53 protein-coding genes, 3 tRNA genes and 1 riboswitch (2 of these 57 only partly in view) are annotated in these 55,717 nt (G+C 65.3%); of the genes, 28 read left to right on the forward strand and 28 right to left on the reverse strand.

The features are described from left to right. On the forward strand, window positions 1-17 hold the 3' end of the coding sequence (proC, locus tag XW59_RS24395; protein WP_137327089.1) for a pyrroline-5-carboxylate reductase. It extends 796 nt beyond the left edge of the window; only the last 17 of its 813 coding nucleotides appear in the window; its start codon lies off the left edge, out of view; the stop codon is at window positions 15-17. A gap of 255 nt (window positions 18-272) precedes the next feature. On the opposite strand, the gene XW59_RS24400 is transcribed toward proC, so the two are convergent. Then, window positions 273-1,592, reverse strand: a complete 1,320-nt coding sequence (locus tag XW59_RS24400; protein ID WP_047148560.1) for an NAD(P)H-dependent oxidoreductase — start codon at window positions 1,590-1,592, stop codon at window positions 273-275. Window positions 1,593-1,762: 170 nt separating this feature from the next. Between XW59_RS24400 and XW59_RS29425 the strand changes: the two genes are divergently transcribed. Next, the gene (locus tag XW59_RS29425; RefSeq protein WP_170990212.1) at window positions 1,763-3,241 is read left to right on the forward strand and encodes a methyl-accepting chemotaxis protein; all 1,479 of its coding nucleotides are present in this window, start codon (window positions 1,763-1,765) and stop codon (window positions 3,239-3,241) included. 10 nt (window positions 3,242-3,251) lie between these two features. Here the strand turns inward: XW59_RS29425 and XW59_RS24410 are convergent, their stop codons facing one another. After that, window positions 3,252-4,127, reverse strand: coding sequence for a MurR/RpiR family transcriptional regulator (locus tag XW59_RS24410; RefSeq protein WP_137327090.1), 876 nt, complete (start codon window positions 4,125-4,127; stop codon window positions 3,252-3,254). A gap of 210 nt (window positions 4,128-4,337) precedes the next feature. Here XW59_RS24410 and XW59_RS24415 point away from each other — a divergent pair, with 210 nt between their 5' ends. The 7 genes from XW59_RS24415 to XW59_RS24445 all read left to right on the forward strand — a co-directional run bounded on the left by XW59_RS24415 (window position 4,338) and on the right by XW59_RS24445 (window position 10,599). Then, window positions 4,338-5,117 (forward strand): N-formylglutamate amidohydrolase, encoded by a 780-nt coding sequence (locus XW59_RS24415; RefSeq protein WP_047148633.1) that lies wholly within the window; start codon window positions 4,338-4,340, stop codon window positions 5,115-5,117. A gap of 54 nt (window positions 5,118-5,171) precedes the next feature. Then, the gene (locus tag XW59_RS24420) at window positions 5,172-5,684 is read left to right on the forward strand and encodes a TRAP transporter small permease subunit (protein WP_047148632.1); all 513 of its coding nucleotides are present in this window, start codon (window positions 5,172-5,174) and stop codon (window positions 5,682-5,684) included. Next, window positions 5,681-7,006 carry a TRAP transporter large permease subunit gene (locus XW59_RS24425; RefSeq protein WP_047148558.1) on the forward strand — a complete coding sequence of 442 codons (1,326 nt, stop codon included), beginning with the start codon at window positions 5,681-5,683 and terminating at the stop codon, window positions 7,004-7,006. Before XW59_RS24420 ends, XW59_RS24425 begins: the two co-directional genes overlap by 4 nt. A gap of 99 nt (window positions 7,007-7,105) precedes the next feature. Continuing rightward, complete coding sequence (locus XW59_RS24430; protein WP_047148557.1) at window positions 7,106-8,173, forward strand: TRAP transporter substrate-binding protein; 1,068 nt, start codon at window positions 7,106-7,108, stop codon at window positions 8,171-8,173. Between the two features lie 630 nt (window positions 8,174-8,803). Then, on the forward strand, window positions 8,804-9,886 hold the full coding sequence (locus XW59_RS24435; protein WP_052958513.1) for a porin: 1,083 nt from the start codon (window positions 8,804-8,806) through the stop codon (window positions 9,884-9,886). A gap of 168 nt (window positions 9,887-10,054) precedes the next feature. Continuing rightward, a complete protein-coding gene (locus XW59_RS24440) occupies window positions 10,055-10,255 on the forward strand; it encodes a dodecin family protein (protein ID WP_047148556.1) in 201 nt (66 codons plus the stop codon). 86 nt (window positions 10,256-10,341) lie between these two features. Then, complete coding sequence (locus XW59_RS24445) at window positions 10,342-10,599, forward strand: hypothetical protein (protein WP_052958512.1); 258 nt, start codon at window positions 10,342-10,344, stop codon at window positions 10,597-10,599. A gap of 79 nt (window positions 10,600-10,678) precedes the next feature. Here XW59_RS24445 and XW59_RS24450 read toward each other — a convergent pair whose 3' ends face one another. Genes XW59_RS24450 through XW59_RS24460 form a run of 3 tightly spaced genes read right to left on the reverse strand, consistent with a single transcriptional unit; the run spans window position 10,679 to window position 15,231 of the window. Then, window positions 10,679-11,755, reverse strand: coding sequence for a siderophore-interacting protein (locus tag XW59_RS24450; protein WP_047148555.1), 1,077 nt, complete (start codon window positions 11,753-11,755; stop codon window positions 10,679-10,681). 21 nt (window positions 11,756-11,776) lie between these two features. Beyond that, complete coding sequence (locus XW59_RS24455) at window positions 11,777-12,940, reverse strand: ABC transporter substrate-binding protein (protein WP_246666201.1); 1,164 nt, start codon at window positions 12,938-12,940, stop codon at window positions 11,777-11,779. 5 nt (window positions 12,941-12,945) lie between these two features. Beyond that, entirely contained in the window at window positions 12,946-15,231 is a 2,286-nt protein-coding gene (locus tag XW59_RS24460; protein ID WP_246666202.1) for a TonB-dependent siderophore receptor, read from the reverse strand. A 229-nt stretch (window positions 15,232-15,460) separates the two neighbouring features. Between XW59_RS24460 and XW59_RS24465 the strand changes: the two genes are divergently transcribed. Then, window positions 15,461-16,471 carry an AraC family transcriptional regulator gene (locus XW59_RS24465; RefSeq protein WP_047148553.1) on the forward strand — a complete coding sequence of 337 codons (1,011 nt, stop codon included), beginning with the start codon at window positions 15,461-15,463 and terminating at the stop codon, window positions 16,469-16,471. Window positions 16,472-16,599: 128 nt separating this feature from the next. Here the strand turns inward: XW59_RS24465 and XW59_RS24470 are convergent, their stop codons facing one another. Further along, window positions 16,600-17,547 carry a nucleoside hydrolase gene (locus XW59_RS24470; protein WP_047148552.1) on the reverse strand — a complete coding sequence of 316 codons (948 nt, stop codon included), beginning with the start codon at window positions 17,545-17,547 and terminating at the stop codon, window positions 16,600-16,602. A gap of 230 nt (window positions 17,548-17,777) precedes the next feature. Here XW59_RS24470 and XW59_RS24475 point away from each other — a divergent pair, with 230 nt between their 5' ends. From XW59_RS24475 to XW59_RS24510, 8 genes are read left to right on the forward strand one after another with little or no spacing between them, the layout of a single operon-like run. After that, window positions 17,778-18,815 carry an ABC transporter substrate-binding protein gene (locus tag XW59_RS24475; RefSeq protein ID WP_047148551.1) on the forward strand — a complete coding sequence of 346 codons (1,038 nt, stop codon included), beginning with the start codon at window positions 17,778-17,780 and terminating at the stop codon, window positions 18,813-18,815. Window positions 18,816-18,830: 15 nt separating this feature from the next. Continuing rightward, the gene (locus XW59_RS24480; protein ID WP_246666203.1) at window positions 18,831-19,682 is read left to right on the forward strand and encodes an ABC transporter permease; all 852 of its coding nucleotides are present in this window, start codon (window positions 18,831-18,833) and stop codon (window positions 19,680-19,682) included. A gap of 5 nt (window positions 19,683-19,687) precedes the next feature. Continuing rightward, window positions 19,688-20,476 (forward strand): ABC transporter permease, encoded by a 789-nt coding sequence (locus XW59_RS24485; protein ID WP_047148627.1) that lies wholly within the window; start codon window positions 19,688-19,690, stop codon window positions 20,474-20,476. Between the two features lie 3 nt (window positions 20,477-20,479). Continuing rightward, on the forward strand, window positions 20,480-21,568 hold the full coding sequence (locus XW59_RS24490; protein WP_047148550.1) for an ABC transporter ATP-binding protein: 1,089 nt from the start codon (window positions 20,480-20,482) through the stop codon (window positions 21,566-21,568). Window position 21,569: 1 nt separating this feature from the next. Continuing rightward, complete coding sequence (locus tag XW59_RS24495) at window positions 21,570-22,508, forward strand: N-carbamoyl-D-amino-acid hydrolase (RefSeq protein ID WP_047148549.1); 939 nt, start codon at window positions 21,570-21,572, stop codon at window positions 22,506-22,508. Window positions 22,509-22,515: 7 nt separating this feature from the next. Further along, entirely contained in the window at window positions 22,516-23,181 is a 666-nt protein-coding gene (locus XW59_RS24500; RefSeq protein ID WP_047148626.1) for an XRE family transcriptional regulator, read from the forward strand. After that, on the forward strand, window positions 23,178-25,043 hold the full coding sequence (locus tag XW59_RS24505) for an adenine deaminase C-terminal domain-containing protein (RefSeq protein WP_047148548.1): 1,866 nt from the start codon (window positions 23,178-23,180) through the stop codon (window positions 25,041-25,043). Before XW59_RS24500 ends, XW59_RS24505 begins: the two co-directional genes overlap by 4 nt. After that, on the forward strand, window positions 25,043-26,227 hold the full coding sequence (locus XW59_RS24510; protein WP_052958511.1) for an alanine racemase: 1,185 nt from the start codon (window positions 25,043-25,045) through the stop codon (window positions 26,225-26,227). Before XW59_RS24505 ends, XW59_RS24510 begins: the two co-directional genes overlap by 1 nt. A 333-nt stretch (window positions 26,228-26,560) precedes the next feature. Here the strand turns inward: XW59_RS24510 and XW59_RS24515 are convergent. From XW59_RS24515 to XW59_RS29710, 10 genes are all read right to left on the reverse strand, one after another. Further along, window positions 26,561-26,636 (reverse strand) — tRNA-Phe (locus XW59_RS24515). A 279-nt stretch (window positions 26,637-26,915) separates the two neighbouring features. Further along, window positions 26,916-27,110 (reverse strand): DNA gyrase inhibitor YacG, encoded by a 195-nt coding sequence (yacG, locus tag XW59_RS24520; protein ID WP_047148547.1) that lies wholly within the window; start codon window positions 27,108-27,110, stop codon window positions 26,916-26,918. Between the two features lie 12 nt (window positions 27,111-27,122). Further along, complete coding sequence (locus XW59_RS24525; protein WP_047148546.1) at window positions 27,123-27,752, reverse strand: Maf-like protein; 630 nt, start codon at window positions 27,750-27,752, stop codon at window positions 27,123-27,125. 42 nt (window positions 27,753-27,794) lie between these two features. Further along, window positions 27,795-28,013 (reverse strand): translation initiation factor IF-1, encoded by a 219-nt coding sequence (infA, locus tag XW59_RS24530; protein WP_006200926.1) that lies wholly within the window; start codon window positions 28,011-28,013, stop codon window positions 27,795-27,797. An 88-nt stretch (window positions 28,014-28,101) separates the two neighbouring features. After that, on the reverse strand, window positions 28,102-28,545 hold the full coding sequence (locus XW59_RS24535; RefSeq protein WP_281406250.1) for a low molecular weight phosphatase family protein: 444 nt from the start codon (window positions 28,543-28,545) through the stop codon (window positions 28,102-28,104). Window positions 28,546-28,645: 100 nt separating this feature from the next. After that, on the reverse strand, window positions 28,646-29,128 hold the full coding sequence (locus XW59_RS24540) for a UPF0262 family protein (protein WP_047148545.1): 483 nt from the start codon (window positions 29,126-29,128) through the stop codon (window positions 28,646-28,648). A 5-nt stretch (window positions 29,129-29,133) separates the two neighbouring features. Next, window positions 29,134-30,432: a histidinol dehydrogenase gene (gene hisD / locus XW59_RS24545; RefSeq protein ID WP_047148544.1), complete on the reverse strand. Its 1,299-nt coding sequence runs from the start codon at window positions 30,430-30,432 to the stop codon at window positions 29,134-29,136. Window positions 30,433-30,441: 9 nt separating this feature from the next. After that, entirely contained in the window at window positions 30,442-30,876 is a 435-nt protein-coding gene (locus XW59_RS24550; RefSeq protein WP_047148623.1) for a DUF2948 family protein, read from the reverse strand. A gap of 111 nt (window positions 30,877-30,987) precedes the next feature. Next, complete coding sequence (gene murA / locus XW59_RS24555) at window positions 30,988-32,277, reverse strand: UDP-N-acetylglucosamine 1-carboxyvinyltransferase (RefSeq protein ID WP_047148543.1); 1,290 nt, start codon at window positions 32,275-32,277, stop codon at window positions 30,988-30,990. Between the two features lie 122 nt (window positions 32,278-32,399). After that, entirely contained in the window at window positions 32,400-32,612 is a 213-nt protein-coding gene (locus tag XW59_RS29710) for a hypothetical protein (protein ID WP_136068488.1), read from the reverse strand. Window positions 32,613-32,782: 170 nt separating this feature from the next. Here XW59_RS29710 and XW59_RS24565 point away from each other — a divergent pair. Then, window positions 32,783-32,857: transfer RNA gene (locus XW59_RS24565), tRNA-Thr, on the forward strand. Window positions 32,858-32,934: 77 nt separating this feature from the next. Further along, a complete protein-coding gene (locus XW59_RS24570; RefSeq protein ID WP_047148541.1) occupies window positions 32,935-33,366 on the forward strand; it encodes a L,D-transpeptidase in 432 nt (143 codons plus the stop codon). A 407-nt stretch (window positions 33,367-33,773) separates the two neighbouring features. Here XW59_RS24570 and XW59_RS24575 read toward each other — a convergent pair whose 3' ends face one another. From XW59_RS24575 to XW59_RS24585, 3 genes are read right to left on the reverse strand one after another with little or no spacing between them, the layout of a single operon-like run. After that, on the reverse strand, window positions 33,774-34,925 hold the full coding sequence (locus XW59_RS24575) for an osmoprotectant NAGGN system M42 family peptidase (RefSeq protein ID WP_047148540.1): 1,152 nt from the start codon (window positions 34,923-34,925) through the stop codon (window positions 33,774-33,776). A gap of 11 nt (window positions 34,926-34,936) precedes the next feature. Further along, window positions 34,937-36,745 (reverse strand): N-acetylglutaminylglutamine synthetase, encoded by a 1,809-nt coding sequence (gene ngg, locus XW59_RS24580; RefSeq protein WP_047148539.1) that lies wholly within the window; start codon window positions 36,743-36,745, stop codon window positions 34,937-34,939. Between the two features lie 4 nt (window positions 36,746-36,749). Continuing rightward, entirely contained in the window at window positions 36,750-38,525 is a 1,776-nt protein-coding gene (locus tag XW59_RS24585; RefSeq protein WP_047148538.1) for an N-acetylglutaminylglutamine amidotransferase, read from the reverse strand. 143 nt (window positions 38,526-38,668) lie between these two features. On the opposite strand from XW59_RS24585, the gene XW59_RS24590 reads away from it, so the two are divergent. Then, entirely contained in the window at window positions 38,669-39,115 is a 447-nt protein-coding gene (locus XW59_RS24590) for a MarR family transcriptional regulator (RefSeq protein WP_047148622.1), read from the forward strand. Window positions 39,116-39,239: 124 nt separating this feature from the next. On the opposite strand, the gene galE is transcribed toward XW59_RS24590, so the two are convergent. Beyond that, window positions 39,240-40,262, reverse strand: a complete 1,023-nt coding sequence (gene galE, locus XW59_RS24595) for a UDP-glucose 4-epimerase GalE (protein WP_047148537.1) — start codon at window positions 40,260-40,262, stop codon at window positions 39,240-39,242. Window positions 40,263-40,567: 305 nt separating this feature from the next. On the opposite strand from galE, the gene hemA reads away from it, so the two are divergent. Next, window positions 40,568-41,848 (forward strand): 5-aminolevulinate synthase, encoded by a 1,281-nt coding sequence (gene hemA, locus XW59_RS24600; protein WP_047148621.1) that lies wholly within the window; start codon window positions 40,568-40,570, stop codon window positions 41,846-41,848. A 10-nt stretch (window positions 41,849-41,858) separates the two neighbouring features. Here hemA and XW59_RS24605 read toward each other — a convergent pair whose 3' ends face one another. Further along, on the reverse strand, window positions 41,859-43,025 hold the full coding sequence (locus tag XW59_RS24605; RefSeq protein WP_047148536.1) for a pyridoxal phosphate-dependent aminotransferase: 1,167 nt from the start codon (window positions 43,023-43,025) through the stop codon (window positions 41,859-41,861). Window positions 43,026-43,089: 64 nt separating this feature from the next. Continuing rightward, window positions 43,090-43,509, reverse strand: coding sequence for a large conductance mechanosensitive channel protein MscL (mscL, locus tag XW59_RS24610; protein ID WP_047148535.1), 420 nt, complete (start codon window positions 43,507-43,509; stop codon window positions 43,090-43,092). A gap of 251 nt (window positions 43,510-43,760) precedes the next feature. Between mscL and XW59_RS24615 the strand changes: the two genes are divergently transcribed. Continuing rightward, entirely contained in the window at window positions 43,761-47,255 is a 3,495-nt protein-coding gene (locus XW59_RS24615) for a PAS domain-containing hybrid sensor histidine kinase/response regulator (protein WP_137327091.1), read from the forward strand. 6 nt (window positions 47,256-47,261) lie between these two features. Here XW59_RS24615 and XW59_RS24620 read toward each other — a convergent pair whose 3' ends face one another. After that, a complete protein-coding gene (locus XW59_RS24620) occupies window positions 47,262-47,921 on the reverse strand; it encodes a response regulator transcription factor (RefSeq protein WP_047148533.1) in 660 nt (219 codons plus the stop codon). Between the two features lie 198 nt (window positions 47,922-48,119). Between XW59_RS24620 and XW59_RS24625 the strand changes: the two genes are divergently transcribed. Further along, the gene (locus XW59_RS24625; protein ID WP_047148532.1) at window positions 48,120-48,485 is read left to right on the forward strand and encodes a hypothetical protein; all 366 of its coding nucleotides are present in this window, start codon (window positions 48,120-48,122) and stop codon (window positions 48,483-48,485) included. 50 nt (window positions 48,486-48,535) lie between these two features. On the opposite strand, the gene XW59_RS24630 is transcribed toward XW59_RS24625, so the two are convergent. Then, on the reverse strand, window positions 48,536-48,970 hold the full coding sequence (locus tag XW59_RS24630; protein ID WP_047148620.1) for a hypothetical protein: 435 nt from the start codon (window positions 48,968-48,970) through the stop codon (window positions 48,536-48,538). A 142-nt stretch (window positions 48,971-49,112) separates the two neighbouring features. On the opposite strand from XW59_RS24630, the gene XW59_RS24635 reads away from it, so the two are divergent. Both XW59_RS24635 and XW59_RS24640 read left to right on the forward strand, forming a co-directional pair. After that, entirely contained in the window at window positions 49,113-49,460 is a 348-nt protein-coding gene (locus tag XW59_RS24635; protein WP_047148531.1) for a DUF952 domain-containing protein, read from the forward strand. Then, window positions 49,457-50,554 (forward strand): quinone-dependent dihydroorotate dehydrogenase, encoded by a 1,098-nt coding sequence (locus XW59_RS24640; RefSeq protein ID WP_047148530.1) that lies wholly within the window; start codon window positions 49,457-49,459, stop codon window positions 50,552-50,554. Before XW59_RS24635 ends, XW59_RS24640 begins: the two co-directional genes overlap by 4 nt. Before the next feature lie 3 nt (window positions 50,555-50,557). On the opposite strand, the gene XW59_RS24645 is transcribed toward XW59_RS24640, so the two are convergent. From XW59_RS24645 to XW59_RS24655, 3 genes are all read right to left on the reverse strand, one after another. Further along, the gene (locus XW59_RS24645) at window positions 50,558-51,823 is read right to left on the reverse strand and encodes an MATE family efflux transporter (protein WP_082137817.1); all 1,266 of its coding nucleotides are present in this window, start codon (window positions 51,821-51,823) and stop codon (window positions 50,558-50,560) included. A 184-nt stretch (window positions 51,824-52,007) separates the two neighbouring features. Then, window positions 52,008-52,271: a DUF6460 domain-containing protein gene (locus XW59_RS24650; RefSeq protein ID WP_047148528.1), complete on the reverse strand. Its 264-nt coding sequence runs from the start codon at window positions 52,269-52,271 to the stop codon at window positions 52,008-52,010. Between the two features lie 70 nt (window positions 52,272-52,341). Beyond that, window positions 52,342-52,415: transfer RNA gene (locus XW59_RS24655), tRNA-Gly, on the reverse strand. Between the two features lie 150 nt (window positions 52,416-52,565). Between XW59_RS24655 and XW59_RS24660 the strand changes: the two genes are divergently transcribed. Further along, window positions 52,566-53,369 (forward strand): ion transporter, encoded by an 804-nt coding sequence (locus XW59_RS24660; protein ID WP_137327092.1) that lies wholly within the window; start codon window positions 52,566-52,568, stop codon window positions 53,367-53,369. Between the two features lie 15 nt (window positions 53,370-53,384). Here the strand turns inward: XW59_RS24660 and XW59_RS24665 are convergent, their stop codons facing one another. Then, window positions 53,385-54,482: a 2'-deoxycytidine 5'-triphosphate deaminase gene (locus XW59_RS24665; RefSeq protein ID WP_170990215.1), complete on the reverse strand. Its 1,098-nt coding sequence runs from the start codon at window positions 54,480-54,482 to the stop codon at window positions 53,385-53,387. Between the two features lie 83 nt (window positions 54,483-54,565). Continuing rightward, window positions 54,566-54,642: riboswitch (SAM riboswitch) on the forward strand. A 44-nt stretch (window positions 54,643-54,686) separates the two neighbouring features. On the opposite strand from XW59_RS24665, the gene XW59_RS24670 reads away from it, so the two are divergent. Continuing rightward, on the forward strand, window positions 54,687-55,717 hold the 5' portion of the coding sequence (locus tag XW59_RS24670) for an O-succinylhomoserine sulfhydrylase (protein ID WP_047148526.1). 163 nt of this gene lie beyond the right edge of the window; 1,031 of the gene's 1,194 nt are visible here — the first part of the coding sequence; its start codon is at window positions 54,687-54,689; its stop codon lies off the right edge, out of view.

Here is a 55,717-nt window from a genome sequence, read left to right on the forward strand (position 1 = left end):
CGGAACTGGGGAAATAGGGCGCTTCGGTGCGTCCTTCGAGGCTCCCCTTCGACCCTTCGACAGGCTCAGGGCTCAGGGTCGCACCTCAGGATGAGGGAGGTGGGCTGTGTGCCCGCAACTCAGAATGAGGGAAGCGGTTGTTTGCTCGCGCCTCAGGACGAGGGGCAGGTTGATCGAGCCCGCGGCCTGTGGATCGATGCGCGACGGCCTTCATCCCGAGGCGCGACCTGAGCTTGTCGGAGGGGAGGCTCGAAGGACGCACGATCGGGAAATCAGCCCGGCGCCGCCACCAGCTCGTCCTGCAGCCGGCGCAGTTCGACCAGCCGCGAGGCTTCGTTCGGCGCGGCGTTTTCGTAGGTGAGAAGCTCGCCCTTGGCGATCGGCTTCAGCACCTTTCCATCCTCCAGCAGGCCGCAGGGAACGGCGCCGGCCTTGCGGGCATCGCCGGCCGTCATGATCCACGAGCGATAGGTGTATTCGCCGATCGCGTCGAGCCGCTCGCCCGGCTTCAGGTCGCGCTTGGCGACCGCGCAAACCTCGGCCACCGGCTTGTCCAGCGGCACCATGTCGGCCTTGCCGTAGAGCACGGCGCGCGCGCAGGTGAGCGGCACTTCCAGGCTGGTCAGGTGATAGGGGCGGTAGAAGGTGTAATACGGTCCCTCCCCCAGCTTCAGATCGTTCATGCGCTCGCGCAGGCGCGGATGCGCCATTTCGGCGATGACGAAGACGCCCGGCGCCACGCCCTTGCCGATCGAGAAATCCACCACGCCCTTGCGGGACAGCACGCCGCCGTCCTCGACCGGGCAAAGCACGCTGGAAAGCTCCTCGCGCGTCGCCGCCGGCCCGTGCATGCCCGGCTTGTCGGGCACCAGGCCGGTGGCGTTGGCGATCGCCGCCATCTCGACCATGGTCTTCGACCCGTCGACGAACTCGACCAGCATGCGCGGGTTCATGTTGCGCCGCTCCGCCTCCGCCCGGTACTCGTCAGGGGTCGCGTCGTGGTTCAGCGGATTGTTCTTGCCCTTGCCGGCGGCCACCACGTCGTGGCCCATGGCGGAGACGAACTCGATAAGCTCCATGCAGGAGGAAGGCTCGTCGCCCGCGCCCAGCGAATAGACGACGCCGAGCTTGCTGGCCGCGTGCTTCAGATAGGCGCCGATCGTCACGTCGGCCTCGACATTCATCATGACGAGATGCTTGCCGTGCTCCATCGCCCTGATGCCGAGCTCAGCTCCCACCGCCGGCTTGCCGGTGGCGTCGACGACCACGTCGACCAGGTCGTGGGTCGCCACCAGGGAGGCATCCGGGACGATCGCCGTCCTGCCGGCCTCGATCAGCGCGGTCATGGCCGAAGCGGTCTCGGCGCCGCCGGCGCTTTCCTCCGGGCGCAGCGCGATGCCGATCGCCTTTCGCGCGCGCTCGCCCTGGGTGTCGGCGATGGCCGCGACCTCGATGCCCTTCATCCGCGCGATCTGGGTGACGATGTCGGTGCCCATCTCGCCGCATCCGACCAGCCCCACACGCACGGGGCGGCCTTCCTGCGCCCTTCTTGCAAGATCCTGCGCGAGACCGATCAAGGCGACATTGGTCATGGGAATGCGTTTCCTCGAAAGCTTTTTATTCGGCGCACCTAGACCGCCGTGGCGATGGTTTGTCAACCAAAGCATGCCGGTGCCGCGACCGCCAGACGCGTCACGCAAAGTTGGTGCAAGTTTGGGCCTTTAGGGTAGCGGGTGAAACTTTGCCGGAGAACCTTGCCTTCATGGGCTCACGAGCGACAGACCTTCCCGCCCGCACATCCTCGCTTGCCGCCCGGCTCGCGGCGACGGCGACGCTCGCACAGGCGGCGATCCTCGCCGGCATGCTGGCGTTCACGGCGCCCGAAATGCTTTCCTCCTGGACGATGATGGCGGCGTTATGCGGAGTTCCGGCGGTTCTCGTCGGCGGGGCGGTATGGGCGACGGCATCATTCCGCGTGACGCGGCCCTTGCGGGCAGCGACCGCCTTCGCCGAAAGCGTGGCCGCGCGCGACCGGCCCCCCGCCCCGCCCGCGGCAGCCGGCGCATTCGCGCCGCTCATGACGGCTTTGGCGAGATGCGACGCCGCGCTGACAAAGCGCGAAGCGGCGCTTTCCGAGCAGGAAGGGAGAGGAGCAAGCGAAGCCGCCGAACATGCCCGCACGCTCGGGATCGCGACCTCCAGGGCGAAGCTCCAGGGCGCGATGGCGAAGCTGCTCGCCGCCGCCGTCTGCAGGGTCGCGGCCGGCGACCGCAGCGTCCGCATCAATCTCGACGTGCCGCAGGAGCTTCGACCGCTGGTCGGCGATTTCAACACCGCCCTCGTCACGATCCAGGCCGCGCTCAAGGCGATCGAAGACGCGGCAGGGCGGCTTCTCGGCAATGCCGGCGACATTCGCGAGGCCGCCACGATGCTGGCGGGCCGAACCGAGAAGCAGTCGGTGAAGATAGCGGAGACGGCGGCGGCGATCGCCTCGGTGCGCGAGCGAAAGGGCGACGGCAAGCCGACGAGGATGCGCGGATTGATGGAGACCGCGACGGACAATGCCGGGAACGGCAGGCGGATCGCCGGCGACGCGGCCGCGGCCATGGCCGCCATCGCGCAGACCTCGCAGGAGGTCGGCAAGATCACCGGCGTCATCGACGAGATCGCGTTCCAGACCAACCTGCTGGCGCTCAACGCCTCGATCGAGGCGGCGCGCGCCGGCGATGCCGGCCGGGGCTTCATGGTGGTGGCAACGGAGGTGCGGGAACTGGCACAGCGCTCCGCCGACGCGGCCGCCGAAATCAAGACGCTGATCAAATCCTCCACCGGCCAGGTGGCCGCCGGAAGAAAGCTGGTCGCGGAGGCGGGCGAGGCCGTCGGGGCGGTCGACGGCGACCTTTCGGCGATGAGCGGGCTTTTTGCCGATATCGCCGAGGACATCGCCCGTCTGGAGAAGAGCGCCGGGCTTGCGGCCCATATACTGGAGGGCATGACGATCGCCGTCGCGCGCAACGCCGGCGCGGCGGAAAGCTTCGCAGATGCGAGCCTCGTCATCGAGCAGGAGGCGAACCACCTTCTCGATATCACCGTGATGGGACGGCAGCCCCGCTCCGATGCGGATGGGCCGGTGCAAATGCCGGCTGACGACGGCGATCGGCGGGAGCACGCCCCGGTTCCGGTTTCGGTGGGAGCGACGGCGCTCGAGACCTATGCCGCAAGCCTGTCGGAAGAGGCCTGAGCACCTTCCATCAGACGAACTTGCGGAACATCCGGGTCTGGTCGAACAGATCCTCGAGCGTCTTCATGCGCTGGCGCGTCTCATCCCAGCACGCATCCTGGACGGCGGCGACGAGCGCCTCGGCGATGAACAGCGTGACCACCGAGGAATCCCAGGCCGACGGCGCCTCGATGCGCGCGTGAAAACTGTGGCGGGCGAGCTTGGCCGCGGGCGAGCCCCACTGATCGGTGAAGAGCACGATCTCGACGCCGCGCGCCTTCGCCATTTCGGCAAGCCGCAGGATCTCCTGCTCGTAGCGCCGCACGTCGAACGCGACGAGCACGTCGCCTTCGCGCATGTTGAGCACATAATGCGGCCATGTGTTGGAGTTGGGCGCGACAAGCGTGACGCCGTCACGGATGACCTGCATATGGGTGAAGAGATAGTCGGCGAGCGACCTGGTGATGCGTCCGCCGACGATATGCACCGTGCGCCGCTTGTCGGCGAGCAACTGGACCACCTCGTTGAAATTTCCGGGATCGAGCTGGCGAAGCGTCTGACGCAGGTTTTCCGTCGCCGCCTCGGCAAACCGGTTGAGGATATGCGTGTCGGGCGCGTGCTCCGACCAGCGCTCGTGCTTGGCTATCGGGTTCGAGATCGTCGCCTCGAGCTCGGAGCGAAGTGCCGCCTGAAGTTCAGGAAAGCCGGCGAAGCCGAGTTTCTTGGCCATGCGCACGACAGTCGGAGTTGAAACGGCGGAAGCCTGAGCAACGGCGGTAATACTGTCGAGGCCAAGCACCGGGTAATTGGCGAGCATCGCATTCGCCAATTGCCGCTCGGCGCGGGTCAATTCCTCGAACCTGCCGCGAATCCTTTCGGCGACCGTAAAATCCTGCCCCGTCTCCATCTTCGCCCCTCCTTCGAAAACAGTCCGGATTCGATTTTGAAAAGAACGTACCACGATTACTCGAATAGAAGAGAATTTTACAGAAATCGGCTTGACTGTCTCTTTCGGTCTGAAAAGATGATCTCCTGCTTCTCACGGGGGAGAGACAGGTTCTTGAACGGGAAGGCTCCAGATTCGGTCGAACCGAACGATGTTTCCGACACCGCGCGGGTGTTCAACCCGGCGGGGGCAGGCGATTTCCTGATCGTCTGCGAACACGCTTCCAGGTTCATTCCGGCCGAGTTCGGCACGCTCGGCCTCGACGCGGCCGCGCTTGCGAGCCACATCGCCTGGGATCCGGGCGCGATCGAGGTCGCCCACGAGCTTTCGCGACTGCTCGACGCCGCGCTTGTGATGCAAGGCGTCTCGCGGCTTCTCTATGATTGCAACCGGCCGCCGCACGAGCCGAGCGCGATTCCCGCCGTCAGCGAAATCTACAGGATTCCCGGAAATGCCGGCCTTTCGGACGCCGAGCGCAGGATACGCGCCGAGCGCTTCTATGTTCCGTTCCGCCGAACGCTGAGCAACCTCGTCGACGAGCGCACCGCCGCCGGGCGCGAGACGGTGCTCGTCACCGTGCATTCCTTCACGCCGATCTATCACGGCCGCCGGCGCGAGGTCGAAATCGGCATTCTCCACGACAGCGACCCGCGCCTCGCCGACGCGATGCTTCGGGCCGCGGCGGGCGGCGACGGCGGGCATGTCGTGCGGCGCAACGAACCCTACGGTCCGCAAGACGGCGTCACCCACACGCTGCGCGAACACGCCCTGCCCCGCGGGCTCGCCAATGTGATGATCGAAATCCGCAACGACCTGATCGCCGACGAGCATGGCCGGCAGATGATGGCCGCGCTTGTCGCCGGCTGGCTCGCGCAAGCCCGCCGGCGGGTCGACACCGTGCCGGAAGAAGCCGCCCGGCTGGAAAGCAATTCGATGGGGAAGCGACGATGAGACATGTCGAGACACCGTCCGCCCGGCGGCGGCCGAGACGCGGGAGGCCGCGACGTGCCTGAGCCGGTCAAGCTGTTCGTCCGCTCTGTCGACACGTTCAACCGCTGGGTCGGGCGGTTCTCGATGCGGCTGATCTTCGTGATGGCGGCGGTCCTGCTTTACGCGACCTTCTCGCGCGTGGTGCTCGGCATCCCGATCAACTGGGTCATGGAGATGTCGCAGTTCCTGCTGTCGGCCTACTATCTCCTGGGCGGCGCCTATTCCATGCAGCTCGACGCGCATGTGCGGATGGACCTCTTCTATGGCCGCCTGAGCCCGCGGAGGCGGGCGGCGACCGACGTCTTCACCATCCTCTTCATCATCTTCTATCTGGCCGTGCTTTTCGCCGGCGGGCTTTCGTCCACCGAATATGCCTGGAGCTACAACCAGAAGAACTACACCGCATGGGCACCGCCGATGTGGCCGATCAAGGCGATCATGACCTTCGGCATCTTCCTGATGCTGCTGCAGGCGATCTCGGCCTTCCTCAAGGATTTTGCAATGGCGCGCGGGAAGCCGATCGCATGAGCTCCGAACTGATCACGCTCTTCATGTTCGCCTCGATGCTGCTTTTGATGTCGACCGGGCAGCGCGTCTTCGGCGTCATCGGCTTCGTCGGCACGGCAGCCGCCCTGCTGCTGTGGGGCAAGGGTTCCTCGGAACTTCCCTTCAGCGCGGCCTTCCAGGTGCTGAACTGGTTCCCGCTGATCACCGTGCCGTTCTTCGTCTTCATGGGCTACATGCTGTCGGAATCGGGGATCGCGGGAAATCTCTACCGCATGTTCCACGTCTGGTTCGGCGGGGTGCGCGGCGGGCTCGCGCTCGGCACGATGGGGCTGATGGTGCTCATCTCGTGCATGAACGGGCTCAGCGTCGCCGGCATGGCGATCGGCGCCACCGTCGCCCTGCCCGAACTGCTGCGCCGCGGCTACGACAAGGTCATGGTGACGGGCGTCATCCAGGGCGGCTCCTCGCTCGGCATCCTCATTCCGCCCAGCGTCGTGCTCGTGCTCTACGCGATGATCGCGCGCCAGCCGGTGCTGCAATTGTGGCTGGCCGGCATCGTGCCGGGCCTGATGATGGCGGCGCTGTTCTGCCTCTACATCTATATACGCTGCCGCATGCGCCCCGAGCTCGGCCCGGCCTTGCCCGCCGAGGAGCTGGCGCAGATCACCACCGCGGAGAAGCTGAAGCTGCTGCGCGAAGGCATCCTGCCGCTCGTCATCTTCGGCACGATCATGGGCCTGTTCATGACCGGCGTGACCAGCCTCGTCGAAAGCTCGGCCGTCGGCGCGCTGCTCGCGACGCTCGCCGCGCTTGTGACCGGCAGACTCAGCCGCAAGGTCGTGGAGGACACCACGCGCAACACGCTCGCGGTGAGCTGCATGTTCCTGTGGATCATCCTCGGCGCGCTCTGCTTCAGCGCCGTCTATGACGGTCTCGGCGCGGTCCGCGCGATCGAGAACATACTGCTCAACACCTGGGAGCTGGACCGCTGGGAAATCCTGATCCTGATGCTCCTGTCCTTCGTGGTGCTGGGCATCTTCCTCGACGACACGGCGATGCTGGTGATCGTGGCTCCGCTCTACATCCCGCTCGTCGTCTCGCTCGGCTTCAACCCGATCTGGTTCGGCGTGCTCTACACGATCACCTGCCAGATCGCCTACATCACCCCGCCCTTCGGCTACAATCTGTTCCTGATGCGCGCCATGGCGCCGCCGGAAATCACGCTGGTCGACATCTACCGCTCCATCGTCCCGTTCTTCTTCCTGATGGTGCTGTCGATGATCATCATCATGATCTTCCCGCAGATCGCCCTGTGGCTGCCCGGGCTCTACACGGGAAGGTGACGCGCATGGCGGAACGGGCACACGAAGACCGGCGATCAAGCCGGCGACGAAAAGAGGGACGGAACCGACCAGATCGAAACCGCAATGGGAGAATGTGAAATGAACGAGCGCAGCAAATTCAGCAAACGCGACTTCCTGAAGAAAGCCGGCCTGACGACCGCCGGAGCGGTCGGCGCCACCACGCTGGCAACGCCCTATGTCAGGGCGCAGAGCCCGATCCGCTGGCGGCTCCAGACCTATGCCGGCCCGGCGCTGGCGGAGCACGTCATCAAGCCGTCGATCGACGCCTTCAACAAGGCGGCGAACGGCGAGATGGTGATCGACCTCTACACCTCCGACCAGCTCGTGCCGCAGGGCGAGCTGTTCCGCGCCGTGCAGCAGGGCACGATCGACGCGGCGCAGTCGGACGACGATTCGATGGCCTCGCCGGTCGACGTCGCCGTCTTCGGCGCCTATTTCCCCTTCGCCTCGCGCTACGGGCTCGACGTGCCGGTGCTGTGGAACTGGTACGGGCTCAAGGAGATCTGGGAGGAGGCCTATTCGGAAGTGCCGGGCGTGACCTGGCTTTCCGCCGGCGCCTGGGACCCCTGCAATTTCGCGACGACGAAGCCGATCAGGAGCATGGAGGATTTGAAGGGCCTGCGGGTCTTCACCTTCCCCACCGGCGGCCGCTTCCTGTCGCGCTTCGGCGTGGTGCCGGTCACCCTGCCCTGGGAGGACATCGAGGTGGCGATCCAGACCGGCGAACTCGACGGCATCGCCTGGTGCGGCGCGACCGAGACCTACACGGTCGGCTGGGCGGACGTGACCAAATACTACCTCACCAACAACATCAACGGCGCATGGGCGGGCTCGTTCTTCGCCAACACCGAGAAATGGGAAGCGGTGCCGGACCATCTGAAGGCGCTGTTCCAGATGGCCATGGACCAATCGCACTACTACCGCCAGCACTGGTACTGGTGGGGCGAGGCGCACTACCGCACGACCGGCGGCAAGCTCGAGCTGACGACCATTCCCGAAACCGAATGGAAGGCGGTGGAAGACGAGGCGCTGAAGTTCTGGGACGAGATCGCCCAGACCAGCGAGCGCAACGCCAAGGTCGTCGAAATCCTCAAGAAATACGCCGACACCATGCGCAAGGCGGGCGCGCCCTACCGCTACGGCTGATCGTTTCAGGTTCTGTCTGAAGCGCGCGCCCTCTGGCCGGAGGGCGCGCGCGATTCCACCGGTCGGCGAACGCGATCATCGGGTCATCCGAGCCCGCCCGCCCCGACGGGCGGCCGCATCGCCAACGGCGTTTCGGCGCCTGTCGACGGCGTTTTGCGTCACCCACGAAGATCGAGAAGAAAAACTTTGCCCGTCTTTCGGCGACGGGACGGAGAGCAGGAATTTATAAAAAAATGCCCCCGTCACTATTTCCAATATACTTGGATATAGGGTCGGGGGCAAACCCTTGACTGGAGATCAAGTAACGCGAAAAAGCCATACTGAAATAATATTGTCAATAGCGAGAATCTTGACAGTGAAAAATAAAACATTAGCTTCGGTACCTAATAAAAAACTACATATGCACCTAACTAAATAATACATAGACACCTATTTATGTGCCGTTTTTGCCACAATAGACCGAGCAATAGACTCCTCTCCGCCACAATCACGCCCACATAGCTTGCCTGGAACCTCGGTCAAATGATTAATGCCCGCGGAAAGAGGGGCGAATCTCGCATCTTTTCGGCAGAGGGGCCTGCAACGCAGGTTCATTTTATTGAAGCGACCAATATTTATTGGAGGTACAAGATGAACATTAAGAGCCTTCTTCTCGGCTCGGCAGCGGCTGTCGTCGCTGCAACCGGCGCTCGCGCTGCTGACGCGATCGTCATTCCGGAGCCGGAGCCGATGGAATACGTTCGCGTCTGCGACGTGTACGGCGCTGGCTTCTTCTACATCCCCGGCACCGAGAACTGCCTGAAGATCGGCGGTTACATGCGCTACCAGCTCACCTCGTTCGATAACCTCGACGCTGGCGACGGTGGCTATGTGAAGTACGCGCGCTTCGCGCCGACCTTCGACGTTCGCTCGGAGACCGCCTGGGGCACGCTGCGCGGCTTCGCCGAGATCGAGTTCAACTGGGGCGACACCCGCGTGAACCCGGCTTCGACCTATCTCCCCGGCTACGGCAACAACGCCACCAACCTGCTGCACGCCTTCATCGAAGTCGGCAATCCGGGCGGCGTGCTGCGCATCGGCCGCACCGAGAACCCGTACGCCCGCTTCCTGGGCTTCGGCCACTCGGGTTGGATCGACAGCGGCAACTACGGCTACATCAACTCGGGTGAAATCAGCTACACCTTCAAGTCCGGCGCCTTCTCCGCCGTCGTGGCGCTGGTCGAAGACACCGCCGACACGAACTGGATGCCGAATGTCGAAGGTGGCGTTCGCTACGACTTCGCCGCCGGCTCCTTCATCGGTGTCGCCGCTGGCTATGACGACGCATCCGAGACCTGGGGCGCCAAGGCCGTCCTCGACTACACCGCCGGCGCGTTCTACGGCGAGCTCGGCGTGTTCTACTCCGACTTCGATTCTGCTCCGCTTGCCCCGATCGGCCCGTACGTGATCCTCGACTCCGCCGGTCGTCCGACCGACTGGTCGATCCAGAGCGACATCGGCTACACCGTCAACCCGCAGGTTCGCCTCGGCCTCGCCGGCCAGTACTTCTTCGAGAGCGAGACCTACGAAGTCGGTGCCCAGGTTGCCTACAGCCCGTTCGGCAACAACGGCCTCGTCGTGAAGGCCGAAGGCCGCTACTACTCCGACATCAGCGACGTTGCCGACGATCAGGACGCCTTCGGCGCCTTCCTGCGCTTCGACCGCAACTTCTAATCGGCTTCAAGGCTGATTTGAGAGAACCCGGCGGGTGACCGCCGGGTTTTTTCGTGTCCGACCCCTGGTTCGAAGGCTCGTGCCGGGAATGTCGTCCGATGGCGGAACAATCCGCAGCCGGCCGGATTGTGCAGACGGGCGGCCACCCACAACCAGCGGAGGACAAAAATGTCAGTTGCACGCCATACCGAAATCACCGCCAGCGGATCGTCGATCGAGGATGCAATCAATTCGGGACTTTCCCGCGCCTCCAAGACCCTCGACGAGATCAAGCAAGTCTGGGTGAAAGAGATTTCCGCGAAGGTCGACGGCGGCCGGGTGACGGAATATCGCGTCGACATGAAGGTCAGCTTCGTCCTGACCGATTGACCGCCCGACAATCGCGACGGCGACGCCTGCCTCACAATTGCCGGCGGGCGCGTCTATCCCATATCTCCAATGATGGAGGTACGGAGATGTTCGTAAAGCCCTTGATCATGTCGGTCGCGATCGGCCTTGCCGGACTGACGCTTTCCGGCTGCGTCTATGACGCCGGGCCATATTATGGCGGCTACGGCCCCTATTACGGCGGCGGCTACTATGCCGGCACCGCGCTGATCTACAGGGAGCGCGTGAGGCCGCGCTATCCGCGCTACTACAGGGACTATCGCCACCATCACCGGGCCGACGACTGGCCCCGCCGGCACTATCGCGTCTATCGCGATCCGACCTGACGGCCGCAGTCCGGCGAGCGGTTCCGGCGCGCAGCGATCGCGCGGCAACGGCCGCACGGGGCATGGAGGCGCGCCGCCGCTAGGCTTCCTCCTCGCTCATTCCCCTGCGCCAGTAGGAAACGACAAGATGCTCGTGCTTCTTCAGGCCGATTTCCTTGCGCAGATAGGAGCGCAGGGCACGGAAAGCGTCGAACTCGCAGCCGGCCCAGGCGTAGACAGCCGATCCATCGCGCGGAAACCCGGTTCGACGAACGGCGTCGGCGAGAAGCGTCGTCGAGCCGGCGGGAGCGCCCTTGCGGAAGAGCCATTCCACGTCCACCGCCGCCTTGAAATGGAGGGGCTGAATCTCGCGCTCGTCCGCGACCTCGATCAAGGCCTTGCCGCGCGCGCTCGCAGGCAGGTGCTCCAGCATGCGGCCGATTGCGGGAAGCGCGGTTTCGTCACCGGCGAACAGGTACCAATCGGCCTCGGCGAGGCCGCCTCCGCCGGGCCCGACGATCCCCACCCTGTCGCCCTTGGCCGCGTTCTCCGCGAAGGCCGAACCCGGCCCGGCATCGGCATGAAGCACGAAGTCGACGTCGATGCGGCAGGCCGCCACGTCCACCGACCGCACCGTATATTTGCGGAACGAGGGCCGCCGGTCCGGATCCGCCCATCCGACGAGCCCGTTCGGCCCGACCGTCGGCCATTGCGGTTCGCCGACATCCGGATGCTGGACCAGTATGTTGAGATGCAGCGCCTCCATTTGCGCGAAGCGGGCGACATCCTCGCCGGCAAGGGTGATGCGGCGCATGCGCGGCGTTACCTGGCCAACCCCCGCCACCTCGAATATCTGAAAGTTCGGCGGGCGCGAGAGCTGGCGGCCGTCGCCCTCCCAGGCGATCTCGGGAACGGACGCACCGGAAAATTCGAGGATGTGGGAGGCTACCGTCATGCGGGCGTAGTAGAGCTCTTCCAGGTTCGCGGCATCGACGTCGACAAGGGTCGCGGCACCTTCCCGCGTGAAGCGGACGCTCGTGCCGCGCAGCTTGAGAATATGGGCGCCGCCGCTCTTCTCGACCTCGGCTCCGTGCTCGAGCATATGCTCGCAAAGCGGGCCGACCACCGCCTCGGGATCGGCGAGAAGAACGCGGGCCTGCGCGGAAAACCTGTTCATCAGCTTGCCGTTCCCTCGAGGTCATGGCGCGGTGCCCGCCTCGTCCAAACCGACCCAGAACGTTCCCTCGATCGGAACCGCCATGAAGCGCTCGTTGATCTCGGCCAGCGTGTCGGCGGGATCGAGATCGGCGAAGAGATCGGGATGCGTCCATTTCGCCAGGCATTCGAACACGAGCACGCTCAGCGCCGAGATCGAAAGCTGATGCGATACGGCAAAGGCCCGGCCCCCGCGCACGGCGGAAAGCGCGGAGAGATGATTGCGGCCCACCACCGCGCTCAGGGAAGCGCGCGCCGCCCCGGCATCGATCGCGCCGCCGACCACAAGCCCGCCCTGCGCCGCCAGATGCGGCCCGCCTGTGCCGACATAGACGTCCGGGTCGGTCGTCAGCACGTATTCGGGGCTGAGCTGGCCGTCATAGCCGGGAACGAGGCCGGCGCCGATATTGTGCCCGCCCGCCAGCTCCAGATATTGCGTGATGCGGTTGTCCGCGCCCGGCGTGTTGCAGCAGACAGAGCCCGCGTGAGCATCGATCAGCACGCTGGGGCGCCGCGTCGTTCCTTCCAGCCGCTGCTCGACCCGCCGGTAGCGCGCCCGCACGAAATCCGCGAATTCGCCGGCCTGCTCCTCACGCCCCAGCGCCTTCCCGAGGAGCTCCATGGAGAACGCCGTCGCCTCGTCGGGGCCGCGGCCGGCATTCGCCGGTCCGTCGAGAAAGATGACCGGAATCCCCGCCGCACTCAGCCGGTCGGCAATGTCTTCCCAGTCGTGCTGCCAGATGCTGACCACGAACAGATCGGGCTCGACGCTCAGGATCGTTTCCACCGAGACACCCGCCGGCACCACGGCGCCCACCACCGGAATGTCGTCGACCGCGGGAAATTCACGGCGAAAGGCCGCATACATGCCCTGGTCGAGACGCCGCGGAGCCGCCCAGCCCGCGAGCCGCCTCACCGGGTCGGCGTCGATCAATGCGAGCGACAGCAGCAGGAGGCTTTCATTGGTCGCGATGCGCTGCGCCGGCGCCTGAAGGCGCACCTCGCGACCCGCCGCATCGGTCATGACGATCTCGGCACGGGCGGCGCCACACCAAGCCGACGCGATCAGGCCGGCGAGCAGAAGCAGGCCCAGGCGGTGGAGCGCTCCCGCGACCGTCCTTCCTCGTCTCGCGCTTCCGGGATGCAATCGCCTCACCACGTGTATTTCAGGCTCGCGGTTATCGAGCGGCCGGCGCCGTAGTTGCAGCTGCCGCCGGTCATGTTCAGGCAATGCGACACATATTTCTCATCGAACAGATCGCTGACGTTGACCCGCAGGCTGGTGCCCTCGAATTCCTTGCGCATCGCGCCGAAATCGTATTCCGCGCCGATGTCGACGAGGGTACGCGAGGGGATGCGCAATTCCGGCCGGTAGGTGCTGTCGGTCTGGTAGGAAGACATCGCGCGGACGCCGGCGCTGAGCGAGAGGCCGGGTACCGCGCCTGGCCGGTAGTTCACCCACACGCCGCCCTGATGTTCCGGCAAGCGCAGCATCTGGCGGCCCAGCGCCGAAGCGTTGTTCGAACGCAGAACCTCGGAATCGCTGTAGGCGTAGGCGGCCATCAGGTCGATCTCGGGCGTCAGCTCGTATTTGCCTTCGATCTCCAGCCCGCGCACCCGCTCCCGTCCTTCCTGGACATAGGTGGTCGGCCGCGTCGGATTGGGGTCGGTGGGATCCGGCGTCAGCGAGTTCTCCAACGTCATCTGGAACAGCGACACGGTGATCGCGCCACGCGCGCCGGGCGGCTCGTATTTGACGCCGACCTCGAACTGCTCCGCCGTCTGCGCCTCGAACGGATCTCCGAACCTGTCGGTGCCGAGGACGGGCAGGAACGACGTCGAATAGCTGGCATAGGGCGCCAGACCGTTGTCGAACAGATACATGAGTCCGGCACGCGCGGTCAGCTTCTCGTCCCTGGTGGTGACGGTGGGCGTTCCGGCGGCAAGCCGATTGGTGCTGTCGATTTCGGAAACGTCGTAGCGAAGCCCGAAGGTTCCCAGCCAGCGGTCGTAGCGGATCTGGTCCTGCAGATAGACACCGACCTGGTTCTGCTTCTGCCGCACCGAAGTCTGGTAGGCGGGAATCGGGATCGGATAGCCGTATACGGGATCGAGGAAGTCGAGCGGCGGCGGCACCGGATCGCCGAACGCCGAATTGCCGAAATTGGTGTCTGAAATCCCTTGCAGATAATCCAGGCCGAACAGCAGCGTGTGATCGAAGGCGCCGGTCGCGAACTCCGCCTGGGCCTGGGTGTCCACCGCGAAGGTCGACGTCCAGTCGTCCGAAACCGCGGCAACCCGGCTGAGCTCGTTCGACGGGGCGCCCGCGAACGCGAAGGCCGGATTGACCAGCGCCAGATGCATGTTCTGGTCCGAGCGTCCGTAGCGCAGGTTCTGCCGCACGGTCCAGGTCTCGTCGAAGGAATGCTCGAACTCGTAGCCCAGGTGGAAATAGTCGCGTTCGAACACGCCCTCGTCCGGCTCGCCAAGGAACAGGTCGCGAGGGATCTGTCCGGCCGGATTGGGCAGCAGCGTGCCCGCCGCCGGATAGAAGCGCGGGCTGAAGACCGGGCGGTCATGCTGATAATAGCCGTAGAGGGTGAGCGAGGTCTCGGCGGTCGGGCTCCAGGTCACGCTTGGCGCGACCATCACCTGCCTGTCGCGCTCATGGTCGATCTGCGTGTGCATGTTCTTGGCAAGGCCGATCAGGCGGTAGGACCATGCGCCGTCCTCGGTCAGCGGCCCGGTCATGTCGACCGCGCCCTGGATGCCGCCGAAAGCGCTCGTCTGAACGACCGCCTCGCGATGCGGCGTCGTCTGCGGGCGCTTGCTCACCTGGTTGACCAGACCGCCGGGAACGGCGCGGCCATAAAGCACGGATGCCGGCCCCTTGATCACCTCGACGCGCTCGAGCGTGTAGGCGTTGATGCTCGGCGTGGCGTAGTTGCTGGGATCGCCGGCGATCGCCAGCCCGTCGAGCCACATGGTGGAATAGCTGTTGAAGCCACGGATATAGAGCCAGTCATAGCGCATGTCGTAGCCGTTCGGATCGGGCAGAACGCCGGGCGTGTAGCGAAGCGCCTCGGCGACCGTGTTCGCTCCCTGCGCATCCATCTGGCCGCGCGTGACGATGCTGATCGCCTGCGGTATCTCTCGAACAGGAGTATCGGTCTTGGAGGCGCTGATGCTGCGTTTTGCGACGATCCCGCCGTCCGGTCCGCGGGCGCTCTCGCCCTCGACCACCAGCGTGTCGAGTACGGTGGTCCCATCCTGGGCCTGCGCGGGCAGGACAAGCGCGCCGAGCGCGCTGCAGATCACGCTGGAGGCCCAAAGCGCGGCCCGGCTCCTTGCGGCAGCGGCCCGGGGAGTTGCCGCCCTCGCTCGGCCAGCCTGCTCGAGCACCGGTGAATGCCCCTGCGAAATGTCGATGCCGCCCACGATCGTCCCAGCCCCGCTCCAAAATCTTCGACTGCTATAACTTGACCAATGTCATCAAGTTAAATTACCAGTAGGGCAACATGGCATGACTGACAACGTTCGGACCTTTGCGCGACGATCAGAGAGCTTTGCGCACCAACGAAATTTCATGCCGGCGATGGCGCGCCCGGCCCGTAGCTGGACTGATCCGCGGGAGCGCTCGAAGACGACACGGTAGAGGCCTGCCCAGATGAAATCCCCGCCAGACGCGCATCCGGACGCCTCCGCGGAAAGCGGAGACAGGCTGCGCGTGCGCGATTTCATGCGAAGGGACGGCGTGGGCGTGGACAGTCAGGACGACCGCCTCACCCCGGAGGACACGCTGATAAGGGGGCAGTTCCTGCACAAGGAGTTGCGGCGCGGACTGTTCGTTCATGGCAGCGACGTCGTCGAGGAGAGGCCGTTCACCGTCACCTCCCATCTGCGTGCCGGGCTCTCCTGCATCTTCTTCCTCGACGGCCAGGTCGACCTCGAGCTGGGCGACCGCCGGTTCGAGTTCAGGAGCGACGTCGACGCCATAAGGGGCGCGGCGATCATGAGCGTCGACGCGGAAAGCTTCCGCCGGGCGTCGTGCGGGAGGCAGCATGTCCGCCACCTCGTCGTCTCGGCCACGCCCGAATGGCTCGATGCGGACGGTCTGGAGGACGTCCGCGACGGCGGCCTCGCGACGCGCCTGCTCAAGGACCACCTCACCGACCATCGCTGGACATTGACGCCGCGCGTTGCCGAACTCGTCCGCCAGGTCGTCACGCCCTCGGCCTTCATGCCCGAGTTGCGCAATCTCTACCTGGAGGGCCGCGCCGTCGAAATCGTCGCGGAAACGATCGCCGCGGTGACGCGGACAGATCGCCGCTCGACGCATGGCCCAGCCCTTTCGCGCCACGACATGATGCGGCTTCGACGCGCCAGGGACGTCATCGCCGCGCGGCTGACCGAACCGCTGAGCGTGGACGCGATCGCACGGGAATCCGGCGCCAGCGCCAGCGGGTTGCAGCGGCTTTTTCGGCTGGCGGAAGGTCGCAGCGTCTTCGAATATGTCCGCCAGCTTCGTCTCGACCGCTCGTTGGCCGCGCTGCGGACGGGCGAATGCAGCGTTCAGGAGGCAAGCGCCATCGCCGGCTATTCGAACGCGGCAAACTTCGCCACCGCCTTCAGGCGTCAGTTCGGCATCACCCCGCGCGACGCTCTGAACAGACAGTGATCCACGGCCATAGCCGGCGGCGTTGTCCCAGCGGAGCGCCCGACGGACGGGCGCCCGCCAGATGAGCCCGCCCGGGCGCTTCGCGACGATCGATCCGGAAAACAATCCCGCCCGCGCGCAGCTCGTCGTCAGCTTGCGATCGTCTCGGCGATGAGGCCTAGAACGCCTTCCGCATCGACGTCGATGCAGGCGAGCTGACCGGGGTTGCCGTCCCAGGCACCGGGCGGAAAAAAGCGGCCGTCCGGCTTCTGGATCGTCTGGCCGACGGCAATGCCCTCCGAGACCACCCGTATCGCACCGCCGCGGGTGGCGAACAGTTCGGGAGCGACCAGATAGGCGCAGGCACAACTGTCGTGGACGACCATGCCATCCTCGACAAAGCGGGTGTAGAAATCGATGTAGTGCTGCGACATCGCCGCCAGCAGCTTCGTCCGCTCGCCTCCGCGCTCCGCCAGCTGCGCCATCGTCGAACGCGTGATCACCGTTTTCATCGTAACGTCGAGCCCGACGGCGACGACCTTCCACGGCGCGGTGAAGACGATGTCCGCCGCCTCCGGGTCACCCATGATGTTCGCTTCCGCGACGGGACTGACATTGCCGGGGACGGTGAAGGCGCCGCCCATCAGGATGACCTTCTTGACGAGCCGCGCGATTTCGGGATCGTCGCGCAAGGCCAGCGCGAGATTGGTCATGCGTCCCACGGCTATGATGGTGACGTTGCCCGGATCCGCGCGCACCGCGTCGATGATGAAACGATGCGCCGGACGTTCGTCCGGCCGCGAGACGACGACATCGGGCAGCGGAACGTTGCCAAGAGCGTTGTCGCCATGGACGATGCGCGGCGGCTCGCCATATTCGCGGCGGGGATCGAGCGGCATACCCGCGCCCCTGGCGACGGGCGCCTCGATGCTCCACTCCTCCTTCAGATAGAGCGCATTGCGCGTCGTCGTGTCGATCGTGCCGTTTCCGAAAACGGTCGTGATGCCGATCAGATCCACTTGCGGATGCTGGTGCAGGAACAGCAGCGCCATCGCATCGTCGATACCCGGATCAGTATCGAAAATGACCTTATGCATGTAGCGCTCCGCTCATGTCTTCCTCGTCGTTAGAGGGTTGTGGAAATGGGAATGCGCGGTCATCCGCGCGGTGAAGCCTTGAAGAAAGCGTGATTTCTGTACGTATCATGATTTTCTAGTTGGAAAATTTATTGCTAGATAGACGATATCGTGCTTATCATTTGGTGCCATCAAAGAATTGCACACATAATAGGCAGAACGCCTTCCCTCCTCCAAAGGATCACCCATACATGCTGTCCCATAAAGTGAGTGCCGCGGCAGCCTCGATCGCGCTGGCCGCCCTGTTCGCAACGCCGCTCGCCGCACAGGAGACCCGGACGCTCGTCGTCTCCGAGTGGGGTTATGGAGCCGATCAGCTCCAGGAGTTCCTTTACAAGCCTTTCGAAGAAAAATTCAATGCCAAGGTCGTCATCGAGACCGGCAACAATCCCGACCGTCTCAACAAGCTGCAGATCCGCGGCGGCGTGGACGTCATCATGCTCACCGACGCATTCTCGCAGCAGGGAATCGACGCGGGCGCGTTCGCCGAGATCGACCCGGCGCTCCTGCCCAATCTCGCCGATGTCTACGATATTGCGAAGGCCCCGCAGGGCGGGACGTTCGGCCCCGGCTATACGGTCGGCCGCTACGGCATCATCTATGACAGCGCCAAGGTGAGCGACCCGATCAGCTCCTGGAAGGATCTGTGGCGCGAGGAGTTCAAGGGACGGGTCGCGATGCCCGGCTTCAACACAACGTCCGGCCCGATGACCGTTCTGGTGGCCGGCGATCGCGTCGGCGTCGATGCGTTCGAGGATCCGGATGCGGCGTTCGCGAGCCTCGCCGAACTCAAGCCGAACATCGTCAAGACCTACAATTCCGGGTCGGAGCTGGTGAACCTGTTCTCCACCGGCGAAGTGATCGTCGGCGCGTTGCAGGACTTCGCGGTGCCCGCCATCCAGGCGGCCATTCCGACCGCGAAATGGGCGCCCCTGGACGAGGGCAATTTCGTGATCTTCAACACGCTGAACATCGCGGCGAAGTCCGAGAACAAGGACCTCGCGCACGAGTTCATCAACTTCCGCCTCGACCCGCAGGTGCAGAAGGACCTGGCGATCGCCGTGGGCGACGGCGTGGTCAACAAGACGGTCGAGCTGACGCCGGAAGAGGCGAAATATGCCGCCTACGGTCCGGAAGCCATCGAGTCGCTGCGCAAGCCCGATTATCGCAAGCTGCTGGACTCGAAGGAAGACTGGTCCAACCGCTGGAACATGATCTTCGGCCAGTAAGCGCAGGCAGCCGTCTTGTCCGCTCCGCTCATGCGCCACCAGTTCGGCCGCGTCGCGCCGCTGCTTCTCGTGCTTCCCGGCACGCTGGTTGTGGTACTGATGCTGGTCCTGCCGATCGGCGACACGTTTTCCGAAACCATCGGTCCGCAGGGCGACAGGCTTGCCAACTACGTGAAGTTCTTCTCGAGCCAGTACAATTGGCTCGTCCTGAACCGAACCCTCAGCGTCGCCGCCATGACGACGCTGATCTCCCTGTCGCTGGGTTTTTTCGCGGCGATGATGATCTCGCGCAGCCGGGGCCAGCTGCGCCAGGTGCTGATGATCGCCTCGGTGTTTCCACTGCTCACCGGAGCGATCGTCAGATCCTTCGCCTGGATGGTGATCCTCGGCAGGAACGGCATGGTCAACCAGAGCCTGCTTTCGCTCGGCCTCGTCGACGCGCCCGTGCAGCTCCTCTTCACCCAGACGTCGATGGTGATCGGCCTTGCCTATCTCTTTACTCCGCTTGCGATCCTGTCCCTGGTCGGCGTCCTCGATGCGATCGACGACAGCGTGCTGGAAGCATCCTCCTCGCTGGGGGCAAGTCCGCTCAAGGTGTTCCTTCAGGTGACGCTGCCGCTCGCAATTCCGGGGCTCATCGTCGGCGGCGTGCTGGTCTTCACCGGCAGCCTGGCGGCGTTCGCGACCGCCCGCCTGCTCGGAGGCGAATCGCAGATGATCCTGCCGACACTGCTGCATGAAAAGGCGATGGTGTCCTTCGACTGGACCAGCGCCAGCACCATCGCCGCGGTCATGGTGGTCATGACCATCGCCATCATTCTCGTGGCGAACCGCATCGCGCGGCGATTCAATCCGGCGATGGGGTGATCGCGATGCGCAAGTCCCTCCACCCATTCGTGCTCGTGATGGGCACCGGCGTCTTTCTCTTCCTGCTGGCGCCGCTCGTCATCATCCTGGGCGCGGCGTTCAGCGATACGACCTATCTCACCTTCCCGCCGCAGGGCCTGTCGCTGCGCTGGTTCGAGAACGTGCTTGCCAAGCAAAGCTTCATCGAAGCCTTCAAGACAAGCCTGATCGTCGCCACCTTCGGCACCACCTTCGCGCTCATCGTCGGCGTGCCGGTCGCCTATGCGCTCGCGCGCTACCGCTCCGGCCTCCCGTCCTGGTACGGCTCGATCTTCTTCCTGCCTGTCCTCGTGCCGGAGATCGTGTTCGGCTTCGCTCTGCTCAAGACGGTGATCGTCGCGCTCGAACTGCCGGTGATGACGGCGCTGCTCGTCGGCCACACGATCCTTGCCATCCCCTATGCGGTGCGCGTCGTGGGGGCGAGCCTCGCCGCCTTCGACTTCAGCGCGGAGGAAGCCGCCAAAAGCCTCGGCTGCCCGCCGGTCAAGAGCTTCTTCGTCGTCATCCTGCCCAACATCGCGTCGGGCATCGTGGCGGCCTTCATCCTCGCCTTCATCACGTCGCTCAACGACGTTTCGATCTCGCTTTTCCTGACCGGCCCCGGCGTCAGCACGCTGCCGATCGAGCTGTTCACCTATGTGGAGCAGTATTTCGACCCCTCGGTCGCGGCCGTCTCCGTGCTGCTCATGGTGCTGACCGTCGCCGTGATGGTGATCGTGGAGCGCAGCCTGGGTCTCTCAGCGGTCATGAGGTAGACCATGAGCAACGCGTCCCTTTCCCTCGAAGGCATCAGCGCCTTCCACGACTCCAACAAGGTTCTCGACAACCTCAACATAGACGTCGCCGCGGGCGAGCTCGTCTCGCTGCTCGGCGCCTCGGGCTGCGGCAAGACCACGACGCTGCGCGTCATCGCCGGCTTCATGCAGCCATCGCAGGGCCGCGTGGTTCTGGGCGGACGGGAACTCACCCACCTTCCGGTTCACAGGCGCGACATCGGGCTCGTCTTCCAGAACTATGCGCTGCTGCCTCATCTGACGGTGGTCGACAACGTCATGTTCGGCCTCAAGCAGCGCGGCGTTTCCTCCAGCGAAAGACGCCGCAAGGCCATGGAGATGATCGAGATCGTCGGCCTCTCACGCTTCGTCGACCGTCTGCCGGCCGCTTTGTCGGGCGGCCAGAAGCAGCGCGTGGCGCTGGCGCGCGCGCTGGTGATCGATCCACCGCTGATGATGTTCGACGAGCCGCTGTCCAATCTCGACGCCAAGCTGCGCGTGGACATGCGGGTCCAGATCCGACGCCTGCAGACGGCCGGAGAGCGCACCGCGGTCTACGTTACCCACGATCAGGAAGAAGCCTTTTCGATCTCGGACCGTGTCGCGATCATGGATGCGGGCCGCATCGTGCAGCTCGACGCGCCGGAAGTGCTCTACAAGCGGCCGGTGAACGCCTTCGTCGCGCGCTTCGTGGGTTTCGAAAACATCGTCCCCATCGAGGTCGTCGGCCGCGATGGCGGCGACGCGACCGTGCGGCTCGGCAAGGACACGCGGATCGCCATGTCCGAAAAGGATTTCGGGCCCATTCCGGACAAGGCGCTGCTCGCGACACGACCGGAAGGGCTGCAGCTGGGTGGCGAGCCGGGACGGGCCATTCCGGCCACGCTCGGCCTTCGCACCTATCTCGGCCGCGCCTACCAATACCACTGCGCAAGCGATGCCGGAACGCTTCTGGCGCATGGCGACGTCGAGAAGCCGCAGGCGCCCGACCAAACCGCCCACCTCGCGATCAATCCCGCGCAGAGCGCGATCCTGCCTTACGAAACACCGGCCGCCAGCCAGGAGGATGCCTGATATGTCTCACCGCTATGTCACAATCGGCTGCGCCCAGATGGGTCCCATTGCGAAGGCCGAAACGCGGACGCAGGTGGTGGCGCGTCAGATCGAGCTGCTGCGCGAGGCAAAGAGCCGCGGCGTCGAGTTCGTCGTTTTTCCCGAACTCGCCTTCACCACCTTCTTCCCGCGCTGGCTGATCGAGGACCAGGCGGAAATCGACAGCTATTTCGAAAGCGAGATGCCGGGTCCGGAAACGCGTCCGCTGTTCGAGACGGCGGCCGAGCTCGGCATCGGCTTCTATATCGGCTATGCCGAGCTTGCGCAGGAAGACGGCCGCACGCGCCGTTTCAACACGTCGATCATCGTCGACAAGACAGGCGCTATCGTCGGCAAATACCGCAAGATTCACCTGCCCGGCCACGTGGAGCCGGTGCCCGGCCGCGAATCCCAGCATCTCGAAAAGCGCTATTTCGAACCGGGCGATCTCGGTTTTCCTGTCTGGCGCACCCTGGGCGGCATCGCGGGCATGTGCATCTGCAACGACCGACGCTGGCCGGAGACCTATCGCGTGATGGCGCTGCAGGGCGCGGAAATCGTCTTCGTGGGCTACAACACGCCCGACGACCACACCGGCGTGTTCGATTTCGACCAGCTGACAGGCTTCCATCACCAGCTTTCGCTGCAGGCGGGCGCCTACCAGAACGCGACGTGGGTGGCGGCGGCGGCGAAGGCCGGCTGCGAGGAAGGCTCGAACATGATCGGCCTTTCGATGATCGTCGCGCCCTCCGGCCAGATCGTCGCCATGGCTTCGACCACCGGCGATGAAGTCATCACCGCGCGCTGCGACCTCGAAATGGGTGCGCTCTACAAGCGCACCATCTTCGACTTTGCACGACACCGCGAGCCGGCCCATTATCGCCTGATCGTCGAACGCAAAGGGCCGGTTCTTCCGGATTGAGGTGGGCATGACCAGCACGAAGAACAGTGTCCGGACCGAGGAGCCGAAACCGTCTCCCGAGCGTGCCGCCGACAACCCGGTGGGACAGATGCTCGCGCGGCTTCGCTTCGAGAACAGATGGACGCTGGCGGACGTGTCGAAGCGCACCGGTGTCTCGATCTCCGCCCTGTCGAAGATCGAGAACAACCAGTCTTCACCCGCCTACAGCGTGCTGGTCCGCCTGGCGGAAGGGCTCGGCATCGATTTCGTCGATTTCCTCGGCTCTTCGAGCGAGCAGTTCGCCACCGCCGCGCGCGTGGTGACGCGCCGCAACGAGGGCAGGCGCTACGCAACGGACATGGGCGTCTACGAAGCGCTCGCGACCGACCTCGCCGCCAAGTCCCTGCAACCGATGATCATCGAGATTCCCTATCGCCATCAGTCCGACAGGCCGGTTCGTTCGGCCCATCGCGGGGAAGAGTTCGTCTACGTCATCGAAGGCGACGTCATGTTCCACATGGAGCCCTATTCGCCGCTGACCTTGTCGCAAGGCGACTCGATCTATTTCGACGGCTCCTCCGCGCACGGATTCTCCTCGCTCAGCGATCGCCCGGCCCGGATTCTCTCGGTCTGCCTGGTCGGACGCGGCGACGTAAATGCAAGTGCCATCGACAAGGACACTCCGGTAAAATGACGACACTTCCCGAGGATATCTCGCTCGACGCGGGCGCCGAAATCGCCATCAGGCAGGATTTGACGCTCGTCGCGCTGGGCAAGCGGCCCGCCGATGTCGCGCTGCGCGTCGGCCGCCTGCTCGACGTCAACACGCGCACATGGCGCGAGGACCAGGAGATCGTCATCAAGGGGCGGCGCATCGCCTTCGTCGGCGAAGCGGGCAGCTATCCGGGCGAGGTCGCAAGGCGCGTGCACGAGCCGGACCTCGCCGCCGTGCCGGGGCTGGGCGAAGTGCACAAACACATCGAAAGCTCGCACCTGACGCCGGAGTGGGAAGCCGCTTTGGTGCTTCCGCGCGGCAATACCTGGACCTGCGAGGCCAGCCACGAATTCTCCAACGTCAATGGCGCGAAAACGCTCGAATTCTGGCTCAGGGCGCGCCAGGCCGGTTCGCCCCTGAAGATTTTCCCGCTGCCGGGATCGGCGGTGCCGCCGACGGGTTACGAACATGGCGGCGGCTGGCTCGGTTATGACGAGCAGCGCGAATTCCTGCGCCAGAGCCTGATGACGGCGGGTCTCGACGAGGTCATGGACTGGCCTGCCGTCTGGAACCCCGAAAATCCCTCCTACGACCGCCTCTGGGGCATGATCCGCGCGACCTTCGAGCAGCGCGGCGTGGTGGAGGGCCACGCGGCGGGCATCCGCGACATTCCCACCATCAACGCATTCGCGGCCGCCGGCCTCGCCTCCGACCACGAAGCCTGGACGGTCGAGGAATTCTGGGACAAGCTCACCCACGGCCTGTTCATGGAGTTGCGCCCGCACAGCCTGCCGGAGGTCATCGCCGGACTTCTGGAAAAGGGTCTCACCGACTGGTCGCAGATCGCGCTGACAACCGACGACCGCAGCGCGTCCGATACGCTCAAACTCGGCGCGACCGACCACAATGTACGGCTCGCCATCAAGGCAGGCCTCGCGCCCGAGATCGCCATCCAGTGCGTGACGATCAACCCGGCGCGCCACATGCGGCTCACCCCCTGGGTCGGTTCGATCGCTCCCGGCCGATATGCCGACATCGTGCTTCTTTCGGACGTGGAGGAGTTCGGGATCGCGAAAGTCTGGGCCGACGGTGCCCAGGTCTCCGAGGGCAAGACCTATCTGCCCGACGTGCCGAAGATCGACTGGCCGCACTGGGCGACGGACACGATCAATATCGGCAAGACGCTGACGGCCGGGGATTTCGCCATTGCCGCGGAGCCCGGCAGGGAGACGATGAATGCCGCCGTGCTGCGCCCCTTCCACTGGACCGACGATTTCCTCACCTTCGAACTGCCGGTGATGGACGGCCTCGTCCAGCGCGACGAGAGCCGCAACATCACCAAGTTCTCCATCGTCGACCGCTTCTCCGGCAACGGCGCGGTTTCGAAGATGTTCTGGCTCGGCTGCGGGCCACGCACGCCGGACACCGCGCTCGCCTGCTCCATGGCGCACGACAAGCACAACGTCTGGTGCGTCGGCTCATCGGACGAGGCGATGGCCACGGCGGTCAACGCCTTGGCGGCGAACGACGGCGGCTGGGCGCTGGTGCGCGAAGGCGAGGTCGTCGCGCGCGTGCGCTACGAGATCGCCGGGCTGATGTCGTGCCGCCCCGCCGAGGCATTGCACGAGGAGATGCAAGCTCTCTACGCGGAAGGCGAAAAGGTGGACTGGATGTACGAACCCACGTTCCAGCCGCGCTGGTTCCCCGGTTTCCCGGAAAGGCTCGCCTTTGCGACGCTCACCTGCGCGCCCTGGCGCTGGGTTCTGGTCGCGCCGAGCGACTACGCGCCGCAAGGCCTCGTGAACGTCCAGACCGGACAGACCCACCCGGTCGTGTTCTGATGGCGGGGACCACCGCATCCGCCGGCTTGCGGCAGCCGCTCGACCTGTCGCGCCGCTTTCCCGGCTTCGGGGATTTTTCCGCGCCGCAAGTCGTGGTCGATGCCGACGCTCTCGCGGCCAACATCGCGCGAATGGGAGGGATCGCCGCGGGCAAGGTCGCGCTTCATCCGCATGTGAAGACGCACAAAAGCGGCCAGATCGCAGCCATGCAGCGCAAGGCGGGGGCCGCCGGATTCACGGTCGCCCGCCCGAACGAAGCCGTGATGCTGCTGCGCAACGGCCTCGGACCGGTGACCCTGGCCTATCCGATGATCGATGCCGGCGCGATAAGCCGATTGGTTTCGAACCCTGGCAACGGAGACGTCCGTTTCGTGGCCGACAGCGCCCAGGGGGTGGACGCGCTCGCGAGCGCCGCGAAGACCGCAGGGCGCGCGCTCGACGTGTTCATCAAGGTCGATGTCGGGCTTCATCGCTGCGGCGTCGATCCGCATGGCGATGCCGCGTCCTTGCTCGCACGGAAGATCGCGGGGCACCGCCACCTTCGTTTCATCGGGCTCCTCGCCCACGCGGGACACGCCTATGGCGCGGGCGATGCCGAAGGCATACGGTCCATCGCGAGGCAGGAACTCGATCTGTTGTCGTCCCTGCGCGACCGGCTGGAAGGCGCGGGCATCGGAATTCCCCTCGTCTCGGTGGGCAGCACGCCGACCCTGCTCGCCAATGCGGGGTTCGACGGCATCGACGAGGTTCGTCCCGGCAACTACGTTTTTCTCGATCTTACCGCGGTTCGGCTCGGAATAGCGGAGCGCAACGATCTGGCGCTGGGCATAGCCGCCCGCATCGTCTCCGCCAACGGCACCTACGCCATCGCCAATGTCGGCTCCAAGACGCTTACTTCGGATCTTGGCGCGCACGGCTCATCCACGGCGGCAAGCTTTGGCGAGGCGTGGATCGAAGGCGAGGCCAGACCTTTCTCCGTCGAAAAACTCTCCGAGGAACACGCCTTTCTGCGCCTGGAAAGCCGATCCCTCGCCATCGGAACGCCCGTGCTGATTTTGCCGAACCATTCCTGCCCGGTCGCGAACCTGTCCGGCGGCCTGGCGCTCCTCCAGCACGGGGCGGCGAGCCGTCTGTTTGCCATCGACGCGCGATCGAACGACGAGGTGCCCGCCGCGCGCGAGTAGTTCCCATCAGATGCCGGTAGCATGCGGGGGCGTTCCAAGCGACGATTCCATTTCATCTGGAAACGCCCTAGAGGCAAGGCCGTAGGGACGGTCTTCCCCGAGCCTCCCGTCGCGAAGGGTCGATGAGAGGCGTCGAACAATCCGTCGGTCATGACAACACCCCAGGACAAGGCTATCCTGTTTTCGCCAGACCGGAACCCATCATCTTCGGTCACTCTCTCGATTGCCGGCCTGTTCAGCGGTCAGCGGGCCGCTGAAAATTCAAGGGATCCCAGTTGCATCATGCTGCAACACGGCTTTTTGGAAATTTTAAGGCTAAGTCCTTGAAATCAATGGTGCCCAGGGGCGGAATCGAACCACCGACACGCGGATTTTCAATCCGCTGCTCTACCAACTGAGCTACCTGGGCATTCCGTGGAAAGGGAGCCGCAAACGGCTTCCTTTCGAAACGGCGGTGTTGGCGTTCCGCCGGAAAGCGCGTGGGTTATAGCACGAGTTTGCCCGCTGTCCAGCGCTACCGGCATGATTTCGGCACTTAATTTTCGCCGACCCGCAAGGCCGCCGAAACACGCGGCGCCACGGGCAGGAATCGCCCAATTCAGCTCGTTCCGAGGAAAGGCAGGGCCCGAAAGTTTCACGCCAGGATCGAGGAAAGCGACACCCGAGCACCGTCACGGTTGGAAGTGAATCAGCGCTCGTCCTCGTCGAGATTTTCGTCGGCCTCGGTGACGGGAATCGCATAGGAGCCCGACAGCCAGCGGTTGAGGTCGATGTCCTTGCAACGCGGCGAACAGAACGGATAGGTCTCGCGCGACGACGGCTTGCCGCATTCGGGGCACGGCCGCTTCGGGCGCAAGGGCGTTATCTTGCCGGTATCTGCCATGTCACGCGCTCCTCAGGCGTTGGCGCCGGAGAGCCATCTGGAATGGACCTCGAACCCGTCCGCCGTCAAGAGGCCCACGGTCTCGTAGAGCGGCAGGCCGACGACATTGGAATAGGAGCCGACGAGCTTGATCACGAAGGCGCCGGCGAGCCCCTGGACGCCGTAGCCGCCCGCCTTGCCGCGCCATTCGCCGGAGGCGATGTAGCTTTCCATCTCGGCGCGCGACAGGCGCTTGAAGCGGACCCGCGTCTCCACGAGACGCTGGCGGACCTTGCCGGAGGGCGTGATCAGGCAGACGCCCGAATAGACGCGGTGCGAACGCCCGGAAAGGAAGCGGAGGCAGTTCATCGCCTCCTCCGACAGTTCCGCCTTGGGCAGGATGCGCCTGCCGACGGCCACCACCGTGTCGGCGGCAAGGATGAAGGCGCCTTCCGCCTCGCCGTCGCGCTTCAGGCCATCGAACGCCTTCTCCGCCTTCTCGCGGGAAAGGCGCTTGGCCAGCGATCGGGGATGCTCGGCGCGTTGCGGCGTCTCATCGATATCGGCCGGAAAGAGCCTGTCCGGCTCGATTCCCGCCTGCTGCAGAAGCTCGACCCGCCTTGGCGACCCCGAGGCCAGAATCAGCTTCTGTGATGCGTTCATTGAAAACCTGTCGCCGAGTTCGACCCGCCAAGCGGGTGTCAGCTATTTGAAGCGGTAGGTGATGCGACCCTTCGTCAGGTCGTATGGCGTCATCTCGACCAGAACCTTGTCGCCGGTCAGCACGCGAATGCGGTTCTTGCGCATGCGTCCCGCCGTGTGGGCGATGATCTCATGTTCGTTTTCAAGTTTCACCCTGAACATCGCGTTCGGCAACAATTCAGTGACGACGCCTGGAAATTCCAGGACTTCTTCCTTCGGCATCCGATACCCATGGTTTGAGCTGCAATCCGGCGAGCCGGCCGGAAATTCCGCCGGAACCTATATGATTATCCGACCTTTGTGAACACGCTTATTCAGCTTGGCGTCGGGCAGGTCGATCAGCGCCGAAACGGGCCGCGATACGGGCCGCGATGCGCTCGCGCAGGTCGCGATAGGCGGCCATGATCTGCTCGCGCGTCCCGCTCACGTCGGTGGGATCCGGCATCGGCCAGTATTCCACCTCCACCGCCATGGAGCGCGTCAATTCGAGCGCGGCATGGTGCGCTTCCGGCGCGAGCGTCACGATCAGGTCGAAATAGGCGTCCTCCATGTCTTCGAGGAGCAGCGGCTGGCGGTCGCCCAGCGACAGCCCCGCCTCCTCGAGCACCGCGTCGACGAAGGGGTCGCGCCGCCCGGGCCGCACGCCCGCCGAGGCGACGAACACGCTCGAGGGCAGCATGCCGCGGGCAAGCTGCTCGGCGATGGGCGAGCGAATCGCATTCATGCCGCACAGAAAGAGGATGGAGTGCGGCAGCGCCCGGGATTTCGCGGCTTCGTCAGGAACCGGCACGCCTACACTCCGCACCGACCGGCAAGTCCATGCCGCGTTTCAGCCCCCGGATGTTCCGTCGATCCTAGCCCCGCCAATGCAGCACACACACAAGGGTGAAGAGGCGGCGCGCCGTGTCGAAATCGATCTCGATCTTGCCCGCCAGCCGGTCCAACAAGGTCTGCGAGCCCTCGTTGTGAAGGCCGCGGCGACCCATGTCGATCGCCTCGATCTGGCTGGGCGTGGCGCTGCGGATCGCCTCGTAATAGCTTTCGCAGACGAGGAAATAATCCTTCACGATGCGCCGGAAGGGCGTCAGCGAAAGGATGTGGGCGACCACCGTCTCGCCGCTTTCGCGCGAGACGTCGAAGACGAGTTTCGAATCGACCAGCGACAGCCTGAGCCTGTAGGGCCCGAGCCCGTCGTCGCCGACGGGGCGGAAGCTGTTGTCCTCGATCAGATCGAAGATCGCGACGGCGCGCTCGTGCTCGACATCGGGTGTGGAGCGCCCGATCGATTCGTCCAGCTCCACATCGACCAGCCGGGCTCTTTGATCGCGCGCATCCATCGCGTTCAGCCCCCGGGATTGATCCGGATGGCGACGGATGCGGCGTGGCCGTCGAGATTTTCGGCCCTGGCGAGCGCGATCGCGGCCGGGCCGAGCGCGCGAAGCTGTTCCGGACCGAGCTTCAGGATCGAGGTGCGCTTGACGAAATCGAGCACCGACAGCCCGGACGAGAACCGCGCCGAGCGCGCGGTCGGCAGAACGTGGTTGGAACCGCCGACATAATCGCCGATGACCTCCGGCGTATGGCGGCCGAGAAAGACCGCGCCGGCATTGCGTATCCTGGCGAGGAATTCCTCCGCGCCGTCGATGGCGAGCTCGAGATGCTCGGCGGCGATGCGGTCGACGAGGGGAACGGCGTCCTCGAACTTCTCGACGAGGATGACCGCGCCGAAGTCGCGCCAGCTCGCGGCGGCCGTCTCGCCGCGCGGCAGACGCCCGATCTGCCTTTCGACCTCGCGCTCCACCGCATCGGCGAAGGCCTCATCGTCGGTGATGAGGATCGACTGCGCGGCGCTGTCGTGCTCGGCCTGCGCCAGCAGGTCAGCGGCGATCCACGCCGGATCGTTGCCCGCATCGGCGACGACCAGCACCTCGGAGGGTCCGGCGATCATGTCGATGCCGACGGTGCCGAACACCCGGCGCTTGGCGGCCGCGACGAAGGCGTTGCCCGGCCCGACGATCTTGGCGACCGGCCGGATCGTCTCGGTGCCGTAGGCAAGGGCCGCGATCGCCTGCGCGCCACCGACCCGGTAGATCTCGGAGACGCCGGCAAGCCGCGCCGCGGCGAGCACCAGCGGGTTCAGCTCGCCGCGCGGCGTCGGCACGGTCATGACGATGCGGTTCACGCCGGCGACCTTCGCCGGCACGGCGTTCATCAGCACCGAGCTCGGATAGCTCGCCGTGCCGCCCGGCACGTAGAGCCCGACCGCCTCCACCGCCGTCCAGCGCGAGCCGAGCTCGACGCCGACCGCGTCGACGTAACGATCGTCCTCGGGCTTCTGGCGGGCATGGTGGGCGGTAATGCGGCCATGCGCGAATTCCAGCGCGGCCATGGTTTCGGCATCCACCTCGGCGAGGGCCGCGTCGACCTCCGCCTCGCCGACGGCGATGCCGAGCGTGGAAAGGTCGGCCTGGTCGAAGCGCTTCGTGTAGTCGACGACTGCCGCGTCGCCCTCCGTCCGCACGCGGGCGATGATGTCGCGCACGACGTTGTCGACATCCTCCGACACCTCGCGCTTGGTGGAGAGGAATTCGGTGAAACGCGCTTCGAAATCGGCGGCGGTCTGGTCAAGTCGCAAGGTCATGATGGTCCGTCAATTGTCGTGCCGAGGCCGGCCGATCGCTTCCCACGACCCGCCGATATCGGCGAGGCTCGCCTCGATGCACTCGACCTCGAGGCGCAGGATCGCGCCGCCGGAAAAGAGAAGATCGACATTGCCCGCGGGCGCCTCGGCCGGCTCGAAGCGGATGGCGAGCAGGGAGAGCACCTCATCGGGCTTCTCCTTGGCGACGCCGCTGGCCTTCACGCCCAGCACGCGATCGAAATGCAGCACGGCGCGGCGGCGTTCGTCGTTGCGGCGCAGGAACTGCTTCCTGTTTTCCCAGACGAAGCGGTTCATCGCCAGCACGAAGCGCTTCTCGCCGGCGAGATAGGTCAGGTCGCGCACCTTCATGACGGCGTCCTGCACGTGCGCGGAGATGATTTCGAGGTCCTGTCGGTCGAGGGCGACGAGCTTCAGTTGTGACATGCCGGGCGCTGCCTTGCGGTGCGAGAAGGTCTTCGCCTCGGTGTTATGCCGTCTTACCTTGCGGCGCAACCGAAAGAGAACGCGGCGGCCGGCCCGTCGCGGCCGAAATCGTCAGGAAGACAGGCGCTCGACGGTCGCGCCGCAGCCCGAAAGCTTCTCCTCGAGCCGCTCGAAGCCGCGGTCGAGGTGATAGACGCGGTTGACGATGGTCTCGCCTTCCGCCGCGAGCCCGGCGATGACCAGCGAGACGGAGGCGCGCAGATCGGTCGCCATCACCGGCGCGCCCTTCAATTGCGACACGCCGTCGACGATCGCCGTCTGGCCGGAAAGCGTGATCCTGGCGCCGAGGCGGGCGAGCTCCTGCACGTGCATGAAGCGGTTTTCGAAGATCGTCTCGGTGATCTTCGACTGGCCCTTGGCCATCGTCATCAATCCCATGAACTGCGCCTGCAGATCGGTGGGAAAGCCGGGGAACGGCTCCGTGACCACGTCGACCGGCAGGATGCCCGAGCCGTTGCGGCGGACGCGGATGCCCGAATTGACCGGAGTGATCTCCGCGCCGGTCCGCGAGATCACCTCGAGCGCGGTTTCGAGCAGGTCCGGCCGCGCGCCCTCCAGAAGCACGTCGCCGCCGGCCATGGCCACCGCCATCGCATAGGTGCCGGTCTCGATGCGGTCGGGAATCACCCGGTGCGTGGCGCCGGAAAGCGAGGCCACACCCTCGATGACGATTCGCGGCGTGCCGGCGCCGGAAATTTTCGCGCCCATCGCGTTGAGGCAGTCGGCGAGATTGACGACCTCCGGCTCGCGGGCGGCGTTTTCCAGGACGGTCTCGCCCTTGGCGAGCGAGGCGGCCATCATCAGAACGTGGGTCGCGCCCACCGAAACCTTCGGGAAGACGTAGCGGTTGCCGACAAGGCCCTTCGGCGCGCGGGCGAGCACATAGCCCTGCTCGATCTCGATCTCGGCGCCGAGCGCCTTCAGCCCGTCGATGAAGAGGTCGACCGGACGCGTGCCGATCGCGCAGCCGCCCGGCAGCGACACCCGCGCCTCGCCCATGCGCGCCAGCAGCGGGCCGATCACCCAGAAGGAGGCGCGCATCTTGGAGACGAGCTCATAGGGCGCGGTGGTATCGACGATGTTCCCGGCGGTGAAATTCACCGTGCGCGCATAGATGGAGGCCTGCTCCTCGCGCCGTCCGTTGACCGAATAGTCGACGCCGTGATTGCCGAGGATGCGCGTGAGCTGCTCGACATCGGCCAGATGCGGCACGTTTTCCAGGCTCAGCGTCTCGTTCGTCAGCAGCGAGGCGATCATGAGCGGCAGCGCGGCATTCTTGGCGCCGGAAATCGGGATCGTGCCGTTGAGCTCGTTGCCACCGACTATCCTGATGCGATCCATCGAAAATCACTTTCCCGGAATTGCTCCGGCTCTGGAGGGTAAGAATTGGCGAGGCCGGCCCGTCTATCCCATCGGCGGGCGGCGTTCAAGAAATGCTGTCTTTCCCAAGGAAGCGTCCCCGCTTACCCGGATTTAGTCTTCGACGCGGTCGAATCATCCTTCAAAGGCCCCTCTGGCAAAAGCCCCTCCGGCCGGCTGTCGGCCTCTCCGGTGCGCCGGGACCGCGACTGAGCCTTCCTGCGCTGCAGATTCGCGCGCAACTGGCGGGCAAGACGCTCCTTCTTCTCGTCCCTCGCGTCGTTTTCCGCTGAACGGCTGTCGTCTGGCGGGCACATCAACCTACTCCGGCTACGGTTTAAATATGGTGATTAGACGGCGTCCCAGCCTATACCAGAACCGAGGGAGGGGACAAATTCCGGCGATGCGCGGGGAAATGCGAGAATGCCGCTTTGCCCGCTTGCACTTCCATGATCGATATGGCAGAAGTCCGCCGCATTCGCGACCTGCTGCGGTAGCTCAGTGGTAGAGCACTCCCTTGGTAAGGGAGAGGTCGAGAGTTCAATCCTCTCTCGCAGCACCAGTTTCCCCAGAAACCCTTTGCTTACCAAATCCCGCTTATGCTGGTTCCCGCAAGAGACGGCATAGGATTGACGATCCATGGCGAAAGTTCTGGCGGGCCTGATGCTGGGCCTTGTGCTGGCCGTCGCCCAGCCGAAGCTTTCGGCGGCGGCGGGCCTCGTGGCGAATGTCAGCATATCCTCGCAGACAATGACCGTGACCCATCGCGGCCAGGTGAAATACCGCTGGAAGGTCTCCACCGCGCGCAAGGGCAAGGTGACGCCGACCGGAAGCTGGAAGGCGAAGTGGCTGTCGCGCGACCATCGCTCGAGCCGCTACGACAACGCGCCGATGCCCTACGCGATCTTCTACAGCGGCAACTACGCCATCCACGGCACCAACCAGGTCAGCCGTCTGGGCAGGCCCGCCTCCGCCGGTTGCGTGCGGCTCAACACGCGCAACGCGGCCATCCTCTTCAGGCTCGCCCAGAAGGAGGGGCTGAGGAACATGCGCGTGGTCGTCCGGCGCTAGGGCAGTTCAGGTTTTCACCGACACACACCCTCCACCACTTCGTGGTCCCCCTCCCCCCAAGAAAATGGGGGAGGATCCACGATGCGACCGGCCGCGACGCCGGTTCCTCCCCTGCGGAGCGGGGATCCGAAGGACGGGCGAGACAAGCGGCTCGCCCTGAAGGACCGCGCGAAGCGTGATGGAGGGGGCGTTCCAAGCGACGATTCCATTTCATCTGGAAACGCCTAGATCGTCTCAGGCCTTGCCCGCAGCGCCGCCGCCAGCCTTGCGGACTCCGTCGCAGGGAGGACCCGAGGTCGCGAACCGCCGCGGCGCTCGATCCCTGTTCGTTTACGGGAAGATAGTCCGAAGGGCCGGAGGGCGCGCCGTTCGCAGGGGCGATCCCGCCTCGTCCGGACATGCCCCGGTCACTCCGGGCTGGCGCGGGTCGCCGGATCGAATTCCGGCTGTTCGGCCTCCTCGGTGGGCTGCTCGGTGAAGCCCTTCAAGCCCGAGACCTCCTCCACGTCGCGCGGGATTTCGAGCGGGCTCGCGACATAGGCGGCGACGAGCCGGGCGACGGAGATGAGCGCGTGCAGGTGGATGCGCTCGTAGCCGTGCGAGGCGTCGACGCCGAAGGCGACCAGCGCGGTGCGCACGTCGTGCCCGGCCTCGATGGCCGAGGCGGAATCGGAGCGGTAGTAGCGGAAGATGTCCTTCTGGAAGGGAATGTCCCCGTCCCGGCAGAGATCGACCAGCTTCTTGGTCAGGTGATAGTCGAAGGGACCCGCCTGGTCGGCCATGGCGATGGTGGCGCCGAATTCGGACGAGTTCTGGCCGGGTGCGGACGTGCCGTTGTCGATCGTCACCATGGAGGCGATCTCCGGCGTGACGATGGAGGCGGCGCCCACGCCGACCTCCTCGGCGATGGTGAACAGCCAGTGGATGTCGACCGGCGTCCTCACCTTGTCGCGCTCCAGCGCCTCGATCGACGCGAGCGCGATCGCCACGCCGGCCTTGTCGTCGAGATGGCGCGCGTTGATGAAGCCGTTGTCCAAAAATTCCGGCTGCGTGTCGACGGCGACGAAATCGCCGACGTCGATGCCGAGCGCCCGGGTCTCGGCGCGCGTCTGCGTCACCGCGTCGATGCGCAGCTCGACATGGGGCCAGCCGACCGGCAGCGTGTCCACCTCCTCGTTGAAGGTGTGGCCGGACGCCTTGAGCGGCAGGATGGTGCCACGGAAGCTGCCGTTTTCCGTATAGAGCGTGACGCGCCCGCCCTCGGCGAAGCGGGCCGACCAGTGGCCGATCGGCACCAGTTCCAGCCGCCCGTTCTCCTTCACCTGCTTGACCTGCGCGCCGAGCGTGTCGAGATGGGTGACGACCGCGCGGGCCGCCTTCCGCCGGCTGCCCTGGCGCACGGCGCGGATCGCGCCGCGCCGCGTCAGTTCCGGCGTCAGGCCGAGCCGCTCCAGCTCCTGCGAACAATAGCGCACCACCTGGTCGGTGTAGCCGGTGGGGCTGTCGATCGAGAGCAGCGCCTTCAACTGGCGGAGGAGATAGGCTTCGTCGATTTCCAACGCCCGACCCTCTACATCTTGCCGAGCGCGTGGGCGGCGGATTTCTGGCCCGACAGCGGAAACAGGAGGTCGAGAAAACGCTCCGCCGTCGGCTGCGGCTCGTGGTTGGCGAGGCCGGGACGCTCGTTGGCCTCGATGAAGACGTAGTCCGCTTCACTCGGCGAGCGCACCATGAAATCGACGCCGACCACGGGAATGTCGATCGCGCGGGCGGCCTTGCAGGCAGCGTCCACCAGCTTCGGATGGACGATGCCGGTGACGTCGTGGATGGAGCCGCCGGTGTGGAGATTGGCGGTCTTGCGGACGACGATGTCCTCGCCCTGCGCCGGCACGCTGTCGAGGGCGAAGCCGGCACTTGCCAGGCAGCGCTCGGTCTCGCCGTCGATCGGGATCGTGCTTTCCCCGCCGGTGGCGGCGGCGCGGCGGCGCGACTGGCTCTCGATCAGGCTGCGGACGTCGCGGCGGCCATCGCCGACGATATGCGGCGGACGGCGGACGGCTGCGGCGACGAGGCGGAAATCGATCACCACGAGGCGAAGATCCTCGCCGTCGAAACAGGCTTCCACGAGCACGCGGTCGCAGACCTCGCGGGCATTGGCGACGGCGCGCTTCAGATCCTTCATCGTCTCCAGCCCGACGGCAACGCCCCTGCCCTGCTCACCGCGCGCCGGCTTGACGACGACGCGCCCGTGCTCCTTCAGGAAGGCGGCGAGCGCCTCTTCGTCGCCGTCGAACGCCATCTGCTCGGGCACGAGCAGACCGGCGCCCTCGACGACGCGGCGCGTCACCGCCTTGTCGTCGCAGATCGACATGGCGACGCCGGAGGTGAGCTCGGAAAGGCTTTCGCGGCAGTGAACCGAGCGGCCGCCCTGCGAGAGACGGAAGAAGCCGCCTTCCGCGTCGGTGATCTCGACATGCACGCCGCGGCGGCGCGCCTCGTCGACGATCAAACGCGCATAGGGGTTGAGCGCATCGTATTCGGCGAGCGGGCGGGCGAAGAGCTTCTCGTTGATCGGGTTCTTGCGCTTGACGGCGAAGACCGGCACGCGGCGGAAGCCGAGCTTCTCGTAGAGCGAGATTGCCTGGGCGTTGTCGTGCAGCACGGAAAGGTCCATGTAGTGCGCGCCCCGCGCGGCGAAGTGCTCGGCGAGCCGCCGGACCAGGAATTCGCCGATGCCGGGATGGCGCGCCTGGGGGTCGACGGCGAGGCACCAAAGCGAGGAGCCGCTCTCCGGATCCTCGAAGGCGCGGCCGTGGTCGATGCCGGTCACCGTGCCGATGATCTCGCCCGAGGCTTCGTCCTCGGCGACGAGATAGGTGATGGCGCGGTTGTCGCGGTTCGACCAGAAGAAATCCGGGCTGACGGTGACCATGCCGCGCGCGGCATAGATGCGGTTGACCGCGCGCGCATCCGCCTCCGAGGACAGCCTGCGGATGAAGAAGCCGCGCGGCTGGCGCCGGCTCGACCGGTAGGTGGCAAGGTCGAGCCTGAAGGTGTGCGAGGGGTCGAGGAAGATCTCCTGCGGCGCCATGGCGAGCAGCACGTGCGGATCGCGCACGTAGAAGGCGATGTCGCGGCGCTCCGGCCCTTCCTTGCGCAGCGCGTCGACCAGCTCGGATGGCTTGTCGAAGGTCTGCGCGAAGATCAGCCGGCCCCAGCCGCAATCGACCGAGGCGGCGTTCTTGCGCGCCTTCGTTTCCGATTCCGAGAGCCCCATGGGCGGCTTCATCGATTCCGAGCGCAGCCTTTTCAGGCGATGCGCCAGCGCCTTGTCCGAGCGGCCGCGAACAGGCTTCTCCTCTCCATTGTTCCTGGCCATCACCTTATATCCCATGAGTCTGCATCCACATTTCGAGAAGCCCGACCTGCCACAGCTCGGAGCCGCGCAGCGGCGTGATGTGGTCGGAAGGCGCCGCGAAAAGGCGTTCCAGATAATCCTCGCGGAAGATGCCGCGCTCGCGCGCGGCGCGCGAGGTCAGCGCGTCTCGCACCATTTCCAGATAGGGACCGTCGACATATTTGAGCTGCGGGACGGGGAAATATCCCTTCTTGCGGTCGATCACCTCGTGGGGAACGACGAGCCTGGCGGCGTCCTTCAGCACGCCTTTGCCGTTGTCCTTGAGCTTTTCCTCGGGCGGGATCTTCGCGGCGAGCTCGACCAGTTCATGGTCGAGGAACGGCACGCGCGCCTCCAGCCCCCAGGCCATGGTCATGTTGTCCACCCGCTTCACCGGATCGTCGACCAGCATGACCTGGCTGTCGAGCCGAAGCGCGGCATCGACCGGGGTGTCGGCGCCGGACATGCGCAGATGCGCGGCGACCAGATCGCGGCTGAAATCCTCGTCCGCCAGCCACTCCGGATTGACGTGCTCCTTCAGCTTCTCGTGCGAGCGGTCGAAGAAGACGCGGGCGTAGTCGCTGGTCACGTCGTTGGAACTGGCGAGCGGCGGATACCAGTGATAGCCGCCGAAGACCTCGTCGGCGCCCTGTCCCGACTGGACGACCTTGATATGCTTCGAGACTTCCTGGGAAAGCAGGTAGAAGCCGACATTGTCGTAGGAGACCATCGGCTCGGACATCGCCGCGAAGGTGCCGGGAAGCGCCTCCATCAGCCGGTCCGAGGGCACGAAGATCTTGTGGTGGTCGGTGTCGAAATGCCTAGCGATCAGGTCCGAATAGACGAATTCGTCGCCCTTCTCGCCATTGGCTTCCTCGAAGCCGACGGAAAAGGTCATCAGCCCGTGCTGGCCCTGCTCGGCGAGGAGGCCGACGATCATCGAGGAATCGACACCGCCCGAGAGCAGCACGCCGACCGGGACATCGGCCACCATGCGCCGCTTGACGGCGGTGCGCAGCGCGTCGAGCACAAGGTCGCGCCATTCCTGCGAGGAGAGCCCGGACATCGAGGCGTCGCGCTCATAGGGCGGGTTCCAGTAGACGGTGTCGGCCTTGCGGCCGTCGGGCTCGATGACGCGGATCGTCGCCGGCGGCAGCTTCCTGACGCCGTTGACGATGGTGCGCGGCGGCGGCACCACGGCATGGAAGGAGAGATAGTTGTGCAGCGCGCGCCGGTCGATCGACGTGTCCACGTCGCCCGCCTTCAGAAGCGCGGGCAATGTCGAGGCGAAGCGGATCGCGTGCGGCGTCTCGGAAAGATAGAGCGGCTTGATGCCGAACCGGTCACGCGCCATGACGACGCGGCCGCTGTCGCGCTCGTGGATGACGAAGGCGAACATGCCGAGGAAGCGGTTCACGCACTCCTTGCCCCAGGCATGCCACGCCTTGAGGATCACCTCGGTGTCGCCGTGGGAGAAGAAGCGGTAGCCCTTGCCTTCGAGCTCGCGGCGCAGCTCCGGGTAGTTGTAGATGCAGCCGTTGAACGCGATGGTGAGGCCGAGCTCCGCATCGACCATGGGCTGACGCGCCTTCTCGGACAGGTCGATGATGCTCAGGCGCCTATGCGCCAGCGCGGCATTTCCATGCATCACCAGGCCGGAGCCGTCCGGCCCGCGTGGCGCAATCGCGTCCATCATCCTTGCTTGAGCCAATGCCGAGGGCTGCGCCCCGTCGAAACGTATTTCTCCGCAAATTCCACACACGGTTCCGGCCGAACCCTCCGTTGTTGTTTACTTTGGATCGCTATTAGTTATATATCTGATCATTAGATGTCAAATTATTGGTCACGCCCATGACGCTGCAGCCGATGAACGCCGAGCACTCGCGGAGGTTCCGCGCAACCGAAATGAAAGCACTGGAAAAGTCGATCCGCCGCATCGTGCGCGCGCACGACCTGCAGTCGAAGGCGCTCGTCAAGGCGAGCGGACTGACGGCGGCGCAGCTCGTCCTCATGAAGGGAATTTCGGAGCTTGGCGAGGTGACCTCGGCGGCACTTTCCGCCTATGCCGACATCAGTCCCGCCACAGTCGTCACCGTGCTCGACAATCTGGAGGAGCGCGGGCTCATCCAGCGCTACCGCTCGGGCAGCGACCGACGCATCGTGCACACAAGGCTGACCGAGCGCGGCGCCGAAATGGTCCGCCAGGCGCCCGAACCGCTCGGTGCCGCCTTCGCCGCCCGGTTCTTCGCGCTCGAGGAAAGCGAGCGCCGGACCATGGTCGCAAGCCTGATCCGGCTCGCCGACCTGATGTCGAGCGCGGCGCCGGCGGCGGTGGAGGAGAAGCGGGGGTAGGATTTGGGCGGCAGCCTCAATTCCCCCTTGACGCTCCCCTCATTCGGCCGCTTCGCGGCTACCTTCTCCCTGGTGGAGAAGAGGAAGGCGGCCTTCACGAGCGAAGCGGAGGCCGGTGAACGGCCTACTCGGCCGCGTGGCGCACCGTCGTCCGCCGCGTCTCGACGTTCTTCGCGGCGAGGTTCATCTCCCAGGACAGCGCGCTGGCGACGATCGAATCGAGATCGTCGAGCTTCGGCGCCCAGTTGAGCTCACGCCGCGCGCGATCCGAATCGGCGACGACGGCGGCCGCGTCTCCCGGTCTTCGCCCGGCATAGTCCACCGTGAAATCGCGACCATGCACGCGCCTGACGCTGTCGAGCACGTCGAGCACCGAGTAGCCGTGGCTATAGCCGCAATTGGCGACGAGATTGGCGCCGCCGTCGCGCAGCCGCACCAGCGCCAGCCGATGTGCCGCCACGAGATCGCTGACATGGATGTAATCGCGGATGCAGGTGCCGTCGGGGGTTGGATAGTCCGTGCCGAAGACCTGCATGGACAGCCGCTTGCCGAGCGCGGTCTCGCTCGCCACCTTGATCAGATGCGTCGCGCCCGGCGTGGACTGCCCGGTGCGGCCGCGCGGATCGGCGCCCGCGACGTTGAAATAGCGCAGGGCGGTGTAGCGGATACCGTAGGCGGCGGCGGCGTCGCGCAGCATCCATTCGCTCATCAGCTTGGAGCGCCCATAGGGCGATTCCGGCTTCAAGGCCACGTCCTCGCTGACCGGCTCCATGCCCGTCGCGCCATAGACGGCTGCGGTGGAGGAAAAGATGAAGTTCCGGACCTTGCCGCGCACGGCGGCCTCGATCAGCGAGCGCGTCCTCGAGGTGTTGTTGTCGTAGTAGGCGAGCGGGTCGGCGACCGATTCCGGCACCACGATGGAGCCGGCGAAATGGACGATCGCGTCGACGCCGTGTTCGGCGATCAGCTCGCCGACCAGCCGCGCGTCGCCGACGTCTCCCACGACGAGCTTCGCTTCCGGAGCAACCGCCCAGTCGAAGCCCGTCGACAGGCGGTCGAGCACGACGACCTCCTCGCCGGCGTCCAGCAGTTCCCAAACCATGTGGCTGCCGATATAGCCGGCGCCGCCCGTCACCAATACGGCCATCTTGCCGCTCCCGCCTTTTTCCTGTTTCGCAGGCCCGTCCGGCGACTTGCGGTCGCTCGGCGATACCTGTCCCTGCCGTTGCGGAGAGCCTGCGCGGCAAAAGCTGAAGAAAGGGTAGGAACTCCCGTTCCGGCGGCTGAAGGACGGGCCGTTTCGCGCTATAGGGTTTGCGAGCGGTCAAGAACGTCAATCAAATTTGAGCCAATCTCGCTTTCGACGTTCCGACGTGGCATTTTGACCGCAAGCCATGCGTGGACGCGGGGCGCCTGAATGTCTATTCTCGCGTCGAAATCCAGGATGACGATATGGACTATCAACGTTTTTTCGACGAGGCGATCGACCAGCTCCACGCCGAACGGCGCTATCGGGTGTTTGCCGATCTGGAACGCAAGGTCGGTTCCTTCCCCACCGCCATCTGGCGCGCCAATGGCGAAGCGCGGGATATAACGGTCTGGTGCTCGAACGACTATCTCGGCATGGGCCAGCATCCCGACGTCGTGGCGGCGATGCAGCGCGCGGCCGGGCAGATGGGCTCCGGCGCCGGCGGCACGCGCAACATTTCCGGCACCAACCACCCGCTGGTCGAGCTCGAGCTGGAACTCGCCGACCTGCACGCGAAGGAAGCCGCCCTCGTCTTCACCTCGGGCTTCGTCTCCAACGAGGCCGCCATCTCCACCATCGCCCGGCTGCTGCCGGACTGCCTCATCCTGTCCGACGAATTGAACCACGCCTCGATGATCGAGGGCGTGCGCCGCTCGGGCGCGGAAAAGAAGATCTTCCGTCACAACGACGTCGCGCATCTGGAAAGCCTGTTGCAGGCCGCAGGCCGCGAACGCGCCAAGCTGATCGTCTTCGAGAGCGTCTATTCGATGGACGGCGACATCGCGCCGATCGAGGCGATCGCCGATCTGGCGGATAAGTACAACGCCATGACCTATATCGACGAGGTCCATGCGGTCGGCATGTATGGCGCGCGCGGCGGCGGCATCACCGAGCGTGACGGCCTCGCCCACCGCATCGACGTGATCGAGGGCACGCTCGCCAAGGCGTTCGGCACGCTCGGCGGCTACATCACCGGTACGCGCTCGGTCATCGACGCGGTGCGCTCCTACGCGCCGGGCTTCATCTTCACCACCGCCCTGCCGCCGGCGATCGCCAGCGCGGCGGTGACCTCGATCCGGCATCTCAAGGGGTCGCAGGGAGAGCGTGACGCGCAACAACGCCAGGCACAGCGCACAAAGGACGTGCTCGGCGAGGCCAGTCTGCCGGTGATGCCGTCGGAAACGCATATCGTGCCGGTGCTCGTCGGCGACCCGGAACTCTGCAAGATGGCGAGCGACCGGCTGCTCGGCAAGCACGGCATCTATATCCAGCCGATCAACTACCCGACCGTGCCGCGCGGCACTGAGCGGCTGCGCATCACGCCGACGCCGTTCCACTCCGACGAGCTGATCGAAACGCTCAAGGAAGCCCTCATGGAAACCTGGCAGGCGCTTGGCATTCCCTTCCGAGACGCGACCACCCAGCCGCAGGTGGAAAAGACCCACCGCGTCATCCCGCTCGTGGTCTCGAAGTCCGGCGGCTGAGACCGCCGGCCTACGCCGTCTCGATCCAGCGCGCCAGCCTTTCGGCAGCCTCCTCGACAAGGTCGAGGCGGCGGTGGAAGCACAGCCTGAAGAACGTCTCCCCGCCCGGGCCGAAGGCGGTGCCAGGCGCCAGTCCGACATTCGCATTGTCGACGATGTCGAAGGCGGCCCGGCGCGTGTCGCTCACCCCGTCGACGGCGAAGAAGAGGTAGAAGGCGCCCGCAGGCGCCGTCACCTTCACCCGGCCCGTCCCCGCCAGCCTGTCGCAGACCACGTTGCGTGCCTTCCGCGCGCGATCGACCTGCTCGGCGATGAAGCCGTCGCCATGGTCGAGGGCCGCGGCCGCGCCTTTTTGCAGGAAGGCAGGAACGCCGGAATTCGAATACTGGATCAGGTTCTCGAAGACCTGCTGCAGCGCGGGATGCACCTTCAGCCAACCGACCCGCCAGCCGGTCATCGCCCAGTTCTTCGAGAAGCTGTTGACGAAGAGGATGCGGTCGTCCGGCTCCATCACGTCGAGAAATGACGGCGCGCGGCGACCGTCATAATGAAACAGCGAATAGATTTCGTCGGCGATGATCCAGAGGCCGTGACGGCGCGCCACGTCGAGGATCGCCGCGAGCGTGTCGCGGTCGGCGACCCAGCCTGTCGGATTCGACGGGGAATTCACGAACAGCGCCTTCGTCGCCGGAGTGACGGCTGCCTCGATACGCGCCACGTCGCAGGACCAGCCATTGTCGGAACGATCCAGCACCACAGCTACCGGCCTCGCCCCGGCGACGCCGACTGCGGCGGCGAAATTCGGCCAGGCGGGGCTCAGATAGACGAGCTCGTCGCCGGCGCCCGCCACCGCGTCAATCGCGAGCCGGATCGCATGCATGCCCGAGCCCGTGACGACGAACTCCTCGCTGGCGAAGCCGCGGCCGAAATGCCGCGCATAGTAGCGCGCCAGCGCCTCGCGCAATTCGGGCACGCCGCGCTGCCACGTGTAGAAGGTCTCGCCGGCATTCAGCGCGGCGGTCGCCGCCTCCGAGATGAAACCGGGCGTCGGAAGATCGCCCTCGCCCGCCCACAGCGGTATGAGGTCTTCCTTCGCGCGGCCATGGTTGACGACGGCGACGATGCCGCTTTCGGGCGCAAGACGCGCGGCGGCACGCAGATGATCGAGCTGGGACATCGGGATCCGTTCAAGACAAAGCCCCGGCCTTGGCGACCGGGGCTTCGAACGACTAGCCCGACTGCTATTTCTTCGCAAGCAGGTCGCGGATTTCGGTCAGAAGCTGGACGTCGGGTGCAGGCGGCGCCGCTTCGGCCTCCTTCTGCTTCTCGAGACGCTTGCGCATGTTGTTCACCGCCTTGACCATCAGGAAGATGATCCAGGCAAGGATCAGGAAGTTGATGACGACCGTGATGAAATTGCCGTAGGCGAAGACCGCGCCCTGCTCGCGCGCCGCCGCCAGCGAGGTCGCCGTCACGTTCGCGGACAACGGCAGGAAGTAGTTCGAGAAGTCGAACCCGCCGAAGATCGCACCCACGATCGGCATTATGATGTCGTCCACGAGCGAACTGACGATGAGACCGAACGCTCCGCCGATGATGACACCGACGGCAAGGTCCATCACGTTGCCCCGGGCGATGAATTCCTGGAATTCCTTGATCATCCTGCTCTCCTCAAGAATATCGGCCAGCCGGCAACCGAAAAACCGCTGGTTGCACGAGTCGCTAGTCGCTGTCCGCAAGCGGACAATAGCAAAAACAACGGTTTCGATAAGCAGGAAAGAGCATTGTTCAGTGAAAACAAGAACCGGCACGCGTCTTTCCTATTGATATCAAGACGAATGGACAGGCCGGCCGAGCTGTGATTGCCTGCCGACAGGAACTGCCCCTCGCGGGCTCGGGAGGTTGAAGCCTGGTGCACGGCTGGGTCGTCATCATAATCGCGATCGCCTATGTGACGCTGCTCTTCGCCATAGCCAGCGTCGGCGACCGCCATGCGGCCAGGCACGGACCGGGCCCGGCGCGGCCCTATATCTACGCGCTCAGCCTCGCCATCTACTGCACGTCATGGACCTTCTTCGGCTCGGTCGGGCTTGCGAGCGAGCGCGGCTTCGAATTCCTGACGATCTATATCGGTCCGGTCCTGGTCTTCATCTTCGGCTACCCGCTGCTGGTGCGGGTCATCAAGCTCGCGAAGACCGAGAAGATCACCTCGATCGCCGATTTCCTCGGCGCCCGCTACGGCAAGAGCTTCGCGGTCGCCGCGATCGCCACCATGATCGCCATGTTCGGCACGGTTCCCTACATCGCGCTGCAATTGAAGGCGATCTCAAGCTCGGTCAGCCTGATGGTCGAGCACTATAACGGCGCGCCGCCCTCCTTCGATTTCATCATCGGCGACATCTCGCTCGCGGTCGCTTTCCTGCTGGCGCTCTTCGCGATCCTCTTCGGCACTCGCCACGCCGACGCCACCGAGCACCAGGACGGCCTGATCCTCGCCGTCGCGGTGGAATCGATCGTCAAGCTGGCCGCCTTCCTGGCCGTCGGCATCGGCGTGACGTTCTTCATGCTCGGCGGACCGGGCGATCTCTATTCGATGCTGAGCGCCAACGCCCAGGTGACCGCCGCCTACAATTACCCGACCTCGCTCGCCACCTGGATCGTGATGACGCTTTTGAGCGGGATCGCGATCATCATGCTGCCGCGCCAGTTCTACGTGACGGTCGTCGAGAACCGCTCGGAGCAGGAGCTGCGCAAGGCGAGCTGGCTGTTTCCGCTCTATCTGGTCGCGATCAACCTCTTCGTGATTCCCATCGCCTTCGCCGGGGTGAGCGTGCTCGGCACGGAATCGAACGCCGATCTCTACGTCGTGTCGCTGCCGCTCGAATACGGGCACGACATGCTCGCCATGCTCGCCTTCATCGGCGGCCTCTCCGCGGCGACGGCCATGGTGATCGTCGCCAGCGTCGCGCTGTCGATCATGATTTCCAACGACCTGGTGCTGCCGCTGTTCGTCCGCGGCATATTGAAGCCCGAGCTTCAGGAGACGGAGGACTGGACGAAGGTCATCCTCAACGTGCGGCGCGCGGCGATCTTCGTCGTCCTGTTCGCGGCTTTCCTCTACTATCGCGAGACGACCACCAACACGCGGCTCGCCTCCATCGGCTTGATTTCCTTCGCGGCCGTCGCCCAGTTTGCGCCGTCCTTCTTCGGCGGACTGATCTGGCGCGGCGCCAATGCGCGCGGCGCATTGATCGGCATGAGCTGCGGCATCACCGTCTGGGCCTACACGCTGCTGTTTCCCTCGCTCGCGCCGCCGGACACGGAAATCCTCGTCACCGGCCTCTTCGGCATCGAAGCGCTCAGGCCGCAGGCGCTGTTCGGCACGGTCGGCGAGCCGCTCAACCATGGCGTGATATGGAGCCTTTCGCTCAACACGCTCTTCTTCATCCTCGGCTCGCTCTCGCGCGCATCCGTTCCGCTGGAGCGCATCCAGGCGGCGATCTTCGTGCCGCGCGACACCAATCCGATGCCGAGCCTGCGCCGGTTCCGCACCACGGTGACGGTCAACGACCTGAAGGACACGATCGCCCGCTATCTCGGCGTCGAGAGGACGGAGCGCTCCTTCCAGAGTTTCCAGAAGCAGGAAGGACGGCCGATCAACGGCAACGAAGCCGCCTCCATGGCCATGATCCGCTTCTCCGAGCAGCTTCTGGCAAGCGCCGTCGGCTCGTCCTCGGCGCGGCTGATCCTCTCCCTGCTCTTCCAGCGCAATGACAGCAATCCGCGCGGCGCGCTGCGCCTGCTCGACGACGCCTCGGAGGCGCTGCAGCACAATCGCGACCTGCTGCAAACGGCACTCGACCAGATGGAGCAGGGCATAACCGTCTTCGATCAGGATTTCCGGCTCACCTGCTGGAACCGGCAATACCGCAAGCTGTTCGACCTGCCGGACGAGATGGGCCAGGTCGGCGTTTCGCTGGCCGGCATTCTCGGCCACCTGGCGCAGCGCGGCGACATCCCACGCGAGGCGGTCTATACGACGCTCAACCGGCTCACCGGCTTCGGCACGCCCTGGCAGCTCGAGCTGCGGACCAGCGGCCGCATCATCGAGCTGCGTTCGAACCCGATGCCCGACGGCGGCATCGTCGCCACCTATACGGACATCACCGCGCGCGTGCAGGCGGAGCTCGCCATCAAGCGTGTCAACGAGACGCTGGAGCAGCGCGTGGTCGACCGAACCGCCGAACTCACGCGCGTCAATGAAGAGCTGGCGCTCGCGCAGATGCTGGCCGAAGAAGCCAATCTCGGAAAGACGCGCTTCCTCGCCGCGGCCGGCCACGACATCCTCCAGCCGCTCAATGCCGCGCGCCTCTATTGCTCGGCGCTGCAGGGGAGCGTCGGCAAGGGCAAGACCGCCGAAGCCGTCGGCAACATCGAATCCTCGCTGGAATCGGTCGAATCGATCCTCGGCGCGGTGCTCGACATATCGCGGCTCGACACGGGCGCGATGAAGCCGGTCGATTGCGTCTTCCGGCTCAACGGTCTGCTGCGCCAGATCGAGACCGACTTCCAGCCGATGGCGGCGGCGAAGGGCCTCGACCTGCGGATCATTCCTTCCTCGCTCGCTGTGGAGACGGACCGCAACCTGTTGCGCAGGCTGGTGCAGAACCTGGTCTCGAACGCGGTGAAGTACACGCGCAAGGGCCGCATCCTGGTCGGCGTGCGCCGGCGCGGCGCGCTTCTGGAAATCCAGGTGATCGACACCGGCATCGGCATAGAGGCGGACGAGCTGAACACCGTCTTCCGCGAGTTCACGCGGCTTCAGGACGGCGTACGCGAAGCGCAGGGACTCGGACTCGGCCTTTCTATCGTCGATCGCATCGCCCGCGTGCTGAGGCTCGAAATCCGCATCGAATCCCACAAGGGCAAGGGCACGCGCTTCTCCGTGCTGCTGCCGGTGGCGCAGGCCCAGGACGGCGCAGGCATGGCCGAGATACGCCCGTCGGTACGTTCGAACGCGATGCTCGACGGCGTCAACGTGCTTTGCGTGGACAACGACGCCCGTATCCTGCAGGGCATGCGCCTGCTGCTCGAAGGCTGGGGATGCCGGGTCTCCACCGCCACAGGCTCGGCGGAGCTGGACGAGCCGGGCGCAGATCTGCCGCGGCCGGACGTCGTGCTTGCCGACTATCATCTCGACGCCGAGAACGGTCTCGACGTCATCGTCGCGCTCAGGGCGCGCTTCGGTGCCGAGCTTCCGGCGGTGCTGGTCACCGCCGACCGTTCGAACGAGATGCGCGCGGCGGCGGCCGAACTCGACGTTGCGGTCATCAACAAGCCGGTCAAGCCCGCCAATCTGCGGACCGTGCTTACGCGCTACCGCAAGATGCTCTCGGCCGCCGAGTGACGGCGATCATTCCAGCGCGGTGATCGGCTCGGCGCCGATCTTGGAGAGCCTGATGACCGCCTGCGTGCGGCTGTCGACGCCGAGCTTCTGCAGGATCGCGGAGACATGCGCCTTGATGGTCGCCTCCGACACGTTGAGCTCATAGGCGATCTGCTTGTTCAGAAGGCCTTCGGCGAGCATGCCCAGCACCCGGTTCTGCTGCGGCGTCAGCGTCTGCAGGCGGCGGATAAGGTCGGAAATGTCGGGGTCCGCCTCCTCGCCGAGGTCGATGCCATCCGGCGCGACCACACCGCCCTCGATGACCGCGGACACCGCCCCGCGGATCGCTTCCATGCTCGCCGATTTGGAGATGAAGCCGGACGCGCCGAGCTCCAGCGCACGGCGGATGGTGGCCACGTCGTCATGCGCCGAAACGACGATTATCGGAACGGAGGGATCGAGCCCCCTCAGCGCCACCAGCCCGGAAAGGCCGCTGGCACCCGGCATGGTCAGGTCGAGCAGGATCAGGTCGATCTCGCCGCCTCCCGACATCAGCGCCTTGACCCCGTCGAAGTCGCCCGCTTCCAATATCCTCGCGCCGTCGCCCATGCCCGTAAGCGCCTGGATCAGCGCGCCGCGAAACAGCGGGTGATCGTCCGCCACGACGAATGTAAAGCCAGATGCCAATACGCTCCTCCCTTTCCCCCGAAGCAGGAATGTAGCCTTCCGCGCATCCTATCGCGAGCACGATTATGCCCCCCGGCAGGTGCAATTCAAGTGATGGCCCGCCATTCGCCGCCAGGAAGGCACACCTGAATTTTACTTGCGGGAACCATTTCCCCGGATGCAGTGTTTTTCCGGGGGAATTTCCTCGGAAACGCCTTCATGGAAGAGGTACGCCAGATAGCACGGATGTGCGTGGGCCGCGCGGTGATGTTCGGCACGCTGGCGATACTCTGCATCATGGTATCCTTCGCGTTTTCGCTTGCGCTCGCCTTTCGCGCCGGCGCCATACTGATGCTCCTGATGGCCGGGATACTGCTCATCAAGGCGCATCTGGCGCTGCGGCAGAAGCCGAAGAACACCGAGGTCTGGATCTATCTCGACGACGGCGCGCGGCCGCGCAACGACCATGCGAACCGGCTGTTCGCACGCGTGCTCCATGAGGTCTATTGCAGCTACGCGCAGACGACATTCGTGATCGCATGCTCCATGTTCGCGATCTCGCTTGCGCTGTCGGCGGTGCTGTAGGCCTCAAATTACCCCGTGGCTCACACCAATGTTCGGGCCGGACGGCCCCGTCAGGTTCTGTCGGGGGTGGGTTCCGCCGTTCCGCCGCCCTCGCGGGTTTCGGTGCCGAAATCCTTGACGATGTCCATGAAGCGCCGGAAGAAGCGTTCCATGTAGCCCAGCGATTGCTCGAATTCCTCCTCGCTCGGCAGGCCGGCGGTCGGGCTCGAGCCTTCGAGCTTCGCGACGCGTTCTTCCAGAGCCTCGATCTTTCCCAGCATTTCGTCGAGGCGGTCCTCGTAAGCCCCGCGCTCCTCGGCCGCCAGCTTGCAGACGAGCTGCGCGTTGCGCTCCTCACAGATCGACATCTGCCCGGTGACCGTGTCCATGCGGACATAGCCGTCGTCGGTCTTTTCCAGCCGATAGCGCTCGACATCCTGCGCCGACGCTGCGGGAGCCATGGCAAAGGACAGGATGGCGGCTGCCATCAGTAGCGGCTTCGACATTGTTGCCTCCTTCGAACGGTCTCGGAAAATCACCATTACTTTGCGCCGGAATTGCGGTTTGGGCTACAAAACTGTTGGCAACTAGGTTTGCCCGCCCCAGGCTCGGCTTTTCAGATGACCGTAATAAGACTATAGCCGCCGCATGAGTTCCCTGATCTACAAGATCTGCCCCGAGCCGCTGTGGCGCGAAGCCGAGCGCGCGGGCGTCTTCCGCGGCATGGAAATCGACCATGCCGACGGTTTCATCCATTTCTCCACCGCAGGCCAGGCGCGCGAAACCGCCGCGAAGCATTTTTCCGGCCAGCGCGATCTCCTGCTCATCGCGGTCGACGAGGCCCTTCTCGGCGACGCGCTGAAATACGAGGTCTCGCGCGGCGGCGCGCTGTTCCCGCACCTCTATTCCGAGCTCGACATGAAGGCCGTCGCCTGGGTGAAGCCGCTGCCGCTCGGCGAAGACGGAAGCCACGTCTTTCCGGAGCTCGAAGCATGAACAGCCTGGTCGACGCGATCGGCCGCCGTTTCCTGTTCTCGTTCGATCCCGAAACCGCGCACGGCCTTTCCATCACCGCGCTCAAGGCCGGCCTGCCTAAATGCCGCAACGTCCCCGACAGCCCGGCGCTGGCGGTGGACGTCGCCGGGCTCCGCTTCCCCAACCCGCTCGGAATGGCGGCGGGATACGACAAGAACGGCGAGGTGCCCGACGCCCTGCTCGGCCTCGGCTTCGGCTTTGCCGAGGTCGGCACCGTCACGCCGCTTGCCCAGCCGGGAAATCCCAAGCCGCGCATCTTCCGCCTCGCGGAGGACGAAGCGGTCGTCAACCGGCTCGGTTTCAACAACAAGGGGCATGGGAGCTGCCTCGAGCGGATGCACGCCCGTTACGGCAGGCCCGGCATCGTCGGCATCAATATCGGCGCCAACAAGGACAGCGCCGACCGCATCGACGACTACCGGCTCGGCGTCGAGCGCTTCGCGCCGCTCGCCTCCTATCTCACCGTCAACATCTCCTCGCCCAACACGCCGGGACTGCGCAATCTGCAATCGCGCGAGAGCCTTGCCGAGCTGCTGTTCGAGGTCACGCAGGCAAGGAATGTTGTCGCCGGCGAAAGCGGCCGCCACACGCCGATCTTCCTCAAGATCGCGCCGGACCTCGCCGACGCCGAACTCGAGGACATCGCCGCCGAGGTGACCGGCAACAAGGTGGACGGATTGATCGTCTCCAACACGACCTTGTCGCGCCAGGGCATCACCAGCCGGCAGGGCAGCGAGACCGGCGGGCTTTCCGGACGGCCGCTCTTCGTCCGCTCGACGGCGATCCTCGCCAGGATGCGCCACCTGCTCGGGCCGCAGGCGGTCATCATCGGCGTGGGCGGCGTCGATTCCACCGAGACGGCGATGGAGAAGATCCGCGCCGGGGCCGACCTCGTCCAGCTCTATACCGGCATGATCTATGCCGGCCCCGCCCTGCCCGGCCGGATCGTGCGCGGCATGGCCGACTATGTCCGGCGCATGGGCCTGTCGTCGATAACCGAGCTGCGCGACAGCAGGCTTGACCACTGGCTCGGAATATCCCCGGACGCCGCCTGACGATCAGGTGCCGAAAGCCTGGCGCGAACGCCTCGGCAGCACGGAAAGCAGGCTCAGGCCCCGCGCCAGCAGGAAAAGGTGCAGCGCGGCCCACAGCCCGTGATTGCCGAAGGCCGAGCCAAGGGCCAGCAGGCCGACGATATAGGCGGCGAAGGACAGGAGCATCATGTTGCGCATGTCCCGCGACCAGGTGGCGCCGATGAACACCCCATCCATCTGGAAGGCGAGCACGCCGCTAAGCGCGGTGAAGGCGGCCCACGGCAGGTAGATCGCCGCCGTGGCCCGCACGTCCTCGGCCGTCGTCACGACGGCGACGAGACCGGCCCCGAAAAGCAGAAACAGCGCGGTGACGAGGCCGGCGACGCAGAAGCCCCACCAGGCGGTGAGCTTCACGGCACGCGCGAATGCGGGCCGGTGGCGCGCGCCGAGCGCCCTGCCCGCGAGCTGTTCGGCGGCGGTCGCGAAGCCGTCGAGGAAGTAACCGGAGAGCAGGAAGAAATTCATCAGCACCGCGTTGGCGGCGAGCGTCAGCGTGCCGAGCTGCGCACCCTGCCGCGCGAAGAGCGCGAAGGCGCCGAGCAGCACGAAGGAACGGATCATGATGTCGCGGTTGAGCGCGAACATCGCGCCCAGCGCCTGAACGTTGGCGAGCGCGCCCCTGGCCAGCGGCGGCAGCTTGCGGAAGCGCGCGACGAGGATCGTCAGGCCGATCAGCGCCGCCGTCACCTCCGCGATCACCGTGCCCCAGGCAACGCCCGCAATGCCCCAGCCGAGCCATAGGCCAAGAATGACGGAAAACACGATGTTGGTGACGTTCAGCACGAGCTGGAGCGCGAGGCCGAGCGTTGCTTCGCCCCTGCCCAGCACGTAGCCCAGGATCGCATAGTTCGTGAGCGCGAAGGGGGCGGAAAGCAGCCGTATGAGCACATAGGTGGCCATCGCCGCGGTGACGGCCTCCTCGCCGCCGATGAAGCGCCCGCCGACTTCGGCGATCAGCGGCGCGCACAGGATGAGGAGGCAACCGAGCAGGAGCGCCACGACGAAAGCACGCCAGAACACCGCCTGCTCCTCGGGCCGGTCGCCGCGGCCATAGGCCTGCGCGACGAGGCCGGTGGTTCCCGAACGGAGGAAATTGAAGGTGGCGAAGACGACGTCGAAGACGATGGCACCGGCGGCAAGCCCGCCGATCAGCGCGGCATCGCCGAGTTGGCCGATGACGGCTGTGTCGACAAGGCCGAGCAACGGCGTCGTCACATAGGCGAGCATCATCGGCAGGGCGATGGAAAGCACCAGCCTGTTGTTGACGTCGAAGGGACGCACGGCCCCTCCCCTCGCAGCATCGTCCCGGTTCACCGCTCCCCCCTGATTTGGGCGTGGCGCGTGCCGGAGGACGCTCCAACCGCTCGCGCCGATATTCCTACGGAGCACGAGCGCGCATCGCCATGCGCCGGCGTCACCGCCGGTAGTTGAGGATGCGCAGGAGGATGAAGGCGGGAACGACGATCGCCGCGCCGAGCAGGAAATAGCTCCAGAAGCGGTAAAGCGCGTCGAAACCCAGATTCCATATCTGCAGGAAGAAGTCCCGAACGCCGTAGAGCACGTCAAACGGCGACCAGCCGAAGGCACTCATCACGATGCCGACCAGGAAGGACACGACAATCAGCTTCAGGAGGATGCGAAGTGGCGTGTCGCCGAGGAATCGGTTGATTGCGGACATTTCCTGTTCTCCAGCCGGCATCTGCCATCTCCAGATACGCGTTGTGCGCGGCCGCTTCAAGCCGGGAGGCTGGAGCGGGCGAAGGGAATCGAACCCTCGTATGCAGCTTGGGAAGCTGCCGTTCTACCATTGAACTACGCCCGCGACCGGGCAATTAATCCGCGACGAGGGGCTCGCCTGTCAAGCGGCAAGTTTCGTGCGGCAAGTTTCGTCCGGCCGCCGAGGCACGGCTTGACGCGCGGCGTTTGCCGAAGCACTTGTGCGGAAAGCTGCGACCAACGGGAACCTGCCGACGTGCCGATCATCAAAGCCGTTCTGGAATCGCGCCGCTTCGAGGCGGCCATCACCTTCCTCATCATCGTCAACGCGATAACGCTCGGCCTGGAGACCTATCCGGCGGCGGTGGCGTCGTTCGGCCCGCTTCTCTTCTTCATCGATCGTCTCATCCTCGCCGTGTTCGTCGCCGAGCTTCTCGCCCGCTTTGCCGTCTATCGCGGCGATTTCTTCAAGGATCCCTGGCGGGTCTTCGACTTCCTGGTGGTGGCGATCGCGCTCGTACCGGCCACGGGCAACCTCTCCGTGCTGCGGGCGATGCGCATCCTGCGCGTGCTGCGCCTCGTCAGCGTGGTGCCGTCGCTGCGCCGCGTCGTCGGCGGACTGGTGGCGGCGCTTCCCGGCATGGGGTCGATCGTGCTTCTGCTCGGCCTCGTCTTCTACGTCTTCGCGGTCATGGCGACGAAGCTGTTCGGAGAAAGTTTCCCCGAATGGTTCGGCGATCTCGCGTCGTCGGCCTATTCGCTGTTCGAGGTGATGACGCTCGACGGCTGGTCGTCCGGCGTCGTCCGTCCGATGATGGAGGTTTATCCGTGGGCGTGGCTGTTCTTCCTGCCCTTCATCGTGGCGACCTCATTCGCCGTCCTCAACCTCTTCATCGGTATCATCGTCTCGGCCATGCAGGAGGAGCATGACAAGACGGCGTCGCTCGAACGCTCCGAGCTCCAGAACGAGCAGGAACTGATCCTGCGCGAGATCCGCGCGCTGCGGGACGAGGTCAGGCAGTTGCGGCAGGCCACCGGTGGCGAACTCGACCGCCGATAGCGAGGCGGGCGGAAGTCAGCCGACGCGGAAGTGCTTGGAAAGCTTGAGGCCCTGCGCCTGATAGTTGGATTTCAGGTCGATGCCGTAGAGCTTTTGCGGGCGGGAAAGCATGTGCTCGTAGACGAGACGGCCGACGATCTGACCGTGCTCGAGGATGAACGGCACTTCGTGGCTGCGCACCTCGAGCACCGCGCGGCTGCCGGTGCCGCCGGCCTGGGAATGGCCGAAACCGGGGTCGAAGAAGCCCGCATAGTGAACGCGGAACTCGCCGACCAGCGGATCGAAGGGCGTCATCTCGGCCGCGTAGTCGGGCGGCACATGGACGGCCTCGCGCGAGACCAGGATGTAGAATTCGTCGGGATCGAGGATCAGCTCGCGGCTGCCGCGCTGGTAGAGCGGTTCCCAGAAATCGTGGAGATCGTGCGCGGCGCGCTTGTCGACGTCGATGACCGCCGTGTGGTGCTTGCCGCGATAGCCGATCAGCCCGTCCCCGTTGCCGGTGAGGTCGATCGACAGCGCGATGCCGCCGCCGGAAATGTTCGGCTGCTCCGCGGCCACCAGCGTTTCGGCCTGGTGCAACGCCTGCAGCTCCGGCTCGGACAGCAGCGCCTTGCCGACGCGGAACCTGATCTGCGACAGCCGCGAGCCGGCCCGCGCCACGATCGGAAATGTGCGCGGGCTCACTTCCATGTAGAGCGGGCCGTCGTAGCCCGCCGGTATCTTGTCGAATTCCTGGCCGTGATCGGCCATCACCCGGGTGAAGATGTCGAGGCGGCCGGTGGAGCTCTTCGGGTTCGCCGAGGCCGAGACGTCCTCGGGCAGCGCAAGGCTTTCGCGCAGCGGCACGATGTAGACGCAGCCGGTCTCAAGCACCGCGCCAGCCCGCAGGTCGATCTCGTGCAGCTTGAGCCGGTCGAGCTTGTCGGCCACCTTGTGGCCCGGCCCGGGCAGGAAGCTCGCGCGCACCCGGTAGGCCTTGTCGCCGAGGCGCAGATCGAGGCTCGCCGGCTGGATCTGGTCGGCGTCGAGCGGATGCGCGGCTTTCAGCGCCCCGCTGTCGAACAGGCCGGCAATGTCGCGATCCGGAAGGATGCCAGAGATACGCACGATCAGCTCCATTCTTCGAGCATGAGGTTTTAGGGTCGGACCCTAATGATCACGCCGGTTGACGCAAGCCGGCGCAAGGTCTAAAGGACCGGTTATCCCGTGGTGATTTGCCGGTCGGCTTGCAGCCACGTTAAACAAGTCGCTAAAGGGCCGAGATGAAACCGGCATGCGACTTCGCGGCCGGTTTTTTTGTTGCTTGAGGCAAGGTCTATGACAAACGACACGAAGCGCACCTGGAAGCCGGCCACGACCCTGGTGCATGGCGGAACGTTGCGGTCGGAATTCGGCGAAACGTCGGAAGCGATATTTCTCACGCAAGGGTTCGTCTACGATACGGCCGAGGCTGCCGAGGCGCGCTTCAAGGGCGACGAGCCGGGCTTCGTCTATTCGCGCTACGCCAACCCCACCAACGACATGTTCGAGAAGCGCATGTGCCAGCTCGAAGGCGCGGAAGACGCACGCGCCACGGCCTCCGGCATGGCCGCCGTCGCGGCAGCGCTTCTGTGCAGCGTCAAGGCGGGCGACCACGTGGTCGCGGCACGCGCCCTCTTCGGCTCCTGTCGCTGGATCGTCGAAACCCTGATGCCCAAATACGGCATCGAGTCGACACTGGTCGACGGCACCAAGATGGAAGAATGGGAAAGGGCGATCCGCACCAACACCAAGCTGTTCTTCCTCGAAAGCCCGACCAATCCGACGCTGGAAGTCATCGACATCGCCGCCGTCGCCAAGCTCGCCAACGCGATCGGCGCGCGGGTCGTCGTCGACAACGTCTTCGCGACGCCGCTGCAGCAGAAGCCGCTGGAACTCGGCGCGCACATCGTCGTCTATTCGGCGACCAAGCATATCGACGGCCAGGGCCGCTGCCTCGGCGGCGTGGTCCTTTCCGACAAGAAATGGATCGACGAGAACCTGCACGACTATTTCCGCCACACCGGCCCGAGCCTCTCGCCGTTCAACGCCTGGACGCTGCTCAAGGGGCTGGAAACCCTGCCGCTCCGCGTGCGCCAGCAGACGGAGAGCGCCAGCCGCATCGCCGATTTCCTCGCGGAGCGTTCGGCGATCTCCCGGGTCGTCTATCCCGGCCGCAAGGATCACCCGCAGGCCGATATCATCGCCCGTCAGATGAAAGGCGGATCGACGCTTATCTGCCTCGATCTCAAGGGCGGCAAGAAGGCTGCGTTCGACTTCGTCAACGCTCTCGAAATCATCAAGATCTCCAACAATCTCGGCGACTCCAA

This window comes from Aquamicrobium sp. LC103 (assembly GCF_001014615.2).
Lineage (GTDB): Bacteria > Pseudomonadota > Alphaproteobacteria > Rhizobiales > Rhizobiaceae > LBCQ02.

Bases quoted from the DNA above. Each gene is read 5' to 3' on its own strand.
- XW59_RS24400 (WP_047148560.1), bottom strand. From the start codon at position 1,592: ATGACCAATGTCGCCTTGATCGGTCTCGCGCAGGATCTTGCAAGAAGG.
- XW59_RS29425 (WP_170990212.1), top strand. From the start codon at position 1,763: ATGGGCTCACGAGCGACAGACCTTCCCGCCCGCACATCCTCGCTTGCC.
- XW59_RS24410 (WP_137327090.1), bottom strand. From the start codon at position 4,127: ATGGAGACGGGGCAGGATTTTACGGTCGCCGAAAGGATTCGCGGCAGG.
- XW59_RS24425 (WP_047148558.1), top strand. From the start codon at position 5,681: ATGAGCTCCGAACTGATCACGCTCTTCATGTTCGCCTCGATGCTGCTT.
- XW59_RS24430 (WP_047148557.1), top strand. From the start codon at position 7,106: ATGAACGAGCGCAGCAAATTCAGCAAACGCGACTTCCTGAAGAAAGCC.
- XW59_RS24435 (WP_052958513.1), top strand. From the start codon at position 8,804: ATGAACATTAAGAGCCTTCTTCTCGGCTCGGCAGCGGCTGTCGTCGCT.
- XW59_RS24440 (WP_047148556.1), top strand. From the start codon at position 10,055: ATGTCAGTTGCACGCCATACCGAAATCACCGCCAGCGGATCGTCGATC.
- XW59_RS24445 (WP_052958512.1), top strand. From the start codon at position 10,342: ATGTTCGTAAAGCCCTTGATCATGTCGGTCGCGATCGGCCTTGCCGGA.
- XW59_RS24450 (WP_047148555.1), bottom strand. From the start codon at position 11,755: ATGAACAGGTTTTCCGCGCAGGCCCGCGTTCTTCTCGCCGATCCCGAG.
- XW59_RS24465 (WP_047148553.1), top strand. From the start codon at position 15,461: ATGAAATCCCCGCCAGACGCGCATCCGGACGCCTCCGCGGAAAGCGGA.
- XW59_RS24470 (WP_047148552.1), bottom strand. From the start codon at position 17,547: ATGCATAAGGTCATTTTCGATACTGATCCGGGTATCGACGATGCGATG.
- XW59_RS24475 (WP_047148551.1), top strand. From the start codon at position 17,778: ATGCTGTCCCATAAAGTGAGTGCCGCGGCAGCCTCGATCGCGCTGGCC.
- XW59_RS24485 (WP_047148627.1), top strand. From the start codon at position 19,688: ATGCGCAAGTCCCTCCACCCATTCGTGCTCGTGATGGGCACCGGCGTC.
- XW59_RS24490 (WP_047148550.1), top strand. From the start codon at position 20,480: ATGAGCAACGCGTCCCTTTCCCTCGAAGGCATCAGCGCCTTCCACGAC.
- XW59_RS24495 (WP_047148549.1), top strand. From the start codon at position 21,570: ATGTCTCACCGCTATGTCACAATCGGCTGCGCCCAGATGGGTCCCATT.
- XW59_RS24500 (WP_047148626.1), top strand. From the start codon at position 22,516: ATGACCAGCACGAAGAACAGTGTCCGGACCGAGGAGCCGAAACCGTCT.
- XW59_RS24505 (WP_047148548.1), top strand. From the start codon at position 23,178: ATGACGACACTTCCCGAGGATATCTCGCTCGACGCGGGCGCCGAAATC.
- XW59_RS24510 (WP_052958511.1), top strand. From the start codon at position 25,043: ATGGCGGGGACCACCGCATCCGCCGGCTTGCGGCAGCCGCTCGACCTG.
- yacG (WP_047148547.1), bottom strand. From the start codon at position 27,110: ATGGCAGATACCGGCAAGATAACGCCCTTGCGCCCGAAGCGGCCGTGC.
- XW59_RS24525 (WP_047148546.1), bottom strand. From the start codon at position 27,752: ATGAACGCATCACAGAAGCTGATTCTGGCCTCGGGGTCGCCAAGGCGG.
- infA (WP_006200926.1), bottom strand. From the start codon at position 28,013: ATGCCGAAGGAAGAAGTCCTGGAATTTCCAGGCGTCGTCACTGAATTG.
- XW59_RS24540 (WP_047148545.1), bottom strand. From the start codon at position 29,128: ATGGATGCGCGCGATCAAAGAGCCCGGCTGGTCGATGTGGAGCTGGAC.
- hisD (WP_047148544.1), bottom strand. From the start codon at position 30,432: ATGACCTTGCGACTTGACCAGACCGCCGCCGATTTCGAAGCGCGTTTC.
- XW59_RS24550 (WP_047148623.1), bottom strand. From the start codon at position 30,876: ATGTCACAACTGAAGCTCGTCGCCCTCGACCGACAGGACCTCGAAATC.
- murA (WP_047148543.1), bottom strand. From the start codon at position 32,277: ATGGATCGCATCAGGATAGTCGGTGGCAACGAGCTCAACGGCACGATC.
- XW59_RS29710 (WP_136068488.1), bottom strand. From the start codon at position 32,612: ATGTGCCCGCCAGACGACAGCCGTTCAGCGGAAAACGACGCGAGGGAC.
- XW59_RS24570 (WP_047148541.1), top strand. From the start codon at position 32,935: ATGGCGAAAGTTCTGGCGGGCCTGATGCTGGGCCTTGTGCTGGCCGTC.
- ngg (WP_047148539.1), bottom strand. From the start codon at position 36,745: ATGGCCAGGAACAATGGAGAGGAGAAGCCTGTTCGCGGCCGCTCGGAC.
- XW59_RS24590 (WP_047148622.1), top strand. From the start codon at position 38,669: ATGAAAGCACTGGAAAAGTCGATCCGCCGCATCGTGCGCGCGCACGAC.
- galE (WP_047148537.1), bottom strand. From the start codon at position 40,262: ATGGCCGTATTGGTGACGGGCGGCGCCGGCTATATCGGCAGCCACATG.
- hemA (WP_047148621.1), top strand. From the start codon at position 40,568: ATGGACTATCAACGTTTTTTCGACGAGGCGATCGACCAGCTCCACGCC.
- XW59_RS24605 (WP_047148536.1), bottom strand. From the start codon at position 43,025: ATGTCCCAGCTCGATCATCTGCGTGCCGCCGCGCGTCTTGCGCCCGAA.
- mscL (WP_047148535.1), bottom strand. From the start codon at position 43,509: ATGATCAAGGAATTCCAGGAATTCATCGCCCGGGGCAACGTGATGGAC.
- XW59_RS24625 (WP_047148532.1), top strand. From the start codon at position 48,120: ATGGAAGAGGTACGCCAGATAGCACGGATGTGCGTGGGCCGCGCGGTG.
- XW59_RS24630 (WP_047148620.1), bottom strand. From the start codon at position 48,970: ATGTCGAAGCCGCTACTGATGGCAGCCGCCATCCTGTCCTTTGCCATG.
- XW59_RS24635 (WP_047148531.1), top strand. From the start codon at position 49,113: ATGAGTTCCCTGATCTACAAGATCTGCCCCGAGCCGCTGTGGCGCGAA.
- XW59_RS24640 (WP_047148530.1), top strand. From the start codon at position 49,457: ATGAACAGCCTGGTCGACGCGATCGGCCGCCGTTTCCTGTTCTCGTTC.
- XW59_RS24645 (WP_082137817.1), bottom strand. From the start codon at position 51,823: ATGATGCTCGCCTATGTGACGACGCCGTTGCTCGGCCTTGTCGACACA.
- XW59_RS24650 (WP_047148528.1), bottom strand. From the start codon at position 52,271: ATGTCCGCAATCAACCGATTCCTCGGCGACACGCCACTTCGCATCCTC.